Consider the following 56969-nt stretch of genomic DNA (forward strand, 5'->3'; position numbering starts at 1 on the left):
CGACGGCGTCGAGCACGCGGTGCGCGACGGCGGACGGGAGGGACTCGGTCACCCACGTGAGTCTGTCAGATGTACGGACCGGAGCCGGCCTCGGGAGGACCGGGACGGTGCTCTCCCACTGGTGGTGGGTCTTCAGGTATTCCATGACGAACCCCCTCGATCTGGACAGTCCCGGCACCCGCCGCGGGTTCCGACGGGTGTGCCCCCGGCCGGTCGGCGGGTGGCCGACCGGCCGGGGAAAGAGCGACGGCCCTCCGGGAGGTGACCGGGAGGGCCGTCGGGCGGGCCGGGGTCTCGCGTTCCCCGTGATTCCCGCGTCTACCTGGGTGTATCGCCGTGGCGAGCGGATCGCGTCGCCGAACCGGGGATCAGACCAACCAGGAGTTCTTGCGGACGAGCGGCAGGCTCTTCCACTGTCGGCCGAGGCCGAGGGTGTCGCCGGCGCCGATCATGGCCAGCGAGATGATCGCGAGGGCCTCGACGACGTGGCTGTCGATGATGGGGTTGGTGGTAAGGGGCAGCGACGCGAGGTACATGAAGCCGAGGAGGACGGTCCCGGCGATCGCGGCGATCCGCATCCCGATCCCGAGCATCAGGGCGAGCCCGATCCCGAGGAGGCCCGCCATGAAGAGCCAGTCGGCCCAGGCCGCGCCGGACATCCCGTTGAAGAAGCTCGCGAACGGTCCTTCGACGCCTCCGAGGAAGCCGGCCGTGGGGCTGCCGCCGTTGATCCAGGCGCGCTCCGAGGGGGTCGAGAACCCGAGGCCGAAGGTCTTGTCGAGGAAGGCCCACACGAAGTAGAAGCCCATGACGATCCGGAAGATCCCCAGGACGATCTGGGTCGGGAGGGTGCCGCGGACCGCGAGGCTCGCGGTCGTGGTCGCCCCGGTGACCTCGTGAGGGACGGCACGTACTGCTCGGGCCGAGCGGGCCGAGCTGGTCGGGCGTTCGATCGTTGCACTCATGTCGTCTGTCTTCCTCGTCTCCAGGACCGGATCCCCTTCCGGTTCGTTGACTCCATTCCACCGGAGCGCGAGGCGCGTGACCTGGGGCGAAGGTCGAGGATCTCGGGGGACCTAGGTCCCGTCGTGGCGGCCCGTCGGGGAGGACTGCGGCACGGTCAGGCGAACGCGGGATACCCGCCCGACGGCGAGGGGCCCCACTCGCGCTCGGCCCACGCGACGCCGTCGGACAGGAGGGCCGCGATGCCCGGGGTGACGTCCCGCAGGTGCTCGGCGCCCCAGCGCCACCGGGACAGCACGAGCTGGCGGTACGACGGCGAGCGGCCCTCCGGCCCGACGCGCGGCCTGCCCTCGATCGCTCCTTCGAGCAGCCAGCCCGTCATGGCGAGGATCCAGCCTGCGCACGCGACCAGGACGTCACGGTTCCAGGCGGGCTCGACGACCGCGTCGGGCAGGTGCCGTCCGAGCCCCGTGGTGAACGCGGCGAGGAGCTCGTCGGTCAGTCCGGGCGGCGGGTCGAACACGCACCAGCACGTCGAGAACGGCATGAGCGTGTAGGCGGCGTCGAGAGCGGGGTGGTGGGCCGTCGTGTCCTCGAGGTCGAGGAAGACCCAGCCGGCGGGCGTGAGGACGGCGTTGTCGGGGCACGTGTCCCCGGGGGAGACGACGACGGCGCTCCCGGGTGCGCGCAGGCTCGCGAGCGCCTCGAGGTCGTCGTGCAGTAACGCGAGGGTCGCGTCGAGCGGGTCGCGTGCCAGGTCCGTGGGCGTCGGCAGGGCCCCGACGAGCCGGTGCACCCCCGCGCGGGCGTCCGCGTCGAGGTCCCACCCGCGCACGACGCCGCGGGCCGCGAGCTCGGACGAGAACCGCTCGACGTGCTGCCCGGAGGCCCCCGCGAGCTCGCCGAGCGCGGTCGCCCACGAGAGCGCGCCCTGCCAGGCCGCGTCGCGGTCGGTGCCGAGCAGCAGGTCGGCGAGCGTGGGCCCGTCGCCGACGTCGCTCATGACGAGGAGGCGGTGCGCCTCGTCCACGGCCAGGAGCACCGGCGTGCGGTCGAGCGTCAGGAGACCCGCGACCTCGTGCTCGAACGGCAGGCCGTGCGCGCCGGGACCGTCCAGGAAGCGTTTGACCACGACCGTGCTGCCCGGGGCGCGCGCGGCGGCGCGGGTCGTGTCGAGGCGGTCGGTCGTGAGCCCCGCGACGACGCGGGCCCGGACGACGAGGGACCTCGTCGACCCGCCGAGGGTCTCGGGCTCGGCGAGCGCGGCGCCCAGGGCGACGCCGGCGAGCGCGAGGGTCTCGTCGAGATCGGGGACGGGTGTGCGGTCGAGCGCGGGCTCAGGAGCGGCGGACGGCATGCCTCAGTCTGCCCCGACGGCTCCTCGCCCGGGCGGGTGCGACACGGCCGTCAGGACGTGGCGTCCTCGACGTCGGCCGAGAGCTTGTCGACCTCCGTGCGGAGCTCGTCGAGCTTCGAGCTCACGGCCTGGTCGGCGGACTCGACGGCGTCGGACGCGGACTGGAGCCGGGCCGAGGCCTCGTCGAGCCGGGTGCGCGCCTCGGCGACGCGCTGCTCGGCCTGCGCCTTGGCGTCCTCGCTCGCGGTCGCGGCCTCGTCGATCGCTGCCTGGAGGTCCTGCGACGCGGTCTTCGCCGAGGTCACGGCTTCCTCGACCTGCGCGCGCTTGTCCTCGGGGAGCGAGCCGAGCCCGTCGACGAGCGACTGCACGTCGGCCCCGATGGTCTCGGCCTGGGCCTTGGCGTCGTTCAGGAGCTGGTCGAGCTGGTCGCTCGTGATGGTGAACTCGGGGAGGGTGATGCTCCCGTCGTCGCCGCAGGCTCCGAGCACGGACGTGGACAGGACGAGCGCCAGCCCGACGGCGGCACTCCGGCGGGTGCGTCGGGAGCGCTGCGCGGGGGGCGCCTGGAGCGGGGTCGAGGTGTCCATGTGCCCATTGTGCTCGGGCAACCTGAGAAGTCACCCTCAGTGTTCATCCAGGAGGGGTGGCGTACACGCCGTTCGTCGTTCAGGCTTGAGTTTGGCCTTTCTCGCGATAGCCTCGCTACGTCGAAAGACGCAAGACCGGACAATTGGAGTCTCGTGGTGACCTTGCCGACGCACCGTGTGCGTTCACGCCGCCCTGCGGGAGCAGCAGTGAGCCCGCACGACGAGGCAGGCCAGGTCGCCGGCTCGTCCGTCCCCGCCGCGCCTGCGGCGGCCGCCGTCGCGGCTCCTCCACCGTCTGCCCCCACACCCCCGTGCCTCGCCGCGGGCGCTCGCCCGCGCCACCCGTCTCGTGCCGTCCCGTGGATCCTGTCGACCACGCTCGTGCTCGGGTCGGTCATGACCGTCGGGTTCGTGGGGTCGTCGATCACGCACCGAGAGGCCTGGTCGGTCCAGTACGCCGCGCCGGAGGCCCCGGCGGCGGGTGCTGCGTTCGGCGTGCTCCCCGCGGCCTACGAGCCGCCGCGCGAGGACGTCCAGCTCGAACGGGTCGTGGCCGCGGTCGACCGCTCGGACGAGTACATCGCGAACGAGGCGCAGGTCCCGGACGGCGTGCTCCAGGCCCGCTCGGAGCTCGGCATGCTGCTGGCCACCTACCAGGCGCAGCAGGCCGCTGCCGGTGGGGCCGCTCCAGGAACGAGCGGTGGGACCGGGACGAGCGGGGCCGGGAGCTTCTTCCTGGACGGACTGGCCACCCCGCCCGCCCCCGCTCCCTTGTCTCCGCTGGCACCGGTCGCCCCCGTCGGGACTGCGGCTCCCGGGACCTCCGGTGTGATCGAGGGACCCGCCCCCACGGAGGCCCCCTCCGACGTCGTGGACGCTGCCGCGGCGGCGAACACCGTGTCGTCCGGCCTGCCCGCGGGCTACGTGCCGGCCGGTGCGGCGGACGCCCTGGCGACCGACCCGGATCCCGTCTCGCCCGAGCCCACGGCCCCCGTGGGGCCGGACGCCGAGGGCGGGGACGCGCCGTCGGGCGTGGTGGCTCCCGACGGGACCGTGGCTCCCGAGGGCACGGTGGCTCCTGACGGAGTCGTCGCTCCTGACGGGACGGTCGAGGACGGAGCGCCGCTCCCCGGTGACCTGACCGGCGACCCGACCGACGAGGACGCGCCCGACCACGACGACCTGGTCACGCTCGACGACGTCGTCGTCGCCGCGACGCGGCTCGCGGAGCTCATGGGTCCGTCCTACGCGCTGGCGCCCGGTGACGTCCTGCCAGCCGCGGGCATGGCGGTCCCCGCCGGCGGCACGCTCGCCGACCAGCTCGCGGCCGTGGTCGCCAAGTACGCCGACAGCACCGCGCAGTACGGCAACGGACAGCTGCCCGGCTCGGTGCTCTGCGGTCTGGACTTCGCCCCCGGGCACAGCCTGCGCTGCGACGCCGCCGAGCAGCTCAACGCGCTCGCGGTCGAGTACCAGAAGGAGTTCGGCAAGCCGCTCCGCATCACCGACTCGTACCGCAGCTACGACGCGCAGGTCGCGGTCAAGGCGGCCAAGCCGTACCTCGCCGCCGTCCCGGGCACCTCGCAGCACGGTTGGGGTCTCGCGATCGACGTCGGGCAGCCTGTCTCGACGGGCCGCAGCGCGGAGTACCTGTGGATGCGGCTGCACGCACCGGACTACGGGTGGGACAACCCGTCGTGGGCGCGGCTCGACGGCCGTAAGCCCGAGCCCTGGCACTTCGAGTTCTACGCGGCCGGCGCCATGCCGGACCGCTACACCGGGGGTGTCCCCGCGACCCCGTCGGCTCCTCCCGTGACGCCGACGACCCCGCCCACCACTCCTCCCACGACGCCGCCGAGCCCGGCCCCCACGCCGAACCCGACGCCCACGACGCCCGCTCCGACGGACCCGCCGACCCCGACGGACCCGCCGACGACGACCCCTCCGGTCGAGACGCCGGACCCGACGGACCCGCCGACGACCACCCCGCCGACCCCGACGGACCCGCCGACGACGACCCCTCCGGTCGAGACACCGGACTCGACGCCCACCCTGGCGCCGACACCGACCTCGGACCCGACGTCCACGGCCTTCGTGACCCAGGAGCCCTCGGCGACCCCGTGATGCGGTCGCGAGGCGTCGAGGCGGCCGCGTAGGGTGGGGCCCATGTGGATCTGAGCCTGCCCGCGAGACCCCCTTCCTCTCGCGCCCCGACGTCGCCCCGCGACGTGACGACCTCGTCGCGTCCCGGCGCGCTCGACGTCGGCAGGCAGCCTCCTGTGCCGCCGTGGCGCCCTTCCAGTCAGGTGACCCTATGACCCATGCCTCCCCGTCCCTCCTCACCGCGACGGACCTCACCAAGTCCTACGGCGACCGCACGGTCCTGGCGGGGGTGAGCCTCGCCGTCGACCCCGGTCACCGGACCGGTCTGGTCGGCGAGAACGGCGTCGGCAAGTCGACGCTCCTGCGGCTCCTCGCAGGGATCGAGGACCCCGACTCCGGGTCCGTGACGCGCCCGGCAGACCTTGGCTACCTGCACCAGGAGCTTCCCTACGGCCCGACGACGACCGTCGGTCAGGTCGTCGAGGACGCCCTCGCGGGAGTCCGGGAGATCGAGCGCGCGCTCGAGGACGCGGGCGCGGCCCTCGCCTCGTCGTCAGAACCCGGCAGGGGCACGACCCGGCCCGGCCCGGACGAAGGGTCCACCGAGGTCGACACCCTCACCGCGGCCTACGACCTGGCCCTCGCGCGCGCCGAGCAGTCGGACGTGTGGGGGGCCGACGCCCGCGCCTCCCGCGCCCTCGCAGGTCTGGGGCTCGACGTGATCCATCGCGGCCGCCTCGTCGCGCGGCTCTCGGGCGGCCAGCGCACGCGCCTCGGCCTCGCGGCGCTCCTCATCCGCCAGCCCGGCGCGCTCCTGCTCGACGAGCCGACCAACCACCTGGACGACGAGGCCGCCGAGTTCCTCGCGACGGCGCTGCGCGCGCTGCCCGGGGCCGTGCTCCTCGCGAGCCACGACCGGGTGTTCCTCGACGAGGTCTGCACCGAGATCCTCGACCTCGACCCCTCGCAGGAGGCCAGCTCCGCGGGGCGCACGGGCGGCACGCTGTACGCGGGGAGCTATCGCGACTACCTGCGGGCCAAGCGCGTCGAGCGCGCGCGCTGGGAGCAGCAGTTCGCGGCCGAGCAGGACGAGCTCAAGGCGCTGAGGCGGTCGGTCGCGACCACGGCGCGCAACGTCTCGCACGACCGCGAGCGCGGCAACCAGTCCAAGCTGCTCTACGACGCCAAGGGCGAGCGCGTGCAGTCGCAGGTCTCGCGGCGCGTGCGCAACGCCCAGCAGCGTCTCGACACGCTCCAGGCCGAGCAGGTCCACAAGCCCCCGGAGCCGTTGCGGTTCTCCCCGCCGCACCTCGTGCGTGAGCGGGCGACGAGCTCGTCCCCCGGGCGGTCGGGCGGTCGGCGCGGTTCCCAGGGGGCGTCGAACGGCACCGACGGCCTGGCGCTCTGGGCGCGTGACGTCGTCGTGCAGGGCGGGGCGACCGAGCCCGGCGCCGCGACGCCCGGACGCCCTCGGCTCGACCTGCGGGCTGCGGGGGTCCCGTCGATCGACGTCGCGCCCGGCGCCAAGCTCCTCGTGACCGGGGCCAACGGCTCGGGCAAGTCGACGCTGCTCCACGTGCTGGCGGGGGACATCGTGCCGTCGGCCGGCTCCGTGGGGCGCGCGCGAGGCGTCGAGGTCGCCCTGCTGGAGCAGGACGTCCGCCTGCACGACGACGACCGCACCCCGCGCGACCTGCTCGCCCTCATCACGGGGCAGGACCCCGCGGACCGTCCGCTCGTGAACGCGCACGGCCTCGTCGCACCCCGCGACCTGGACCGGCCGCTCGCGGAGCTGAGCGTGGGCCAGCGGCGGCGCGTGGTCCTCGCGATGCTCGTGACCCAGGCTCCCGACGTCCTGCTGCTCGACGAGCCGACCAACCACATCTCGCTCGCGCTCGCCGAGGAGCTCATGGCCGCGGTCGAGACGTGGCCGGGGGCCGTGGTCGTCGCGTCGCACGACCGGTGGCTGCGGCGGACCTGGAAGGGCGACGTCGTGCACCTCGGCTAGACGGGCACGATCAGCTGCGAACGGATCTCGTGGACGACCTGCTTCTGGACCTCGACGGGCGGCGACCCGTCGGGGTAGATGCCCAGCAGGGTCGCGAGCCGGAGCTGGGCCTCCTGCAGGTCGGCCAGGCGGCGGCTCTCGGCCGCGCCGCCCGCGTGCCGCGCCGCCCTGCGCGCCGCCCGCCGGGCGTGGACGGACCGCAGCGCCTCCCTCTCGCCCGGCGTCACGACGTCGTCGGGCTGGTCCGCGAGGACCGCCTCGAACCAGCGGTGGTCGATGCTCCGGGCGTATCGGAAGACGAGGACGAACGCGAGGATCAGGACCACGTACTTGAGGAAGACCGACGCGAAGGCGCCCGCCTCGGACGACGGGAAGAAGATCTCGGGGGCGTTCCACGCGAAGTGCAGGGCCCAGGCGAGCAGGTAGGCCCCGAGAGCCACCGCGACGCGCCGGGCCACGGAGATGCGGAACGCGGTGAGCGCGTAGGCCACGCCGAACCCGGCGATCGCGCTGAACATCACGTGCGCGCCGAACCCGATCAGGACCCTGCTCAGCCCGACCTGGAGAGCCCCCACCGCGTCGGAGCTCGGGTCCGTGATCGCACCCTGCACGATGTAGCTGATGTTCTCGCTGACCTCGAAGCCCAGGCCGACCATCGCGCCGTAGACCAGCCCGTTGAGCGGCCGGGTCACGTGCGCGCGCCCCGCGTAGAGGACCAGGACCACGCCGAGGACCTTGATGAGCTCCTCGTCGGTCGGCCCTGCGAGGGCCGCCGACCAGGAGGCCAGGCCGACGCGCTCGAGCGCCGAGATCAGGTGGTCGTTCGCGACCACGACGATCGTCGGAGCGGCGACGAAGCCCCACGCGTAGGCCGCGAGCAGCAGGGGACCCGGCTCGTCCTCGAACAGGTCGAGCCGCCGGACGATCGCCGTGAGCAGGAGCGTGACGAGCCCGGCGAGCAGCACCCCGATCCCCAGGCCCTCCGGGGTGAGCAGCGCGTCCTGGCGGGCCGCGCGGAGCATCGAGAACCCGGTCACGACCAGGCACACCCAGTAGAGCCAGGTCGCCCACTGGTAGTGGGGGAACAGACCGCGTCGGCGTCGTGCGGGAGCGCCCGTGGGCAGGACCACGGGGACGTTGCGGAGCTGGTCGGTCACGAGATCGTCACCGCCTTCACGAGCGCCGCCACGGCCTCGGCCTGAGCCTGCAGGTCCGACGACGTCCCGTACGCGAGGATCGAGACGCCTCCCTGGGCCTGCTGCCGCGTGACCTTGACCGTGAGCGACGCGGCCGCGGGGCCGTCCGACCGGAGGACGCCCGAGACCTCGGCCGGGTCGCCCTCGGAGACGATCCGCGCGTCGTACAGGCTCGTGCCCGTCGAGAGCTCGGCGAGCCGGGCGCGTCGCGTGAAGAAGACGTTGGCGTTCTCGACGCCCGAGACCACCTCGATCTCGACGCCGACCCCGGCACGGTCGACGGTCAGGCTCGCGCCGTCGAACGTGGACCCGCTCGCGTCGCCCGACGGGCTGATGTCGGCCGTCGTGGACCATCCTGCGGGGAACCGGATCGTCGCGGTCGAGGCGCCGTCGGACACCGTCACGATCCTCCCCGCGGGGATCTCGGTCTCGGTGGCCGGGGTGCCCTCGTCGACCGCGGTGGGGACGAGCCACAGGGCGACCATGGCCAGCAGCACGAGGGTCGTCGCGACCGACCCGACGCGATCCATCCCGAAGCGTCCCCGACGCTCGGGCCGCAGGAGCGGGGGAGGTTCGGGGTGCATCGTGCTCCTCGGGTCGGGCCGGCGGGACGTGCCTCCGATGCAAGCACCGGCCGACCGGGACCGCGACCGCTGGCCGCCGCGGACGACGGGGGGAGGTGGCGTGGACGAACTGTGCGGGCCGCTTCCTCGTGCGGTGGGTGTCGGCGGCGGGGCCTAGGGTCTGGGGAATGAGCGAAGAGCGAGCACGCGCCGCACTCGAGGCGTCCGGGATCGACTTCACCATCACCCGGCACGGCCCGGTGGGCTCTCTCGAGGAGGCTGCTGCGGCACGGGGGATCGACCCGGCGAACATCGTCAAGACGCTCGTGGTCCGTCGTGGTGACGACGACTACCTGTTCGTCCTGGTGCCCGGAGACCGGACCATCTCGTGGCCCAAGCTCAGGGCCCTCCTGGGCGTCTCGCGACTGTCCATGCCGGACAAGGACGTCGCCCGCGAGGTCACCGGGTACGAGCGCGGCACCATCACGCCGTTCGGTTCCACGACCGCGTGGCCGGTCGTCGCGGACACGCGCGTCGTCTTCCGGGAGGCGGGCTCCACCGCGGCGGAGAGCGCCGTCGGGCAGGACGAGACGGTGGCGGACCTCCTCGGCGAACCGGGCGGCGCTGCGCCGCTCGTCTCGATCGGCGGGGGCGCGTTCGGCGTCGCGGCGACCGTCGACGGGGCACGCCTCGCGGCCGTCCTGGGCGCGCAGGTCGCGGACGTGACCGAGCCGGTCTAGCCTCACAGGGTTTGACCATCACGGGCCCCGACCCCGGGAACACCGTTCATTGCCCGATCGTTGACCAGGAGGACGGTCCGCGAGGACCAGCCTCACCGACTGACGGAGCACGAGAAAGCATGACCATCCCCAGCACCTTGGACGCAGGCATCACCTACGAGGCGACCCCGGAGGGCTCCCTCATCACGCTGTGGGGAGAGATCGACGCAGCCCTGCGGGACCGTGCGAGCGACGCGATGGCGCAGGTCATCACGCATCCAGGTCCCGTGACGATCGACGTCGGCCAGGTGACCTTCATCGACTCCTCGGGCATCGCCTTCATCCTGCAGGTCTACATGCTGGGTTCCGAGGACGGACGCCCCGTGGTCCTGCAGGACCCGACGAGCACGCTCGAGGACCTGCTCGAGATGATCGGCATGGCGGGCACCATCCCCATCGTGAGGACGGCCTCCGCAGGGTCCTAGACGTCGTCTCGACGGTCCTCGATCGCAGGCGGGGTGCCCCACGGGGCGGCAGCGTCGGTCGGCCTTTCGGTCTCGATCCTGTGGCGGACCGGCGCCTCGACCTGCTGCGTCCCGTCGGGGGCGGGGAGCTCCTGCGGCAGCTTCTGCCGGAACGCCGAGAAGTACAGCCCCACCAGCACCCCGCCGACCATCATGATCGGGAGCTGGGCGGCGCTGAACCACATGGCCGAGGAGGCCACGAGCAGACCGAACGTGACGGGGACGGCGACGTCCAGGGTCCTGCGGTCCACGAGGGCCTCCGGTGCTGATCGGTGTGAACGAGGAGCGTAGCGCGGTGGGTCGGCCCGCCGGAGGGCGTGTCACGCCTCGGCGCCCGCGGTGCTGTGGGTGGCTCGGGCTACCGTTCGGGTCATGCGCATCCTGCACACCTCGGACTGGCACCTCGGCCGGACGCTCCACGGGGTCGACCTGCTGGGCCACCAGGCGGCGTACCTGGACCACCTGGTCGAGGTGGTGCGTGCGGAGGGCGTGGAGGCGGTCCTCGTCGCGGGGGACGTGTACGACCGGGCGATCCCGCCGGTCGACGCCGTGACCCTTCTGTCGGACACGGTCGCGCGGCTCGCGGAGCACGCGGACGTCGTGCTGACGCCCGGGAACCACGACTCGGCGATCCGGTTGGGTTTCGGGGCGTCGCTCATGCGTCCGGGGGTCCACTTCCGGACCCGTGTGCCCGACGTCGGCGCGCCGGTGATCCTGGACCCCGCCTCGCGCGGTGGTTCGGGTGGGCAGGTCGCGGTCTACGCGGTGCCCTACCTCGACCCTGACGGCGTGCGCTGGGAGCTCGCGGACGGGTGCTGCGAGGACGCGCCCGACGCGAGCGAGGCGCCCGGACCGGCCGCCGAGCGGCGACCGCTGCCACGTTCGCACGAGGCCGTGACCGCCGCGGCCATGCGGCGGATCGGTGCCGATGTGGCGGCCCGCCGTGAGAGTGCCCCCGGCGACCGGTTGCGGAACGTGGTCATGGCGCACGCGTTCGTGGTCGGCGGACAGGCCTCGGAGTCAGAGCGGGACATCCGTGTCGGTGGCGTGGACTCGGTGCCGGCCGGAGTGTTCGGCGGGGTCGGGGTCGACTACGTGGCCCTGGGCCACCTGCACGGCCCCCAGAAGGTCACCGTGCCGACCGATGTTTCACGTGGAACCACAGGCCAGGGCGGTGCGGGCGGGACCGTGGCCCGGTACTCGGGGTCGCCGCTCGCGTACTCGTTCTCGGAGATGCACCAGAAGAAGTCGACGGTCCTGCTGGACCTCGACGCGAGCGGCGAGGCTCGGACGGAGCTTGTCCCCGCCCCGGTGCCGCGACGTCTCGCCGAGGTCAGCGGGACGCTCGACGAGCTGCTCGGGGAGGCCGGTGACGCACACACCGACGACTGGCTGCGGGTGTTCGTGACGGACGACTCTCGGCCCACCGAGATGTACGCGCGCATCCGCACGCGCTTCCCGCACGCGCTCCAGGTCCAGCACCGCCCGGCTCGGGGTACCGAGCGCGAGGTGGTCTCGGTCGTCGGCTCGGGGCGTGACCCGCTCGAGGTGACCCACGAGTTCGTCCAGCACGTCACCGGATCGGGGCCGAGGACGAGCGAGGCAGCAGCGCTGCGCACGGCGCTCGAGCGGGCCCTCGCGAGCGAGCGGAGCGCCTGATGCACCTGCACTCCCTGGCCCTCCAGGCCATCGGCCCCTTCGCGGGACCCCACCGCATCGACTTCGCCGAGCTCGCGACCTCGGGGATCTTTCTGCTCGAGGGACCCACCGGCGCAGGCAAGTCGACCATCATCGACGCCGTGGTCTTCGCGCTCTACGGCAAGGTCGCGTCCGAGGCGGCGAGCGAGGACCGGCTGCGGTCGGCCTATGCGCCGCCCGAGGTCGAGTCGTTCGTCGACCTCGTGTTCGAGACCGGCTCGGGCGTGTACCGCGTGCGGCGCAGCCCCGAGTTCCAGCGCCCCAAGAAGCGCGGCACCGGGACCACGACGCAACAGGCCGGCGTCAGGCTCTGGCGGCTCGCAGGGGCTGACCAGGCCGGGCTCGTGGCGGGTGAGGCACGCGGGCCGGGTGCGCCGTGGGGCGACTCGGACGACGTCCCGGGTGAGCTGCTCTCGACGAGGCTCGACGAGGCCGGGCTCGAGATCCAACGGGCCATCGGTCTCGACCGACGACAGTTCGTCCAGACCATCGTGCTCCCGCAGGGAGAGTTCGCGAACTTCCTCCGGGCCGACCCCGAGCACCGCCGCGACCTGCTCCAGAAGGTCTTCGGCACCGAGATCTACGACAGGGTGCAGAGCGAGCTCGCGGCCCTGAACCGCGAGGCGCAGAGCGCGGTGGCCGCGGCCAGGTCGGTCGCCGCGGGGTCCGTCGAGAGCTTCGTCGGCGCGGCGGGGCTCCCGAGCGAGGACGCTGCGGCGCTGCGCGAGGCCGCGCGAGACGACGCACGGCTCGCGGGCCCTGTCGACGAGACCCCGGTCCCGGACGACGACCTGTTCGCGGTCGCGGACCTCGCCGTCGGGGAGGACACAGGGACGCTCGCACCCGTCGAGCCCGAGGCCTCGGTCCGGACCCTCGTCCACCGGCACGTCGGCGTGCTCGAACGCACCGCAGCAGAGCTCGGCGCGCAGGAGATCACGGCCAACACCGCGCTCGTCGCGGCCCGCGAGGCCTTCGAGGCCGCCCGTACCGTGAGCGCCGCAGCGGTGCGACGCGACGAGCTGCTCGCCGAGCAGGCCGCCCTCCACGCCGCGGCCGACCAGGTCACGCTCGACCGGGAGACCCTCGCGGCCGCGCGTCGTGCCGCCGTGGTGGAACCCGTGCTGGCCGGAGCGCGCCGGGCAGCGGGCGAGGCCACCGCTGCCCAGGAGCGCCTGCTCCTCGCGAGGACCGGCGTGCCCGAGTCGTTGGCGGTGTCCGACGTGTCGGCTCTCGAGGTGCTGCGGTCGAGCCTGTCCGCAGCCGAGGCGCGACTGGTCCGGCTGCTGCCGCTGGGCGAGTCGCTCCCGCGCCGTGAGCGCGAGCTGGTCGACGGTCGCAAGGAGACCGACCGCGAGCGCGAGGAGCGCACGCGGACGCTCGCCGACCTCGAGGCCCGTCCTGCGGCTCGCGCGCTGCTCGAAGCCCGGCGGGACGCCCTCGCCGACGCCGCAGGTCGGCTCGGCGAGCGCCAGGAGAGGGTGCTCGCCGCCGAGTCCGTGCTGCGTGCCGCACGCCAGGCCGTCGCGACGGGCGCTGACCTCGACGCCGCGCGCGAGCGGCAGGACACCGCAGTCGCGGCAGCGCGCACGGCCGCGGGCACCGAGCACGCCCTGCGGACGGCCTGGCTCGGAGGGATCGCCGGAGACCTCGCGGCAGAGCTCGAGCCCGGCTGCCCCTGCCCGGTCTGCGGCGCCGAGGAGCACCCTGCTCCGGCCCGCACCGGCGCCGAGCACGTCGGGCGGGACGCGGTCGAGGCGGCGGAGTCCGCTCGTCGTGGCGCGGAGCAGTCCGTGACCGAGGTCTCGGCCGAGGTGGCCACCCTCGCCGAGCGGCTCGACGGGCTCCTCCGGACGGCAGGCGGAGTGACGCCCGACGACGCCCTCCAGGCGGTCGACGCGGCCAAGGCGCTGGTCGCCGAGTCCTCCGCCGCGGTCGCCGAGCGAGCCGCAGCCGCGACCGCTCTCACGGACTTCGACACCGAGACCACAGCGCTGACCGCCCTGGCTGCGGGGCTCGCCGAGCGGATCGCGGGCGAGACCGCGCGCCTCGACGCGCTCGGGGCGGGGATCGAGCGGGACCGCCAGGAGATCGCCACCGAGCTCGACGCGACCGGGCCGCTCCTCGCGGACGCCGCCCTGCCCGACGCACTGGCCGACGAGGGGTCCCCGGCCAACCCCGTCGCGGTCATCGAGGCGGCCCTCCGGGACCGTGGCCTCGCGGTCACCGCGCTCCTCGATGCCGAGTCCGCCGTGGCACGCACGTCCGACACCGTGGCCGCCCGCGCGGCCGAGGTCGCGACGGTCGTCGCCGAGGCCGGGTTCGACGACGAGCAGCACGCGATCGCCGCGGTCCGTCCGCCCGCGGAGCGGGAGGCCCTCGAACGGCGCCTGCGTGCCGCGGACGCCGACGCCGAGCGCGTCCGCCGAGGGCTCGCCGAGGAGTCCATCGCGACCCTGCCCGCGGACGTGGAGGTCGACCTCGCGGGGGCGCGTGACGTCGTCGGGCAGGCGGAGACCGCCGAACGGCGAGCCGCCCTCCACGCCAACGGTGCTGCTCAGCGCGCACGGCTCGCCGCGCGCGCGGCGAGCGAGATCACCTCGGCCGTGGAGGGGTGGGTCCGCGAACGGGAGGCGGCAGCCCCCGTGGCCCGCATGGCGAGCCTCGCCGCCGGGTCCGGCCCGGACAACGCCAAGGCGCTCTCGCTCGCGACGTACGTGCTGGTCAGGCGCTTCGAGGACGTCGTCGCGGCAGCCAACGAGCGGCTCCGGGAGATGTCCGACGGGCGCTACGAGCTCGAACGCTCCGACGAGAAGGAGGACGTCCGGACGCGCCGGACCGGGCTCGCGATGAAGGTCCTCGACCACCGCACCGAGGCGGCACGCGACCCGCGGACGCTCTCGGGCGGCGAGACGTTCTACGTGTCGCTGTGCCTCGCGCTCGGCATGGCCGACGTCGTGACGGCCGAGGCGGGCGGCGTGGACCTCGGCACCCTGTTCGTCGACGAGGGGTTCGGCACGCTCGACCCCGAGACCCTCGAGGCGGTGCTCGGCGAGCTGGGCAAGCTCCGCGCGGGTGGCCGGGTCGTCGGCGTGGTGTCCCACGTCGACGCGCTCAAGCAGTCGATCGCCGAGCGCATCGAGGTCAGGCGCCTGCCGAACGGCGCCAGCACGCTCGCGGTGCGGGCTTAGCACCCGGGCGGACGGGGCAGCGTTGTCACAACCCCGTCCCCTCAGCGCTCCCTCCTAGGGTCGGCCCCCGCAAGGCGTCGCCGGCAAGGAAGGGGAGGACACCATGGACGACCACCGCCTGGACCGCGAGCTGCGCCGCATGGAGATCATCGCGCGCCTCGAGACGCTGCGGGTCGCGGGCCGCGAACGACCGCAGGGCGCCCAGCGCCGTCTCCTCGCGGTCTCGGTGCGCGCCCAGGAGATGCGCCCGCGCCTGCCGTGACCCGGTGCCCGCCCTGGCTCGTCGGGTGGGTGCTCAACCCGACGACTGCCCGACCGGGACCCGGCCGCCCCACCCGGCCCGGGCTCGCGGGGGATCAGCCGCCGAGCTCCCGCGCCCGCAGCAGCACCTCGTCGAGCATCTCGGGCGTCAGTCGCCCCGTGAAGGTGTTCTGCTGGCTCACGTGGAAGCACCCCAGCAGCGTCAGGTCGCGCCCGTCGGGGTGCGCGAGCCGCACCTCGGCCCCGTGCCCGAACCGCGGGCGAGGTCGCGGCACGTCCCACCCCTGGTCGTCGAGGGTCGCGAGGAGCGCCTGCCACCCGAAAGCGCCCAAGACCACCGCGACCCGCGGCCCGACGAGCTCGAGCTCGCGCCCCAGGTACGGCGCGCACGTGCGACGTTCGAGCGGGGTCGGCTTGTTGGCCGGCGGGGCGCAGTGCACGGGGGCCGTCACGCGGATGCCCGTCAGGGTGAGACCGTCGTCGGCCCGCACGGACGTCGGCTGGTTCGCGAACCCCGTGCGGTGCATCGCCGCGAACAGGAAGTCGCCCGAACGGTCGCCCGTGAACATCCGACCCGTGCGGTTCGCGCCGTGCGCGGCCGGAGCCAGCCCGACGACGAGCACCCTCGCACGGTCGTCGCCGAACCCGGGCACGGGCCGCGCCCAGTAGGTGTCGTCGCGGAACGAGGCCCGCTTCACGGTCGCGACCTGTTCGCGCCACGCGACCAGGCGCGGGCAGGCCCGGCAGCCCACGAGCACCTCGTCGAGTGCCGCGACGCTCCCCGCGGAACGGGCCTGGAGGGGGTACGTGGCGTCGTCGGGCCCGACGGCGCCGCCCGCCTCGCGAGGCGCGGCGCCCCGCGGAGCGCTCACCGGCCGGACCAGGCCGGCGTCATGCCTGGGGTGTGACGAGCTGCTGCAGCGCCCAGGTGTTGCCGTCGGGGTCGGAGAAGTACGTGAAACGGCCCCAGGGCAGGTCCTCGACCGGCGGGGCGTCGATGCCGTGGTCGAGCAGGTGCTGACGCGCCTCGTCGGCGTCGGGCACGACGATCTGCAGGCCGCGCTGCCCGCCCGAGGGCATGTCGGTCATGTTGACGTCGAGCACGATCGAGCACGCCGAGCCCGGCGGGGTCAGCTGGACGAACCGCAGGTCGTCGTTGACGGGGATGTCGTGGTCGGGGTGGAAACCGACCTGGTCGACGTAGAAGGCCTTGGCCCGGTCGATGTCCGACACGGGCACGGGGACGAGCTCGAGCTTCCAGTCCATGGTCGTCGCTCCTGGTGATCTTTGCTGACGGTCGCGGCCCGCGGGACGACGGGCACACCTTCACCGTACGAAGAGAAGCGGTCACCCGCTGGCCGGGACGCCCTTCGGTGCCGACCCTGCGGTGGGCGCCCGGATTCCGAGGAATCCGGACGCCCACCGCACGGTCGTCGAGCACCGGCGCTGGGCTCGACGCGGGGCTCGGCGGCGGGGTCAGGTGCGACGTGTCGCCGGGACCACCGGAGCCTCGGCCGCCGCCTCGGCGGCCTCGACCACCGCCTCGGCGGCCGCGACGACCCCGAGCTCGGAGACGTCGGAGACCACGACCAGCTCGTCGGCCTGCGCGTCCTCGACCGCATCCCCTGTGTCCGAGCCCGCGACGTCGTCGCCCGCGGCCGGTACGGCCCGCAGCGAGCGGCTCAGGCTCAGCAGGAGCAGGCCCGCGACAGAGATGACCCCGAACATGACCGCGGCCATGGTGATGGTGACGTCGCCGCCGATCAGCCCGGTCAGGGGCGCGATGCCCGCGCCGACGCCGAACTGCATGGCGCCCAGCAGGGCCGCCGCGCTGCCCGCGCGGTGGGCGTTGCGCTCGAGCGCGACCGCGGGGACCGACGGCATGACGAACCCGGCCGTGCCCAGCGTCAGGACGATCAGGGCGACCAGGACGGGGAGCCCCGCGCCGCTCAGGGTCGCGGCGAGCAGCCCTGCCGACAGGATCATGCCGACCGGCACGATCACGCGCAGGATCTGCTCGGGCGTCACGCGTCCGACGAGCGCGCCGTTGACCTGGCTGCCGATCGTCACGGACACCGCGCCCGCGCCGAAGATGATCGCGTACTGCTGCGCGCTCAGGCCGAACTGCTCCTGGAACACGAACGTCGACGCCGAGATGTAGGTGAACATCGCGGCCATGTAGAAGCCGCCGAGCAGAGCGAGGCCGAAGAACGACCAGTCGCGCACGAGCGACCCGTAGGAGCGCAGGGCAGCCGACGTGCCACCCGTCCGCCGCAACTCGGGGGGCAGCGACTCCTTGAGCCGCAGGGCCGCGAGGACCAGCAGCAGCACGCCGAACACCGCGAGGGCCACGAACATCAGGCGCCACGAGCCCATGCGCAGGAACTGGGCCCCGATGGTCGGGGCCAGGATCGGCGCTACCCCCACGACGAGCATGAGTCGCGCGATGACCTTGCCGACCTGGAAGCCTTCGAAGTTGTCGCGCACGATCGCCATCGACAGGACCATGCCGGCCGCGGCCGTGAGGCCCTGGACGAACCGGAGCGCGGTGAGCATCTCGACGGACTGGACGAACACGATCCCGGCCGAGGCCAGGACGTAGAGCGAGAGCGCGGTCAGCAGCGGGAGTCGGCGCCCGATCGCGTCGGAGATCGAACCGATGAGGAGCTGACCCAGCGCGAGTCCGGCGAGGGTCGCGGTCAGGGTGAGCTGGATGCGGGACTCGGTCGTGCCGAGCTCCCGGACGATCTGCGGGAAGGCCGAGAGGTACAGGTCGATCGTGAGCGGGCCGATCGCCGTGAGCGCCGAGAGGAGCAGCACGAAGCCGACGGTGATGCGGGTGGCGCGGGTGGGGCGTGAAGCCGGAGGGGCTGACGGTGCCGACGGGTGGGAGACCGCGTCAGGGGTGGACGACGCTGGTGGTGGGGTGGCCATGACTGCGGCAACCCGCGCTGCCGGGTCGTTGTTCCCGGACGGCGTACGGCGTCCGGTGGCTGAGACGGGGCGCTGCCGTCGCGTGCGCGGCGCGCCCCGTCCTGCCGGTGGGGTCAGCCCTCGGCGCGCGCGTCGCGCCAGGCGACCCACTGCTCGACGAGCGAGAGGTCGTAGTCGGGTCCGCTGACCCCGACCGTCAGGAGCGTCGCGCCGAGGCCCACGAGCTCGTCGCCCACCTCGGCGGGCGGGCGGTTCACCGCGACGGACCGCTCGACGAGCGAGGCGGTGTCGCGCCCGACGGCGGCGCCGTGCTCGTCGAGGATCGCGCTCTTGCGGGCGAGCGTCTCGGCGTCGCCGAACGAGTGCCATGCGGTCGCGTGCTCGGCGACGATGCGCAGCGTCTTGCGCTCGCCCCCGCCCCCGACGAGGATCGGGATCTCGCGCGTGGGGGCCGGGTTGGACGCGGCCCAGCGGGCCTTGATGCGGGGGAGCGCGTCGGCGAGGTCCGCGATGCGCGAGCCCGCGGTGCCGAACTCGTAGCCGAACCGGTCGTAGTCCTTCTCGAACCAGCCGGCGCCGATCCCGAGGATCAGGCGGCCGCCCGAGATGTGGTCGACCGTGCGGGCCATGTCCGCGAGGAGGTCGGGGTTCCGGTAGCTGTTGCACGTGACGAGCGCGCCGATCTCGACCTGGCTCGTCTGCTCGGCCCACGCGCCGAGCATGGTCCAGCACTCGAAGTGCTTGCCGTCGGGGTCGCCCGAGAGCGGGAAGAAGTGGTCCCAGTTGAAGATCACGTCGACCCCGGCGTCCTCGGCGCGTGCCACCGCGTCACGGATCTGGGGGTAGTCGGCATGCTGGGGCTGGAGCTGGACGCCGATGCGCACGGGACGAGTCATGTCATTCAGCCTAGGCGGCGTGACACCGGGCATGTCGCCGGGAACACGGCGAACCTGCAGGACTCGGGCGGCGCCGGGTCGCCGTCCGCCGTGAGCGACACCGCAGGTCACGGATCCGCATCGTCCGCGGCATCGTCCGGTCTCGCCACCTACTGTGGGCGGATGAAGCGATGGTGGTGGTTGATCGGCGGGCTCGTCGTCCTGGTGCTCGTTCTCGTCGTGGTCGACCGCGTCGCGGTCCGCGTGACCGAGGGGGCCGCGGTGCGGTCCATGGAGCAGGAGGACGTCGAGCTCACGGACGCGAACCTCGACATCCAGGGCTTCCCGTTCCTGACGCAGGTGGTCGGTGGCGAGCTCGAGCACGTCACGGGCACGGCGGCGACGGCGACTTTCGGCGGGTACACCGTGTCCGACCTGCACATCGACGCCCGCGGTGTCTCGACGAGCGACCCGTACGTCCTGCGGTCGGGCACCGCGACGGGTCTCCTCTCGCCGTCGTCGCTCGACGCGGTCGCGAGCGAGGCGGCCGGGTCCCCGGTCACCTTCACCACGGACGGTGACCTGCTCGTCGCGAGCATGTCGGTCCTGGGCGTGGACCTGTCGGCCAGGCTCACGCCGCGGGTCGACGGCAACACCATCGCGGTCGACGTCGCGTCCCTGACCCTGGGCCCCGCGACGATCACGATCTCCGACCTCCCTCGCCCGATCGCGAACCTGCTGACGAACCTCCAGGTCCCGCTCGACCTCCCGACGGGTGTCACGCTGACCTCGGTCGGGGTCACGGACGGGGCGATCCGGGTCGAGCTGAGCGGGACGGACGTCGCGCTCGCGGACCTCGCGGCGTCGTGAGCCGGGGGCGGTGAGCGGCGTGGTCGGCGACGGGGCAGGGGCGACGACGCCCGACGCCGCCACGGTCGTCGCGACCCGCCTGGGTGCGCACGGCCTCCGGGGAGCCGGCCTCCCGAGCCTGCGTGACGTCGTCGGGCACCTGGGGGCCGTCCAGTCCCAGGAGTTCCACCCGTCCCTGTGGGGGATCGCGCAGCGCACGGCGGGGACGCCGTCCGCGGCGGCCGCGCGCGAGGCGTTCTCCGCGGGAGACCTGGTGCGCACGCACGTCCTGCGCCCCACGTGGCACACCGTCCTGCCCGACGACGTCCGCTGGCTCCTGCAGCTCACCGCACCCCGGGTGCACCGCCTCAACCGTCCGTACTACCCGGACCTGGGCGGACCCGCGCAGGACGCGGCCGCGACCGACCTGCTCGCCGGCGCGGTCGCGGGTGGCCGGCACCGGACCCGGGCCGAGCTCGCGGCGCTGCTCGCCTCGCACGGGCTGCCCTCGTCCGGCATCCCGTTCACGTACATCCTGATGCGGGCCGAGCTCGACCGGGTCGTGATCAGCGGCGCGCTGCGCGGCAAGCAGCAGACGTACGCGGCGTTCGACGAGCGCGTGCCCGCCGGATACGGGCCCCTCGGGTCGACGTTCGACGAGGACGCGGCGCTGGTCGAGCTCCTGCGGCGTTACCTGCGCAGCCGCGGGCTCGCGACCGTCAAGGACTTCGCGGGCTGGTCGGGCCTCACGATGACCCGCACGCGGGAGGGGCTCGCGGCGCTGGGGGCAGAGGTCGAGCAGGTCGTCGGGGTCGGGGGCGCGGCGAGCGGGCTGGTCCTCTGGCGGCTGGTCGACGGGCCGCCCCTGACCGGCACCGCGGGGGATGTACAAGTGGACCTGCTCCAGGGGTACGACGAGTACTTCGTGTCGTACAAGGACAGCCGGGACCTGGCCCGCGACCCGCTCTCGGCAGAGGCGCCTGCCGTCCTTCCGCTCCGGCTGCCCGGCACGGAGGAGTCGCCGTTCCTGCACGTCGTCGCGGTGGACGGTCGGGTCGTCGGGCGATGGCGGCACGTCCTGAGCGCACGGTCGCTGCGGCTCGACACCCAGCTCTTCCGGCCGCTGACCCGGGCCGAGCAGCGCGGGTTCCTGGTCCAGGCGGAGCGCCTCGCGGCGCACTGGGACGTGGAGCTCGAGGAGGCCTGACCGTCCTGACAGCCGCCGTGGCACGCTGGACCCATGACCGCTCTCGCCCCGGGAACGGCGCTGACCATCGCTGAAGCGGCCGCGTCGTCGGGCCTCACCGTCCACACCCTGCGCTACTACGAGCGCGACGGGCTCATGCTCGACGCGGTCGAGCGCGCTCCGTCCGGGCACCGGCGCTACACGGCCCGCGACGTCGACTGGCTCGTGCTCCTCACAAGGCTGCGCGGTACGGGCATGCCGATCCGCGAGGTGCGCGCGTACGCGGACCTGGTCCGCGCGGGCAGGGCAACGAGGTCGAGCGTCTGCGTCTGCTGCACGCGCACCGTGAGCGCGTGCGCGCCGAGCTCGCGGCCGTGCAGGAGCATCTCGAGGCGATCGAGCGCAAGATCGACGTCTACGAAGGGCGGACCGGGGACAGCTGAGGGCGACCGTCCTCTTGACCTCGAGCGCACTCGAAGTCGCAGGCTGGAGTCATGACGGAAACCACCGCGACACGGCACCTCCCCACCCACACCCTCGGCAGCGCCGAGAACGGGACACTGCTCGAGGTCGGGGCCGTGGGCCTCGGCTGCATGGGCATGTCGGCCTTCTACGGCGCCACGAGCGGCGAGGGCTCGCCCACCGACGAGACCTCGATCGCCACGATCCACCGCGCCCTCGACCTGGGCGTGACCCTCCTCGACACGGCCGACATGTACGGCCCGCACACCAACGAGCGCCTCGTCGGCCGCGCGCTCCGCAGCTCCGGGGTGGCCCGGGACGACGTCGTGGTCGCGACCAAGTTCGGGATCGCGCGGGCCGGGGCGAGCGCGAGCGACCGGACGATCGACGGACGACCCGAGTACGTGCGCCAGGCCGTCGACGGCAGCCTGCAGCGGCTCGGCCTCGACCACATCGACCTCTACTACCAGCACCGCGTCGACCCCCAGGTGCCCATCGAGGACACCGTGGGCGGCATGGCAGAGCTCGTCCAGGCGGGCAAGGTCCGCCACCTCGGCCTGTCCGAGGCCGCGCCCGAGACCATCCGGCGCGCGCACGCCGTCCACCCCCTCACGGCTCTCCAGACCGAGTACTCGCTGTGGTCGCGCGACGTCGAGGCACAGATCCTGCCGACGCTGCGCGAGCTGGGGATCGGGCTCGTCCCGTACTCGCCGCTCGGGCGCGGTTTCCTCACGGGCACCATCTCGTCGGTCGACGGGCTCACCGAGAACGACTACCGCCGGACCAACCCGCGCTTCGTGGGCGACGCGCTCGACGCCAACCTCGCCCTCGTCGCGCAGGTCCGTGAGCTCGCGGCGGCGCGAGGCATCACGGCCGGGCAGCTCGCGCTCGCCTGGGTCCTGGCGCAAGGGCACGACGTGGTCCCGATCCCCGGCACCAAGCGCGTGCGGTACCTCGAGGAGAACGTCGCCGCTGCGGCCGTCGAGCTCTCCCCCGAGGACCTCGCGGAGCTCGACGCGGTGCTCCCGGCCGGGGCCGCGGCGGGTGACCGGTACCTGGACATGTCACCGCTGAACGGCTGACGACGGGCTGATCGGGTGCGTGCCGGCCGAGGTGCCGGGCGCACCCGGGGGCGGCGCGCCGTCGGGCGCGACCAGGGCTAGGTGCCGAACCGAAACCCCTCCGTGACGCGAGCGAGACGTATCGCCCCTAGAGTGGCGCGCCACGACGTACCCACCCGATCGGAGCTCTCATGCGCAAGATGCCACTCCTCGTCGCCCTCACGGCCGCGGCTACCCTGGCCCTCACGGCCTGCACGGACGCCTCCCAGCCCGCCGACTCCCCGTCCACCGGGTCCGCGGGCGAGACCTCCACGGAAGCGCCGTTCGACCTCACGTCGATCCAGAAGGACGACGCCGCCGCGGCCCTGCTGCCGGCCGAGATCGCGAGCGCCGGCAAGCTCGTCGTCGCGTCCAACACCGAGTACGCGCCCGCCGAGTTCATCGACGCGGACGGCCGGACGCCGGTCGGCTACGACATCGACATCATCACCGCGGTGGGTGCGGTCCTGGGGCTCGAGGTCGTGATCGAGTCGGCCGACTTCCCGGCGATCATCCCGGCGCTGGGCAGCAAGTACGACGTCGGCATCTCGTCGTTCACCATCACGACCGAGCGCATGGCCGAGGCCAACATGGTCAGCTACTTCAACGCGGGCGAGGCGTTCTCGGTCCAGAAGGGCAACCCCAAGAACGTCGACCCGACGAACATCTGCGGGCTGACGGTCGCCGTGCAGACCGGCACGGTCGAGGACGAGGGCGCCGAGGAGATCAGCTCGACGTGCGTGGAGGACGGCGAGCAGCCGCTCGAGGTCCTGCGCTACGACAACCAGGCCGACGCGACGACCAACCTCGTGGGCGGCAAGGCCGACATCATGTACGCCGACTCGCCCATCGTGTCCTACGCGATCGAGCAGACGAACGGGGAGATCGAGCAGATCGGCGACGTGTTCGACTCGGCACCCCAGGGGATCGTGACCGCGAAGGCCGACACCGAGCTCGCGGCCGCGATCCAGGCCGCGCTCACGGTCCTGATGGAGGACGGCACGTTCACCGACATCCTGGCCTCGTGGGGCAACGACGCGGGCGCGCTCGACGAGTCGGTCGTCAACCCGCCGGCTTCCTGAGCCGAGCGGGGCAGCGGGCCCCGAGGCCGGTCGGGCTGCTCCACGGAGCTGCCCGACCGGCCTCGGTGCCCGGCCTCCACCGGTGCGCGGCGCGCACCCGGCCCCCGGCAGAACGGCGTCGTTTTGCCAGTCGGGGCGCCCGCGCGGGAAACTGGGAGGGCAACGGTGCGGCGCCGCTCCGTGCTGCCCGCGCTGCACGGTGTCACGACCCACCCCCCTGAGGTCGGCGCCGGAGCTCACCACCATGAAACGGGAGACCCCCATGCGCAGGCTGCCTGCTCTCACCGCCCTGACCGCCCTCGTCGCGACCTTCGCGCTCACGGCGTGCACCGACGCGTCCACGGACTCGAGCGCGAGCCCCACCGACGGCGGTTCGTCCGCAGCGTCGTTCGACCCGTCGACCATCGCCAAGGACGAGACGATCGCCGCGATGCTCCCGGCCGACGTCGTCGAGGCCGGCCTCCTGACGGTCGGCACCAACGCCACGTACGCCCCCGCCGAGTTCATCGGTGACGACGGCAAGACGATCGTCGGCTACGACGTCGACCTGGCCAAGGCGGTCGGCGCCGTCCTGGGTCTCGACGTCGAGGTCACCAACGCCGACTTCGCCTCGATCATCCCGGCGATCGGGAGCAAGTACGACATCGGCGTCTCGGGCTTCACGATCACCCCCGAGCGCCTGTCCGAGGTCAACATGGTCAGCTACTTCCGTGCGGGCGAGGCGTTCGCCGTGGCCCAGGGCAACCCCAAGGACGTCGACCCCACCGACGTGTGCGGCCTGAGCATCGCCGTCCAGACGGGCACGGTCGAGGACGAGGCGCTCGACGGCCTCATGGCTGACTGCGAGGCCGCGGGCAAGCCCGACATCACGCCGCTGCGCTACGCGAGCCAGGCCGACGTCACGACCAACCTGGTGGGCGGCAAGGCCGACGTCATGTACGCGGACTCGCAGGTCGTGGCCTACGCCGTGACCCAGACGGGCGGCCAGATCGAGCAGCTCGGCGACATCTTCGCCGACTCGCTGCACGGCATCGCGATCGCCAAGGACGACACCGCGCTCGCGCAGGCCGTCCAGGCCGCGGTCCAGAAGCTCATCGACGACAGCGACTACACCACGATCCTCGACGCCTGGGGCAACGCCTCCGGTGCGGTGACCACGGCCGAGCTCAACCCCGTGGTCTCCTGAGCTGATCCCCTGACAGAACAGAGGTAGCCATGGCCCAGCCGCCCAGCACCCCATCGCCCGACGGACCGCCGAGCGGGGGCTCGTCGAGCCTCGGCACGGCGTCCGCGCCTGCCGACCGGATACCGGAGCGCATCCACGCGGTCCCGGTGCCCCGGCCGGGACGCTGGGCGGCGGCCGTGGTCCTCCTCGTCCTGGCGGCCATGGCCGTCCACGGCCTGGTCACGAACGAGAAGTTCCGGTGGGACGTCGTCTGGCTCTACCTGCGGGACGTGCAGATCATGCGCGGCGTGGGCTGGACCCTGATCCTGACGTTCTCCTCGATGGCCATCGCGGTCGTGCTCGCGGTGATCCTCGCGGTCATGCGTCGCTCGGACAACCCGGTCATGCGGGCGACGAGCTGGTTCTACATCTGGTTCTTCCGCGGTACCCCGATCTACACCCAGCTCGTGTTCTGGGGTCTGATCTCGGTCCTGTACCCCAAGCTGAGCCTGGGCATCCCGTTCGGACCCGAGTGGTTCGTGTTCGACACCGCGGACCTCATCACCGCAGCGCGCGCCGCGATCCTGGGCCTCGCGCTCAACGAGGCCGCGTACCTCGCGGAGATCGTCCGCGCGGGCCTGGGCTCGGTGGACCCGGGTCAGGCCGAGGCCGCGAAGGCCCTCGGCATGAAGGACGGCAAGATCCTGCGGCGCATCATCCTGCCGCAGGCCATGCGCGTGATCGTGCCGCCGACGGGCAACGAGACCATCTCGATGCTCAAGACCACGTCGCTGGTCCTCGCCGTGCCGTTCAGCCTGGACCTGACGTTCGCGTCGAACGCGATCGCGAACCGCATCTTCCTGCCGATCCCGCTGCTCATGGTCGCGGCGATCTGGTACCTGCTGATCACGAGCATCCTCATGGTCGGCCAGCACTACATCGAGCAGTACTACGGGCGCGGGTTCGGCTCGTCGACGGGCACGAGCCGCCGTCGCAAGCCGGGCAAGGGCCCCACGAAGCCGAGCAAGCAGGAGGCGATAGCGGCGTCGGGCACGACCGCGAACGCCGACCCCTTCCTGGAGGTGACCCCGTGACCGCGGACGCTCTCGACCACCCGTCCGGCGCTGCGACCGCGGCGTCAGGCCCGACGGCGGCACGCGCCGACGCGTCCGTCGCACCCATGGTGGAGATCGACGGGGTGCACAAGATGTTCGGCGACGTGCACGTCCTCAAGGGCGTGGACCTCGAGGTCCCCCGGGGCTCGGTGTGCGTCGTGCTCGGGCCCTCGGGCTCAGGCAAGTCGACGCTGCTGCGCTGCATCAACGAGCTCGAGGACCTCACGGCGGGTCGCATCTACGTCGACGGCGACCTGATCGGGTACCGGGAGGTCGAGAAGAACGGCAAGAAGCGGCTGCACCGCCTGCACCCCAAGGTCATCGCGGCCCAGCGCTCGCGCATCGGCATGGTGTTCCAGCGCTTCAACCTGTTCCCGCACATGACGGCCCTCCAGAACGTCATGGAGGCCCCAGTGCAGGTGCGCGGGCTCTCGCGCGCCCAGGCCAGGGCGCGCGCGGAGGAGCTGCTCGCCCGGGTCGGCCTGTCCGACCGCATGGACCACTACCCGTCCCAGCTCTCGGGCGGCCAGCAGCAGCGCGTCGCGATCGCCCGCGCGCTCGCGATGGACCCCGAGCTCATGCTGTTCGACGAGCCGACGTCCGCGCTCGACCCCGAGCTCGTCGGTGAGGTCCTCGCGGTCATGCGCGACCTCGCCGAGAGCGGCATGACGATGATCGTCGTGACGCACGAGATCGGTTTCGCGCGCGAGGTCGGCGACCACGTGGTGTTCATGGACGACGGGGTGATCGTCGAGCAGGGCGACCCCCGCGAGGTGCTCACGAACCCGCGCGAGGAGCGGACCCGGGAGTTCCTGGCGCACGTGCTGTAGCCGTCCGCGTCTGCCGAGAAGCGAGCAGTGGCCCCTGGATCTCTCGATCCAGGGGCCACTGCCTTCGCACGTCCTCCCTCGGCACCTCGGGCCGGCCGACCGCGGCGCCCCACCGGTGAGAACCGGTCAGCGTTCGCAGGCGACGCCGTTGCCGTCCCAGTCGAGCGCCGGGTTGAAGCCGTCGTCGCCCTGCTTGAGCGGGGTCTTGCCCTCGCGCTTGGCGGCCTCGCACGTCAGGTAGATGCCGTTGACCTTGCCCGAGTCCCAGCCACCGTCGTTGCCGTTGTTGTTGTCCTGCACGGCGGCCTCACGCTCCGCGATCGCGACCTCGCGGTCGTCGAGCGCGACGTCGCGCGCGTCGAGCTCGGCCTCCTTGGTGGCCGCGGCGGTCTCACGGGCCGTGACGGCCTCGGTCGAGGCCGCGATCCCGGCGAGCTGGGTCTCGAGGTCGGTCCGCTCGGCGTCGAGCTTCTCGCGCTCGGCGGCCATCTGCTCGGTCGTGAGGGCCGCTGCCGCGGTGGCGTCGCCGGCCTCCGACTGGGCCTTGAGCGTCACGCCGAGGCCGATGAGCAGCCCCACGGCGAGGCAGCCCACGCCGATCCCGAGGGGCAGGAGCCAGCGCATGTAGGTGCGCTCCTCGCGCTCCTCGTCGTCGTCGCTCGAGAAGATCGCGAGCGGACCGCGGTCGGAAGCAGGAGGCTGCCCGGCGGAAACGGCAGGCATCGCGACGGGGACCGCGGGGCCGCCGGCCTGGGCGGTGCTCGTGGCGGCGCCCCCCGGGGCAGCGGCAGCGCCGACGACCGGCAGGATCATGGTCGAGGAGGGGGCCTCCGCGGGCGCGGGTGCGCTCACGTCACGGCGTGACCGCCTCGTCGGCCCGACCGCGGGGGTCCCGCCCCCGGGGGACGTCGCGGGGAGCGTTCCGGGGTGCATGCCGGCGGGGACGGCGTTCGTGGCCCCGGAGACCGCCGACGCTCCGGGGGCGCCCGCGGTCTGGAAGAGCACCGGGATCCCGCCGCCCGGCGTCTCGCGGGACCAGGCCTCGGCCCCCGAGGCGGGCGGGGCAGGGGGCGGAGGCGGCGTGGGCACGGCTGCGGCAGCGCCGGCCTCCACCCAGAAGACCCAGCCCTGGGGCGCGGCCGGCCAGGCCGGGTCGGGGTGCCAGTCGGACGAAGGGGCGAAACCGGGGGGTACCAACCAGCCGGGCGGCGGGTTGAAATGTACGGCCATGGGAGAGCTCCTTCGACAGTTCCAGCGCGCTCACTATGCTGCAGATCGGCCCGTTGACGCCAATTCCGTGCCCTGTCAGCGGCGCCGGGTACAAAGGAACCGGGTCGAGGAGCGTGCGGCGGCCCCCGATCGGCAGCGAGACGGGCGATCGGCAGCGTGCGTGAGCGATCCCGAGGAGTCGTCGTGTTCCTGATGGACCAGCAGGACCCGTCCGCCGAGGAGCTGCTCGTGTTCTCGGCGAGCGACCTCGTCGCGGCGAGCGAGTGCGAGTACCGCCTGCTGCGCACGCTCGACGAGAAGACGGGGCGTGCGGCCCGTGGCGCGGTCGAGGCGGACGACATGCTCGAACGCACCGCGACCCTGGGCGACGTGCACGAGCAGCAGGTCCTCGCCGGGCTCGTGGACCTCGTGGGTGCGGACGCGGTCCGGGAGATCCCCGTGCCGCGCACCATGCGCCGCGAGGACCTCGTGGCCGCGCACGCCGCGACGCTCGCGGCCCTGCGGGACGGGGTCAAGGTCGTCTACCAGGGCTCGTTCTTCGACGGCCGCTTCCACGGCCGCGCGGACTTCCTGATCCGCACGGACAGCCGGGCGGCTCACGTCTCCCTGCTCCCCGCCGGCCCGACGACGTCGGGCACCCTGAGAGGACCCGGCGCCCCGGGCGCGGGCGGCCCCGAGTACGCGGTGTACGACGCGAAGCTCGCGCGGCGCGCCAAGGTCCCCGCGCTGCTCCAGCTCGCGGCCTACGCCGACCAGCTCCTGGCCGCAGGCGTCGAGACGTCGCCCGTGCTGCACCTGATCCTGGGGACGCGAGCCGTGACCGACCACCGGCTCGCGGACGTCCTGCCCGTGTTCCGCGAGCGTCGTGCCGAGCTGCTGCACCTGCTGGACACGCACCGCGCGGCCGGCGAGCCGGTCCGCTGGGACGCCCCCGGGCTGCGGCAGTGCGGCACCTGCGGGTACTGCTCCCAGCAGGTCGAGGAGCACGACGACCTGCTCCGCGTCGCGGGCCTGCGCAGCACCCAGCGCGTGCGGCTCCGAGCGGGCGGCATCACGACCATGACCCAGCTCGCGTCGGCCACGGCCCCGCCCCGCGGCCTCGCTGCACGCACGTTCGAGGCGCTGAGGGTCCAGGCCCGGCTCCAGGCCGGTCTGGTCGACGTGCCGCCCGACGGGGGAGCCGTGCCGGGCCTGGGGCCCGGCCCCAGCGGGTCGGTCACGTGGAGCACGCAGGTGGTGCCGGGGGAGGGGGACCCGGAACCTGCCCGGACGGAGCAGCACACGCTCTCCTACGTGGTCGTCGACCCCGCGCCGCTGCGCGACCTGCCCCCGCCGGACCCGGGCGACGTGTTCTTCGACTTCGAGGGGGACCCGCTGTGGTCCGTCACGGACCCGGCGACCGGCGACGTCACGTGGAACATCGACTACCTGTTCGGGCTCGTCGAGCGACCCGGCACGCCCGGGGAGAAGCCACCCTTCCACGAGTTCTGGGCCCACGACCTGGAACAGGAGAAGCAGGCGCTCGTCGACTTCGTCGACTACCTGGCCAAGCGACGCGCCCAGCACCCCGGGCTGCACGTCTACCACTACGCGTCCTACGAGAAGACCCACCTGCTGTCGATCGCGGCCCGCCACGGCGTCTACGAGCAGGAGGTCGACGACCTCCTGCGCCAGGGCGTGCTCGTCGACCTCTACTCGACCGTGCGCCACTCGCTCAAGGTCTCGGCGCCGTCGTACTCGATCAAGAAGCTCGAACCGCTCTACATGGGCGACCAGCTCCGCGGCGGCGACGTGACCGACGCCGCCGCGTCGGTCGTGGCGTACGCGACCTGGTGCGCCGCGCGCGACGCGGGCGACGAGGACGAGGCCGCCCGGCTGCTGCGCGGCATCGCGGACTACAACGAGTACGACTGCCTCTCGACCCTGCGGCTGCACGAGTTCCTGCTGGGCCTCGCCGGACGCTCGGCCCCCGCGACGAGCGACGTCCGCACGCCGTCCCCGGTCGGCGACGGGTGGGAGGACGACCTGCCGCCCGTCCTCGAGCTCAGCGACGCCGAGGTGGCCCGCCGGGCCAAGCGTGCGGAGGCCGAGCAGGTCGAGCTCGACGTACGGGCGCTCGCGGGCGGCGTGGACGGTCGGTCGGGGGACGGGCGGACCGACGACGAGGAGGCCGTCGCGCTCCTGGGCGCCGGGGTCGGGTACTACTGGCGCGAGGCCAAGCCGTTCTGGCAGGAGTACTTCTCGCGACTCAAGGACCCGGTCGACGAGTGGCAGACCCCCCGGTCGTACTTCCTCGTGGAGCGGGCCGAGGTGATCGAGGACTGGGCCCGGGCGACGCCGCGCAGCAACCCGTCGCGCCGCCTGCGGCTCTACGGTGAGCTGCCCGACGGCACCGAGCTCAAGGCGGGCTACGAGGGCGCGACCGCGCTCTTCGAGGGACCGGCTCCCGACGGGATCGAGCCCGCGCGCGGCGCGGTGCGCTGGTCGACGGGGAGCGTGCGCGTGCACGGCGTCGAGCGCGGGAGGCTCGCGAGCGGCCGGGAGGTCGACGTCCTCGACGTGCGGATGCCCGTCCCCAAGGGAGCCGCCACGCACGACGCGCTGCCCATGGCGCTGACGGTCGGGCAGGTGCTGCCTACGCCGCAGCAGGAAGCCTCGATCCGGGCGCTCGCGACGCTCGTCCAGGCGCAGAACCCCGACGGGCCAAAGGCTCCCCTCGGGCTGCCGGACCACCCCGCGCTCGACCTGTTGCGCCGGCGTCCGCCGCGCACGGTGTCCGGCGGACCGCTGCCCACCCTGGGTGACGGCCCCGAGCGGTACATCGACGCCGTCACGGACGCCGTCCGCGACCTCGACGGGTCCTACCTGGGCGTCCAGGGGCCTCCGGGCACCGGCAAGACGCACCTCGCCTCGAAGGTGATCGGCCGCCTCGTCGCCGAGGGCTGGCGAGTGGGTGTCGTGGCGCAGTCGCACGACGTCGTCGAGAACGTCCTCGCGGGCGTCATCACCAAGGGCGGCGTCGCTGCGGACCGCGTGGGCAAGAAGGCCTCGGGTCCCAAGGGGCGGGACGTGTCGAGGGTCGGGCGCGACGCGGGGTCGGGCCTGCCCGACGACGTCGCGGCCGCCGAGCTCCCCGAGGGCTCGCGGCTGGTCCCCTGGCGGCTCGTGGACTCCGCCCAGACCTCTTCGTTCGTCGGCGAAGGGCCCTGCGTGATCGGCGGGACAGCCTGGGACTTCGCGCACGTCGAGCGTTTCGGTGACGGCGAGCTCGACCTGCTCGTGATCGACGAGGCCGGGCAGTTCTCGCTCGCGAACACCGTCGCGGTCTCGCGGGCCGCGCAGCGGCTCCTGCTCCTGGGAGACCCGCAGCAGCTCCCGCAGGTCTCGCAGGGGCAGCACCCCGAGCCGGTCGACCAGTCGGCCCTCGGCTGGCTGACCCGCGCGGGTGGCGGGCACGACGTGCTGCCCCCGGAGTTCGGCTACTTCCTCGCACGGTCGTGGCGCATGCACCCCGCGCTGTGCGACGCGGTGTCCGAGCTCGCGTACGAGGGCCTGCTGCACGCCGAGGCGGCCGCGGGCGAGCGGCTGCTCGTGGGGGTCGAGCCCGGTGTGCACGTGGTCGAGGTCGAGCACGCAGGGAACGCGGTGTCCTCGGGCGATGAGGCCCAGGAGATCGTGCGGCAGGTCCGGGCGCTGATCGGGACCACGTGGTACCCGGGAGGGCAGGGCGGGGTCGCGCCCGTCGGTGGCGTCGCCGGCGAAGGAGCCTCCGGCGCCGGTGCGGGGTCCTCCGGTGCGGGCCCGGCCGGCTCGCGGCCGCTCGACCAGCACGACTTCGTGGTCGTGGCCCCCTACAACGCGCAGGTCTGGACCGTGCGGCACGCGCTCCAGGCCGCGGGGCTGGGGGACGTGCGTGTGGGGACGGTCGACAAGTTCCAGGGCAAGGAGGCGCCCGTCGCGATCGTCTCGATGACCGCCTCGGCGCGCGAGGACGTGCCGCGCGGCATGGAGTTCCTGCTCTCGCGCAACCGGGTCAACGTCGCGGTCTCGCGGGGCCAGTGGTGCGCCGTCGTGGTCCGCTCGCCCCGGCTCACGGACTACCTGCCGCAGCACCCTGAGGAGCTCGCCGAGCTGGGCGCGTTCATCGGGCTGTGCCGGTCGGGGCGGCCTGCCTGAGCACGGCCCTCTGTCGAGTGCATGATCCGGCAGCGACACGCCGGGCGAGTCGCTGCCGAATCACGCACCCAAGGTCTGGACAGGGCCTCAGAAGTCCCCGAACCCGCCGAAGTCCCCACCACCGAAGTCGCCGAAGCCCCCGAAGTCCCCGCCGGCCTCGGTGAACTCACCGCCCGTGTCACCCGCACCCGGGTCGGCCTCGGTCGCGCCGGGGTCCCCCTCGCCACCCGTCCCGCCGTCGCCCGCGAGGTTCGCGGTCGGGTCGCCGAACATCGGGCCGAACATCATGTTGGCGACCGCGGAGCCGATCACGACGCCCGCGATGGTGCCGAGCATGCTCGAGCCGATCATCGACCCCATGCCCGGCCCGCCCTGCCTGCCTCCGAACGACCGTTCGAGCGTGCCGGGGTTGCGCATCTCGGCGCGGGTCGCCATGCGGGCGAGCGACTGCGGGTCGTCGGAGGTCGCGCGCTCGGCGGGCGGCAGGCTCTCGCCGAGGTCGGTGAGCACGCGGCGTCGCTGCTCGGGCGTGAGCCGCGCGAACGCCTCGGCGTGCGCCTGCTCGACGGCCTCGGGGGGAGCGGTGCGCAGCAGGTAGCGGTAGCGGTCGATCGCGACGTCGTCCTCGCTGCGTCCGGGACCTGTCGGGGCGGGGGGCGGGGTGCCGTACACGGGGGACTCGTGGCCGTCGTAGGTCGCGGTGCGGCGCGGCACCCCGTCGTCCTGCGGGGTGCGGCCGAGGAGGCGGTCGAGGAATCCCATGTGCGTGTCCTTCTGGTCGAACCCGTCGAGGGCGGGTGCCCTCACCGGTTCAACGCGGTACGCCGCGTCGCCGTTCCGTCGAGTGCATGATCCGGCGGCGAAACGCCTGGCGAGTCGCCGCCGAACCAAGCACTCAACGGCGAGCGGGCTCCGGTACGCAGCCCACCCCGCTCAGGAGCCGGACGTTGAGCGCCGCTCCCGAGACCTCGAGCGCGTGGTACTGCTCGTGCACCCGCACGGTCTGGCCGTCGGCCAGGTCGAGCGCGGTGTGGTGCCACGCCCGACAGGCGCCCTCGCCCGTCAGGTACTCGACGACGACCTCGATACCACCGTCGACCGGTCGTACCGCGCGGACCGTGCCCTCGCGCCAGCCCCAGGGCCGGTTGCCGAGCATGCGTGCGTGGACGGGGTGCAGGAGGTGCCCGGTGTCGTACCGGTCGCACACGGTCGGTGCGGGACAGGGGGCGGTCGTCGGCCGGCGTTCCATGACGTGCTGGGCCATGGTGCTCCTTCTCTCCGTGCCCGACGGCGGAGCTCACCCCGCGCGTCGACGCTCACCCGGGCGGGCCCAGGTGAGGGGCACGAGGAGGAGCGCCGTGTCGCTGGGCTTCTCGCTCTTCCCCCACGGTCGTGGGGGCGGGTCTTCCTCCGGGAGCACCGTGCGCGTCGCGCGGTTGCCGGACCAGCACGCCGGAGGGCGGTTCGCTGGTCCTCTGGACCGTTCTCAGTTCTACCACGGCGGCAGAGACCAGGCACGGAGGTGCCTGGTCCTGGACGCACGAGTGCCCCCGACCGGCGAACCGGTCGGGGGCACTCGTTCAATGATCAGCTACGCCCGGAGGCGAGTGAGATCAGAGCGGGCGGATGTTCTCCGCCTGCGGGCCCTTGGGGCCCTGCGTCACGTCGAACTCGACGCGCTGGTTCTCCTCGAGCGAGCGGAAGCCCTGCGTCTGGATGGCGGAGTAGTGCGCGAACACGTCGGCGCTGCCGTCCTCAGGTGCGATGAAGCCGTAGCCCTTCTCGCCGTTGAACCACTTCACGGTTCCCAATGCCATGGGGATCTCCTTCTAGAGTTTCAAACAGCTCCATGATCTGGAGCCGAACATCACGGTGTTCGTCGTCAACTCTTGGGTAACAAGGTTCGCGGTGGCATGGGGCCGTTGCGCAAGGACAAGCGAGGCACTGCAATCTCACCGGTAACGGTACAGGGGTTACCCCGACTGTGCTACCCCTGTTGCTAACGATTGAAGTACTTGTGTCCACCAACCAGGTCAGGACCGAGCAAATCGGGCACGGTCACGAGTGTGTAACCAGCAGCCCGCAGACTGTCCACGATGCCGGGCACGGCCGACACGGTCGAGGCGTGGATGTCGTGCATCAGCAGGATCGCCCCAGGTCGGGCACCTGCGAGAGCCCGCTCGGAGGTCATGGCCGAGTCCTTGTTCTTCCAGTCCTCGGTGTCGACGTCCCACAGGATCGCCGGCTCGTTGCGCTGGGAGAGGACACTCGTCACAGTATCGCTCGTCGCGCCGTAGGGAGGGCGCACGAGGGTCGGTCGGACGCCTGAGGCTGCCTCGACCGCGTCTGCGGTCGACTGCAGCTCCTGCGAGATCTGGTCGGTACCGAGCTTCGACAGGTCGGGGTGCGACCACGTGTGGTTCCCGACGGCGTGGCCCTCGGCGACCTCGCGGCGTACCAGGTCCGGGTTCGCCTGGACCGACCGACCGACGAGGAAGAACGTGGCCCGGACCTGCTTCTCGGCCAGGGTGTCGAGGAGCTGCGACGTGTACTTGCCGGGGCCGTCGTCGAAGGTCAGGGCGATGCACCGCAGCACCGAGCAGTCCGGTGCGTCGGGCGACGCGGGGGGTTGTGCGGGCACGGGCGGCTCCTCGGCAGGGGGTGGGGCGATCCCGATGAAGGGTGCACCGCTCGCCGCGACCTCGGCAAGCTGCTTGCCGACGGCCGACAGGACGCTCCGCGTCGCGTCCGGCTCGAGGCGCACGGCCAGCTCCCCGTCGGCCCGGGCCGAGACCAGGCCGGGCGAGAAGACCAGGGTCGCTGCGCCGTCGGGCCCGAGACGGACGTCCCGGAACGTGTCCTCGGACGACGGCACGGGCTCGCCGAACCCCAGCCCCTCGGCCGCGAGCGCCGCTCCCGCCCACTCCGCGGACTGCTTGCGACCGTCCGCGGTGAGCAGGTCCGACGACCACGTCGTGGTCGCGCGCGGGAGGTCGGTGTAGAAGGTCTGGCTGCCCACCTCCCCGTTCGCCCCGCCCGTGAAGGCGTAGGTCGAGGCGTGCACGCCCAGCACGTCGCCCTGCGCGAGCACCAGGTCCCACCCGACGTTGAGCTCGTTGCCCACCGCGTCGGGGTCGATCGCCGACTCGTAGGCCTGCGTCGTCCCGTCGACGAAGCGGCCGAACGCCCGCGCGAGCGAGTGCTCGCCCGGGATCGCGACGGTCGAGACCGAGCGGGCGTCGCCCGTGTCCGCGGTCGACTCCTGGTGGATCTCGAGGTTCTCGACCGAGGTCGGGTCGAGGACCGCCGGCGGGTCCACGCGCTCGGCGGGGACCGGGGTCGCGGTCGGTGACGGGGTCGGCGAGGGCTGTGCCGACGGCTGTGCGGACGCGCGCGTCAGGTAGAACGTGACGCCCGCGGCGGCGACCAGCAGGGAGACGACGACGGCGACGACCCAGACGGCCCGGCTCCGCGGGTGCGCGGGGGAGGGACCGCCCGACGGCAGGCCGCGGGACGGGGAGGCGTGCGGGGACATCAGGCCACGGTGCCACGCCCGAACGGTGCACGTCGCGCCCGGACGGGCCGATGAGGCGAGCGCCACAGCGTCCGCCTCGACCCCTCGCACGGCCGCCTCAGGTGCTTCACGACCTTCACCCGCCGGGCACCCTGGCCGCGGCGGCCGTCCGTGGTGCGCGGGCGGCCTCGACCGCGGCGCGCGACGGGTGGTGCCCACCGCCGGGCGCGGGGTAGAACTGAGTGATGGTCTCTCCTTCCCAGGTCCCCGGCGTCGTGCTGAACAACGGTGTCACCGTCCCGCAGGTCGGCCTCGGCGTCTTCAAGGTGCCCGACGACGCGACCCAGCAGAACGTCGAGCAGGCGCTCGAGGCGGGCTACCGGCACATCGACACCGCGGCCGGCTACTACAACGAGGCCGGGGTCGGTGCGGCGCTGCGCGCGAGCGGGCTGCACCGCGACGAGATCTTCGTGACGACCAAGCTGCGCAACGGCGACCAGGGGTTCGAGTCGGCCCTCCAGGCGTTCGAGGACTCGCGCGAGGCCCTCGACCTCGAGGTCGTCGACCTGTACCTCATCCACTGGCCCGTGCCCAGCAAGGACCTCTACGTCGAGACCTGGCGGGCGTTCGAGAAGCTCTACGCCGACGGCGCCGCGCGTGCGATCGGCGTGTCCAACTTCCTGCCCGACCACCTCGCGCGGCTGCTTGCCGAGACCGACGTGGTGCCCGCCGTCAACCAGGTCGAGGTCCACCCCACCTACCAGCAGCGGGCCACGCAGGCCGCGACGCTCGCCGCGGGCATCGCGGTCGAGGCGTACTCGCCGCTCGGGCGAGGCGCGGACCTGGACCACCCCGCCGTGGCGGCGGTCGCGGCCGCGCACGGCGTCACTCCTGCGCAGGCGATCCTGCGCTGGCACGTCCAGGGCGGACGGATCGTCATCCCCAAGTCGGTGAACCCCGAGCGCATCGCCGCGAACATCGACGTGTTCGGGTTCGAGCTCTCGGCCGAGGAGGTCTCGGCGATCGACGCGCTCGACTCGGACGCGCGCCTGGGCTCCGACCCCGCGACGGCCGCGTTCTCGCAGTACCCGGCCTGAGCCCGGGTCGCAGACCCCTCACCTGCGCCTCTGCCGAATCGAGACGTCCCCGTGACGGTGCCGTAACGCGGCACGGAGTCTCGCGTAACGGTGTCCGCATACGTTCCATGCACTCAGGTCGTCAGGACCCGAGCCCGGAACCTCGGGCACGTTGTCCGGTTCGCCGTGTGTGACTCTCTGGTTGCAATTGTGCAACTGGGGTTTCGCGCTCGTCCGACCTGTGCCATCGTCAGCACGATATTCAGTGCTGAATATTCAGGTGATCCACCGCGGGTGCGAGGACTCTGAGCACCCGGGTGCGATCTGGCGCACGGAGGTTCGGAATGCAACGCACAGCACGTCGAACGACGGGTGGGCTGGCCCTCGCGCTGGCTGCCACCCTCGCCATCACCGCATGCGGTACTCAGTCTCAGGGGGACAACACAGGATCGACAGAGTCGTCGAGCGAGACCGGCACGGCCGACCTCGCGATCGTGCCATCCGTCCAGATCGACATCGACGGCCAGGAGGTCCCGGTCGAGACCTCGGGCGACCCCGTCGACCCGGCCGGTGACGGGACGGCCGAGTGCGCCGAGGGAACCTCGATCGCCATGGCCGGCGCCCTGACCGGCCCCAACGCCGCGCTCGGGCAGAACATCCTCTACGGCGCCAAGGTCGCCGTCGACGCGTTCAACGCCGCGAACGCGGGCTGCCAGATCACCATCAAGGAGTTCGACACCGAGGGAGACCCGCAGAAGGCCACCCAGGTCGCCCCGCAGATCGTGGGCGACGCGAGCGTCATCGCGCTCCTCGGCCCGGCGTTCTCGGGCGAGACGTCCGCGACCGGCGACGTCTTCAGCCAGGCGGGCCTGCCGTCGCTGTCCGCGTCGGCGACCAACCCCGACATCACCAAGAACGGCTGGAAGACGTTCTTCCGCGGCCTGGCGAACGACGCGGTCCAGGGCCCCGCGGTCGCCAAGTACATGGTGGACACGCTCGGCTACGAGAAGGTCTGCGTGGTCCAGGACAACTCGGACTACGGCGTGGGCCTCGCCAAGGAGATCACCGCGGGACTGGGTGACGCGGCGGACGACTCGTGCTCGGCCGAGGTCAAGGTCGGCGACAAGGACTTCGCCGCGGCGACCCAGCTCATCTCGAGCTCGGACGCCGACGCGGTCTTCTACGCGGGCTACTACGCCGAGGCGGCACCGTTCGCGCAGCAGCTGCGTGACGCGGGCGTCGACATCCCGTTCGTGTCCGCGGACGGCACCAACGACCCGCAGTTCGTGACCCAGGCGGGGGCCGCGTCCAAGGGCGCGATCCTGTCGTGCCCCTGCGGCCCGGCTCCTGACGAGTTCGCCTCGGCCTACGAGGCGCTCAACGGCCAGGCTCCCGGCGTCTACTCGGTCGAGGGCTACGACCTGGCGACGATCATGCTCACCGGGATCGCGTCCGGCGTGACGGACCGTGCCGGGATGCTCGACTTCGTGACGAACTACGACGGTGAGGGCTTGGCCCGCACCTACAAGTGGGACGACACGGGCGAGCTCTCGTCGGCCCTGATCTGGATCTACGAGGTCAAGTAGCCGGTCGGCGCCTGCCGGTCCGGAGCGCCGCCCCCGCCTGGTCGAGCACGACCGGGTCGGGGGCGGTGTGCCCTGACGGCAGCCGCCGAGCGGGCCACGGCGCGCCCGCCCCCTCGCGGGGTGGGCGCACCGCAGTCGGCCGCCCGCCCTCCCCCCGGCTCGCAGGAGCAGCATGTCGATGCTCGTCCACGACGTCCTCGCCGCAGACCCACTCATCGGATTCGACCTCGCGGCCCTGGGCCGCAACTTCTGGGCCCTCACCGTCGACGGCCTGACCTACGGCGCGGTCTACGCGCTCGTCGCGGTGGGCTACACGCTCGTCTACGGCGTGCTGCGCCTCATCAACTTCGCCCACTCCGAGATCTTCATGCTCGGCATGTTCGGGCAGTACGCCACGCTCCTCGCACTGGGGTTCTACCCGAGCGGTGACGCGTTCGACAAGGGCATCCTGCTCACCGTCCTCTACCTGGGGATCGCGATGATCGGCGGCATGGTGGTCGCGGGAGGGGCCGCCGTCGGGCTCGAACGCGTGGCCTACAGACCGCTGCGCAAACGCGGGGCACCGTCGCTGGTGTTCCTCATCACCGCGATCGGCGCCTCGTTCGTGATCCAGGAGTTCGTGCACTTCGTGCTCCCGGCCCTGACGGGTGGCGAGCTGGGCGGCGTGAACGCCGAGCAGCCCATCCGGCTGGTCGAGCCCGAGGTCCAGTTCCAGATCTTCGGTGCGAACGTCACCAACGTCACGCTCATCATCATCTTCTCGGCGCTGATCCTGGCGCTCGCGACCGACATGTTCATCAACCGGACCAAGTTCGGCCGCGGCATCCGCGCGGTCGCGCAGGACCCGGTGACGGCGACGCTCATGGGCGTCTCGCGCGAGCGCATCATCATGCTGACGTTCCTGATCGGCGGCATCCTGGCCGGGGCCGCGGCCCTGCTCTACACGCTGCGCGTCCCCAACGGGATCATCTACTCGGGTGGCTTCATCCTGGGCATCAAGGCGTTCTCCGCGGCGGTCCTCGGCGGGATCGGCAACCTGCGCGGCGCGCTGCTCGGCGGTCTGCTGCTGGGCGTCATGGAGAACTACGGCCAGGTCGTGTTCGGGACCGAGTGGCGTGACGTCGTCGCGTTCGTCCTGCTGATCGTGGTCCTGATGTTCCGTCCGACCGGCATCCTCGGCGAGTCCCTGGGGAGGGCGCGAGCATGAGCACCAGCACTCCTGCAGAGAACGACGGCGCACCGGTCCCCGGACCGGCAGCACCGGCACGACCCCGCCCCGAGCTCCCGCCCGCGGGGCAGACGCCCGTCGGGCAGCGCCCCCACGGAGGAGCGGGCGACCGGCTGCGCCTGTGGTGGGACGCGCTCGCGCGCCCGGCGCAGTGGGCCTTCGGGGCCCCGTTCGTCCTGTTCATCGCGCTCCTGCCGATCCTCAACATCCCGGTCCTGACCACGGTCGGCACCAACTTCGGGGCCGTCATGGCCCAGTTCGGGATGTACGCGCTCATCGCGATCGGCCTCAACGTCGTGGTCGGCCAGGCGGGCCTGCTCGACCTCGGCTACGTCGGCTTCTACGCGATCGGGGCCTACACGCTCGCGATCCTCACGAGCCCCGACAGCCCGTGGAACGTGACCCAGCCCGAGGGCTGGCTGTCCGACGACTGGGCGTGGCTCGCGGTCCTGCCCGTGGCGGTCGCGATCACGGCCATGTCGGGCCTGGTCCTGGGGTCGCCCACGCTGCGCCTGCGCGGCGACTACCTCGCGATCGTGACGCTCGGCTTCGGTGAGATCGTGCGTCTGCTCGCGGACAACCTCGACGAGATCACGGGCGGTGGTCAGGGCCTCAAGTCGGTCGCCTACCCGCGGCTCGGCGTGACCGAGGAGCTGCCCAACGGCGTGTTCTCGGCGGGCAACGTGGGGAGCACGCTCAACTCGGGCGTGTGGTGGTTCTGGCTGTCGCTCGTCTTCATCATCATCTCGCTGCTGCTCGTGGGGAACCTCGAGCGCTCGCGCGTGGGCCGTGCCTGGGTCGCGATCCGCGAGGACGAGGACGCGGCCGAGATCATGGGCGTCCCCACGTTCAAGTTCAAGCTGTGGGCGTTCGTGATCGGGGCGTCGATCGGTGGCGTCTCGGGCGCGATCTACGCGGGGCAGGTCCAGTTCGTCATCCCGACGAACTTCAACATCATCAACTCGGTGCTGTTCCTGTGCGCCGTGGTGCTCGGTGGACAGGGCAACAAGCTGGGTGTGATCCTCGGGGCGTTCATCATCGTGTACCTCCCGAACTTCTTCCTGGGGCGCACGTCGCTGTTCGGGATCCCGATCGACGGCAACGCGATCGCGAACTACAAGTACCTGTTCTTCGGGGTCGCGCTCATGGTGCTCATGATCTTCAGGCCGCAGGGGCTCATACCCGTCCGGCAGAAGCTGCTCACGTACGGGCGAGAGCTGTACGTCGCGGCGCGCCGCACGCTCGCCAAGATGCCCGACGGCGGCCCGCAGGCCGCGTACGCGACGTCCGCTCCGGCGTCGGGCACGGTGGGCACGGTGGGTACGCCCGGCAGCAGCGGGCCCGCCCCCACGGGGCACGGGCCCGACGGGCCCGACGAGAACGGTGCCACCGGGAACGACACGACCGACGGGGGGAACCGATGAGCAACGAACCCGGAGGCATGGGGGCCGGCGGCGACGTCGGCGACGCGCACCTGTCGCTGTCCGCCGACGCGGGCGAGCCCATGGCCGAGAAGTACCTGCCCGGCGCGGGGCTCGACGAGCCCGTGCTGGTCGACGTGACCGAGGTGCGCCCCGAGCTCGCCGACGCCGCGCTGGTCGACGAGATCGTCGCGGCCGACCGCGAGGTCCTGGCCGAGGTGGGCGAGCCGCTGCTCAAGATGGAGGACGTGTCGGTCGTGTTCGGCGGCCTCACGGCCCTGGACAGCGTCACGTTCGACATCCGGCGCGGGGAGATCCTGGGGCTGATCGGGCCCAACGGCGCCGGGAAGACCACGGCGTTCAACGCCATGACGGGCGTCTACCGGCCTACCAGGGGCCAGGTCCGGTTCGACGGGCAGGTCCTGGGCAAGGCCAAGCGCAACCAGATCACGCGCCTGGGCATCGCCCGGACCTTCCAGAACATCCGGCTCTTCAACGAGATGACGGCCCTCGAGAACGTGGTCGTGGGGACCGACGCCCGGCACCGGACCTCGGTGCCGGGGGCGCTGCTGCGCACCCGACGGCACCGGCAGGAGGAGCGCGACGCGATCGACCGGTCGATGGCGATCCTCGAGTTCGTCGGGGTCGGGGCGCGCGCCACGGAGAAGGCGCGCAACCTGTCCTACGGCGAGCAGCGACGCCTGGAGATCGCCCGCGCACTGGCGACCGAACCCAAGCTGCTGTGCCTCGACGAGCCCGCGGCAGGCTTCAACCCGGCGGAGAAGGAGGCCCTCATGGACCTCATCCGTCACATCCGCGACGACGGGTACACGGTCCTGCTCATCGAGCACGACATGCGGCTCGTGCGGGGCGTGACCGACCGGATCGTGGTGCTCGAGTTCGGCAAGGTCATCGCCGACGGTTCGCCCGAGGACGTCACGTCCGACCCCAAGGTCATCGCCGCCTACCTGGGCGTCCCTGACGAGGAGCTGGCTGAGGGAGACGCAGATGCCCCTGCTTGAGATCACGGACATGACGGTCGCCTACGGGCGGATCGAGGCCGTGCGCGGCGTGTCGATCACGGTCGAGGAGGGCGAGCTCGTGACCCTCATCGGTGCCAACGGCGCCGGGAAGACCACGACCATGCGCGCGGTCTCGGGGATCCGGCCGCTGTCGCGCGGGAAGATCGTGTTCGACGGCAAGGACATCACCCGGATGAAGCCCCACCTGCGGGTGCTCGAGGGGATCGTGCAGGCCCCCGAGGGGCGCGGGATCTTCCCCGGCATGACGGTCCTGGAGAACCTCGAGATGGGGGCCTACGGGCGCACGTTCGAGAACAAGGCCGTGCACGACGAGACGCTCGCGCGGGTCTTCGAGCTGTTCCCGCGGCTCGAGGACCGCACGTCGCAGGTCGGCGGGACCATGTCGGGGGGCGAGCAGCAGATGCTCGCGATCGGGCGCGCGCTCATGGCCCGGCCGCGGCTCATGCTGCTCGACGAGCCGTCGATGGGGCTGGCGCCCATGGTCATCCAGCAGATCTTCCGGATCGTCTCGGAGATCAACGCGCAGGGCACCACGGTGCTGCTCGTCGAGCAGAACGCGCGGCAGGCGCTCTCGCGCTCGCACCGGGCGTACGTGCTCGAGACGGGTGAGGTCGTGCGTTCCGGAGGCGGGCGCGAGCTCCTCGCGGACCCGAGCATCAAGGAGGCGTACCTCGGCGTCGCGTGAGCACGGGGCTCGGCCCTGTGCACACTGTCCCCAGGTCTGTGGATAACTTTGTGGACAGCCGTGGGGACAACGTGTGGAACACGCTGTGGACGGCCTGTGGACGACGGGTTTCGGGCGGCGGGCGGCAGACGGCGGGTGGTCGGTGCGGTGAGCGCCGGCCGCCCGCCGGCGGCCGCGGAGGGGGCCGGTCGCGCCTACGCCTACGCCCCGAGCCTCTCCTTGGCGGCGAGGACCCGCAGCACCGCGGCGTCGACCTTGGCGGCGAAGCCCGGGTCGCTCTGCGCGCGCTGGACGAGCGCGGTCGCCATCTCGGGGATCACGCCCGGGTCGGCCGACGCGAGGACCATGTCGCCGCCTGCGGCGACGGTCAGGACGGCCCGGTCGCCCGGCGACCAGGCCTGGACCTGCTCGGCCTTGGACACGTCGTCGGTGATGACGACGCCCTGGAACCCCAGGTCGCCCCGCAGCAGCCCGTCGACGACGACGGGCGAGAACGCTGCGGGCGCGCTCGGGTCGATCTGGTCGTAGATCGCGGTCGACATCATGACGAACGCGGCCCCGGCGTCGATCCCCGACCGGAAGGCCTGGACCGACGGGTCGTCGCGCGTGGTCACCGTGTCGGTCACGCCCGCGTCGTCGTCGGTGTTGCCGGCCACGCGTCCGAGGCCGGGGAAGTGCTTGATCGCGACGTCGACGCCGTTCGCCTCCATGCCCGCGCTGAACGCGTTCGCGTGCGAGGACACGGTGTCCACCCCGAACCCGTAGTTCCTCCCGAAGTACCCGATCGGGGCGTTGGACCGCGCGGTCTCGGGACTCGTGACGACGTCCATGACGGGCGCGAGGTTGAGGTCGACCCCTGCGGCGGCGAGCTCCGCGCCCCACGTGGTCGCCTGTGCCTGCAGGTCGGCGGGCGCGAGCGTGGACTGGTCCATGGCGCTCGGGATGTCGGAGAAGCCCGGGCCGCGCAGGACCTGAACCTTGCCGCCCTCCTGGTCGGTCGAGACGAACAGGGGCGTCCCGTGCGTGGTCTCGTCCGAGACGAGGGCCGTGAACGAGTCGACGAGGTTCTTGACCGGCCCGGCCCCGGCCTGCGTGCGGCCCGCGAGGAACAGGTTGCCCACGTGGTGCGTGCTGATCGCGTCGTAGCTCGCCTGGTCGACCTTCCCGACGTTGACCCCGACCATCAGGAGCTGGCCGACCTTCTGCTCGAGGCTCCACCCGGCGAGCGGGTCGGCGGACGCGTCGGGGGGCTCGGTGGTCTCGCTGGGGGCGGGCGTCGCGGTCGGGGTGGGAGGGGCACCGCTGCCCGACGGCGGAGCGCTCGTCGGGGCGTTCGTCGCGCCGCCGGAGGAACAGGCGGCGAGCAGGAGGGCGGTGACGAGAAGGGCGGCGCTCGTGGCGCCTCGACGGGACGACCTCATGCTTCGACCATAGGCCGGTTCCCGGGGCGCCCCTCGGCGACGGGCGCCGCCGGAGGTGTTCCTCTCGTCACGTCGCGAGGTGCCGGCCCACGGGGTCCGGGGCTGCGATCGGCCGGCCCACGGTCAGGGCGTCGCGCAGGGCGGGGTCGAGGTCCTGGAACACGGCGTCGGCCTGCGTCCCGGTCGAGTCGAGCACCGAGCTGAAGAAGCAGCGTGCCGACGCGGCCAGGATCACGTCGAGGATCTCCCCGTCGTCGAGGCCCAGGTCCCGCAGCTCGGTGAGGTCGGACTCGGTCATGTCGGCGGCGCCTGCCGCGACCTTGTCCGCGAGGTCCATGACCGCGCGGTCGATGGGTGAGAGCTGGACGGTGTCGTGCCCCTCGGCGGCCTCGCGGACCGCCTCGGCGCCGACGTGGTGCTCGGCGAGGATCGATCCGTGGGCGAGCGCGCAGTACGTCGAGCGGAGCCGCAGGGCCGCGGCGAGCGTCGCGAGCTCGTAGCGCCGGGGGGACATGGACGCCTTGATCGCGCCGTTGAGCCCGATCCACGCGTCGAGGACCGCGGGCCGGTTGGCCAGCAGCCTCGTCAGGTTGGCGACGTAGCCGCGCGTCGCCCGGTCCTTCTCGAACGCGGCCGCGACGGCGCCGCCGGGCTCGTCCTCGGCGGCTTCTCGGATCCAGCTCATGGCGGACCTCCCTCCCGGGCGGCCGCGTGCTCACGGTCGGAGCACGGTCCCGGGTCGCCCCTCCAGGCTCGCACGGTGCGGTCGGAGCGGGAAGAGGGGGCCGCGCCCTGGCGGGTCGCGGCCCACCGATCCCGTGGCGAGCGGCGCCCCACCTCGGACGGTCCGGTCAGCCGGTCACGTGCGCCGCGGGCTCGTAGGCCGCGAGGAAGGCCTCGAGCTGCGACGTGATCCCCGTCAGGGAGTAGCCCGTGCGCAGCTCGACCTGCGCGAGCTGACCCGAGGCGACCGCGGGCAGAGCGGTGAAGGTCGGTGTCTCGAGCTGGGGAGCGTCGGCCCACGTCGAGGGCACGAGGATCAGGTCGGCCGGGTAGGTGCCGGGTTCCTCCCAGCTCGCCGAGGCCCAGAACCCGTCCTCGCTGTCGAGCTCGGCGAACGTCACGCCCAGGTCGACGAGCGTGCTGCCGAGCGGCGTCCACGTCGGGACCGCGTAGTCGACGCTCGTCTCGAGCGGGATCGCGTAGGCGACCGCGACGTCGGTCTTGGTGGCCGCGACGGCCTGGACCTTCTCGCTCAGCTCGGCGAGCTCGGCGCTCTCCTTGGCGTAGACGGGGGAGGTCTCGGAGCCGCCGAGGCTGAGGGCGACCTCCTGGAAGTCGGCCAGGGTCGTGGCCGCGCCGTCGGTGATGTTGACCCCGACCATCGGCACGACGCCCTCGACGCGCTCGATGTCGTCGCCCCAGATGCTGCCGAAGTTCCCCCCGTTGTAGGAGCTCCAGATGTCCAGGACCAGGTCGGCGTCGGCCGCGAGGACCTTCTCGAGGCTGATGTCGGTGTCGGTCTCGGAGATGTGCTCGATCCCCTCGAGGTCGAACGCCGCGAGGTCCTCCTCGGACAGGCGGGAGAAGCCGATGATCCCCACCGGACGGATCCCGTACTCGAGGAGCACGGGGGCGGTGTCGGCCGTGGCGATGATGCGGTCGGGGACCTCGTCGAGGCTCACGGTCTTGCCGCGGGCGTCGGTGTACGACCACGCTGCGGTCTCGCCCGCCGCGTCGGCGGTGGGGGAGCTGCTGCCCGCGTCGGATCCCGTCGAGCACGCGGTCAGGAGCAGCGCGGCGCCCACGGCGGCGGCCCAGGTGCCCGTCGTGCGACGGCGCCGCAGAGCGGGTCGGGGGGAGGAGGTCGGGGGAGCTGTGACGGTCACGGGACTTCGCTTTCGGGGGGAGCACGCGGGTTCAGCACGGGGTGACCCACGGGGCGGAACTCCTCGGGGACGGGACGCCCGCTGCGAGGAGGTTTGGTAAGGCTTACCTATGTGTCGTCACTCTAGGTACTGCGATCGCGGCGCACAATCACGCGATCTGGTCGTGCGATGTCGCGATCCGGTCAACTCCCAGGTCAGGCGCTCGCGGCGTCGGCGCGAGCCGGGTCGTGTCACCCATCCTGCCCGGGGACCCGCCGTCGCCGTCCTCCCGCGAGGTGTTGTGCGGCGACCGTGCAGCGTCCCGGAAGGCCCCGGGGGTCAGGCCCGTCTCGCGGCGGAAGACCGCCACGAACGCGCTGGTCGAGGTGTACCCGACGGCGTCGGCCACGTCGCTCACACGGGCTCCCTCGGAGAGCCGGGCCATCGCGACGTTCATGCGCAGGTGCAGCCGCCACCGGCCGAACGGCTGGCCCGAGGCGCTGCGGAAGACCCGGCCCAGCGTGCTGGGGCTCAGCCCCACGTGCCGCGCCCACTGCGCGAGCGTCCGCTCGTCCCCCGGGTCGTCGAGCAGCTCGTGGACGATCCGGGCGACGGGTTCGACGGTCGGGACCGTGATGCGGGTCGACGGCGTCACGGGCTCGAGCAGGTGGATCACGACCTGCTCGGCGTGGTGGCGCGCCTCGTCGGGCATGTCCTGCGAGGTCAGGTACAGCACGAGCTCGGAGAGCAACGGGGTGACCGCGACCGTGACGGGATCAGGGCCCAGGTCGCGCGAGCGGTCGGGGGCGAGGTAGACCGTGAGGAACCGGCTGTCCGACCCGGCGCGGACGGCGTGCGGGAGTCCCGCGGGGATCCACAGGCCGTGCTGCGGCGGCAGCGCCCAGACGTCGTCGCCGGCCCTGACCGTCAGGAGCCCCGACAGCGCGACGAGCACCTCGTGCGTGCGGTGCGCGTGCTCGAGCCACACCACGGGCTGGTGCGTCCGCGACGGCCCCCCGGCCAGGACGAAGTCCAGGTCTCCCGAGGGGTCCTCGGGCAGCACGACGAGCGCCTCCTGCGAGGGGCTGCCCCACGGGAGCCAGTTCTCGACGGGGGCACGGTGCGTGGTCACGGGGCCACCCTACGGAGCCGACGTCGCGGGGAGGGCCGTCGCGGACGACGAGGGCCGGTCGTGACGGACCGGAGCGCCCGCAGACCGCCGGGTCGGGATCAGCCCGTGGGCTCCCCGTCCGGCACCAGGACCCGCACGCCGCGCCGTTCCAGGACCGTGGTCGTCGTCTCGTCGAGCGTCCGCAGGGTCGACTCGTCGAACCCGTTCCCGACCGAGCGCACCATGAGCGTCGCGGACCCCGATGTCAGGTAGCGCAGCGCCTCGCGCTGCCACGCGGCGTTCCGGTCGCGCGGCACGGCCTGCCCTGCGGCGTCGCGCGCCCCGACGTCGTACGCGTACCCCGACAGGTCCACGGGGAGCTCGCACCCGCGGTCCAGGCCGCGGCTCAGCACGTCGGTCAGGGCCAGCAGGGCGGGCGAGTCCGCCTGGACGCAGCCCTCCTCGGGGAGGGCCGCGCGCAGCTCGGCCGCCGGGAACGGGGTGGCACGAGGTGGGGCGGGTGCGGCCGTCGCGAGCCCCAGGCCCAGGCACGCCCCCGCGGCCACGAGACCCCGGCCCCCGGCCGGGACGAGCGAGACCGCGGCGGCCACCACGAGCACCAGGGCGGGGGTCACGAACGCCGCGTACTGCTGGTAGGCCGACGGCGAGGCCAGCAGCACCACGGTCTGGACGACGAGCAGAGCGACCCACAGCCGCCCACGGTGCCCGGCCCAGGCGACGACCGCCGCGACGAGCACCGCGGCCAGGACGGCCCAGACCAGGGCGAGCTGCGCCGTCGGGGTGGTGACCCACGTGGTGCTGCCCGTCCCGGCGATCCAGGCGAGCCGCTGCTCGATGCTCGTGTCGGTCTCGCGCGGCCGTCCGAGCTGGTCCAGGAACACCATGCGGAACATGTCCGAGCCGGCTGCGAGCGCGAACGGCGCCAGCACGACGACGACCGCCCCCAGGGCCCCGGCGCTCGCGCGCAGAGCCGCCCGCCACCCGGCCGTCACGAGCAGCCAGCCGATGACGACGAGCGCGGGCACGACGCCCCAGATCTTGACCGTGGCGCCGAGCCCCAGGACGGCGCCGCCCGCCCAGAGCCAGCCCGGGCGCGCCCCCGCCCCCGCGCCCGGCAGGCCGCGCAGCAGCAGGGTCACCCCGCCGAGCAGGCACAGCGAGCCGAGCGGCTCGAGCAGCGTGATGCGCTCGGCCCACGCCGCGGCGAACGAGACCGCGTACAGGACCCCGCCCACGACCGCCGCGGTGGTCCCCCAGCGCCCGGCGATGCGCGTCACCAGGACGGCGTTCGTCGCCCCGACCACCATGACGCCCACGCGTGCGGCGACCAGGGCGTCGCTGTCGCTCGTCCACGCGGTCAGGGCGGCGAACGGCGTCAGGGCGAGCATCGACCCGGGCGGGTGCAGGAGCGTGAAGTCGCGGTAGGGCACGAGCCCGTGCACCAGGGTGACGGCCGACGAGAAGTACACGCCGTCGTCGTACCCCTGGTAGTCGCGGACGCCGACCGTCCCGCCCACGAGGCTCCACCGCACCGCGAACGCGAGGACGGCGACCCCGGCAGCGACGATCCAGCCCGTCGCGCGGGTGGGGCGTCGGGCGGGGCGGTGGGTGCGGGGCGCCGGGCTCACTCGTTCGAGTCTGCCCGGCTTCCGCGCGGGGCGCCTGAGGGAGGCGGTCGGGTCGTGGTCCGCGTCCGGGGGAGGGTCCGCGTGCCCGACGACGGTGCTCGCCTCGGTATCTCGGGTCCGGCTGGGGAGCCGGTCGGGTTCAGCGCACGGCGACCGCGGGCTCGGCCGGCGAGGGGGCATAGGCAGTCTGCGGAGGACCGGAGAGGCGCGCGCCGCGGCTCGCTCGCAGCGCCCAGAGGATCGCGACGAGGTCGACGCCCTCCTGCATCCAGGCGCCCGCGAGCGCGGGGAGGTACCCGAGTGCCGCGACCAGCATGAGCGCGACGCTGAGCCCGATGCCGACCCAGATGCTCTGCAGCGCGACCCGGAGCGTGTCCTTGCTGACCCGCACGGCTGCTGCGACGGCCGAGACGTCGTCGCGCAGGACGACCGCGTCGGCCGAGTCGCTCGCGGCCGTGGCGCCGCGCGCTCCCATGGCGATCCCGACGTCGGCCGAGGCCAGGACCGGCGCGTCGTTCACACCGTCGCCCACCATGACCACGGGGCGCGCGGGGGCGTCCCGGACCGCCTCGACCTTGTCGAGCGGCAGGCACTCTGCGCGCACGTCGTCGATGCCCAGGGCGGCCGCGACGTGCTCGGCCGTCGTCCGCTGGTCGCCCGTGAGCATCATGACGTGGTCGACGCCCAGGGACCGGAGCGTGCTCACCGTGGTCGCGGCCTCGGCCCGCACCTCGTCGCGCAGGACCAGCGCCCCGACGGGGACCCCGTCGACCGCGACGTGGACCGCGAGCTCGCCGGGCTGGAGCACGGCGGGCTCGACGGCGGTGCGGGTCTCGGCGGCGACGTAGGACCGTTTCCCCACCACGACCTCCCGGCCCGCGACGAGAGCCCGGACACCGTGCGCCGGGACCTCGTGGGCCTCGGTGCCCTCGGCCGGCTGGAGCCGGCGCTGCCGAGCGCCCTCCACGACGGCGTCGGCCAGGACGTGGCTCGAGTACTGCTCGGCCGACGCAGCCAGCCGCAGCACCTCGTCGGCCCCCAGGCTCCCGGTGGTCTCGACGCGCGCGAGCGCGGGACGACCGTGGGTGAGGGTCCCGGTCTTGTCGAAGGCCACGGTGCGGGCGCGGTCGAGCCTCTCCAGGGTCTCGCTCGACTTGACGATCACGCCCTCGCGCGCGGCGCGGCTCATCCCGCCCATGAAGGCGACCGGCGCCGCGATGAGCAACGGGCACGGTGTCGCCACGACGAGTACCTCCGCGAACCGGGTGCCGTCCCCGCTGACCCACCAGGCGAGCCCGGCGATCGCGAGCGCGACGAGGGTGAAGGGGACCGCGAAGCGGTCGGCCAGCCGGACGGTCCGTGACCGGCTCGTGGTCGCCTGCTCGACCAGCGCGACGATCTGCTGGTACTGGCTGTCGCGGGCCGACCTGGTCGCGCGCAGCGTGATGGCCTGCTGCCCGTTGACGCCCCCCGAGGGGACCTCGGCACCCCGCTGACGCTCGACCGGCAGGGGCTCGCCCGTGAGCGACGACTCGTCGAGGTCTGCCCGGTCGCTGACGAGCTCGCCGTCGACCGGGACCACCTCGGCCGGACGGACCACGACCAGGTCGCCGGGGCGCACGTCGTCGACGGGGACGTCGCGCAGCGAGCCGCCGTCGAGCACGTGCGCGGTCGCGGGGGCGCGGGACATGAGCGCCGAGAGGTCGCGGCGGGCCCGGTTCGCTGCGTAGTCCTCGAGCGCCTCGCCTCCCGTCAGCATGAGCACCACGACGAGGGCCGCCCAGTGCTCGCCGACGACCACCGCGGCCGTCACGGCCGTCACCGCGAGGATGTCGATCCCGGCGTGCCCGCGGAGCAGGTCACGGAGCATACCCACGCCCGTCCATCCTGCGACGGCCAGCGCGTAGGCGGACACGAGCCACGGGACGGCCGGGGACCAGGGGGTGAGCGAGAGGACCCCGGCGACGGCCGCGACCAGGACCGTCGCCATCACCAGCGGATACCGCCCGAGGTTCTTCACTGTGGTCATACCACGTTGTCTAGCATTTCGTGCACATTCTTTCCAGCAAGGAAAGGCTCGCCTGGGACTGTGTGAGGAAAGGCATTCCTTCGCTGGAGTCCCCACATTTCTTCGGGGCTTCTCGGGCGGCCCCGGTGTTGCGACATGAGTGCCAGGAGCCGCGAGATGCCGCCGATCTTCGGTGCTTGCGCCAGGGGTGGGTCAGCGACAACGCGGACCTTTTCGGCGAACGTGGCGATCGTGGCGGCGCGTGGCGCAGAAATGTCCCGCCGGTGCGCGAAGAATGTGTTGGTGCGGGGTTCTGCCGTGGGTGGGTGTCAGCCGCGCCGGGGCGACGCAGACGCGAGCGGGCACCCCGCGCACGCTAGGGGGATCCGGCGCCGCGTGCCCGCCGCGGGTGGGGGCGTGCAGCCCCGGCCTCCGGCACCCGTCGCGCAGCCGAGGGCGGGTGCCGCGCCCTGCCGCGTCGGGCGGGGTCCCGCGACCTGCGCGAGCCCCAGGCGGACGAGCTGAGCGACCGCCGCGTCGACGAGCCGCGGGTCGAGGCCCAGGTCGGCCGACAGGGCGCCGACCGCAACCCCGGCGCGGAGCCGTGCCAGCACGGGGCGCAGGAGCTCGCGGGGTGCTGCGCCGTCAGGGAGGCCAAGCACCTCGCTCGGCGCCGTCGGGGCGCTCACCAGACGAGCCGCAGGAGCTGGAAGGTCGCGACCGACAGGACCCACGCGACGCCCAGCTGGACCGCGACGGCCCCCAGGGTCCAGCGCCACCCGAACATCCGCCGCTGCTCGGCGACCGTCGCGAGGCACGGCGTGTAGGCGAGCACGAAGACCATGAAGGCCAGCGCGGCCGCGGGGGCGTGCCCGCCCGACGTCTCGTCGAGCGTGGCCCGGAGCTGTTCGCCGAGCTCGCCCGGTGAGGAGCCCACGGGCTCGTCGACCGCGTACGCCTGCGCGAGCGCGCCCACGGCGACCTCCTTGGCCACGAAGCCCGTGACCAGCGCGCTCGTGGTGCGCCAGTCGCCGTAGCCGGCAGGGGAGAAGACCGGAGCGACCTGGTCGGTCAGGCGCCCGTAGGCCGAGTCGTGCACGGGCACCTCGCCGAACGCGTGCCCGGGCGTCACGGGGACCGCGAGCAGGAGCCAGACGACGACGAGGACGCCCACGATGATCGTGCCCGCACCGCGCAGGAACGCGAGCACGCGACGACCCGTCGTCACGAGCAGCGGGACCGGGCGCGGCACGTGGTAGGCCGGGAGGACGAGCGCGAGCGGCTCGTGTGCCAGGTCGCGGAACAGCGTGCCCCGCAGCGCCAGCGCCCCGACGAGCACCAGCGCGACGCTCAGCACGTACATCGCGAGCACCACGAGCCCGGTGTGCCGCGGGAAGAACGTGCCCGCGAGCAGGACGTACACCGTCAGCCGGGCGGGGCACGAGGTGTACGGGACCAGGAGGCCCGTGAGGAGCCGTTGCCGCGCGTTCGGGAGCGTGCGCGTCGCGGCGAGCGCCGGGAGGTTGCACCCGAAACCCACGATCAGGGGCATGATGACGCGCCCGTCGAGGCCGACCGACCGCATGAGGCGGTCCGCCAGGACCGCGACCCGCGCGACGTAGCCAGAGTCCTCGAGCAGCCCGATCGCCAGGAACATCAGGGCCATGAGCGGCGCGAACGCGACGACGACCCCGACGCCCGCGACCACGCCGTCGACCAGGAGCCCCTCGAGCCAGCCGCCGCCCACGCCCACGCCGTCGAGCACCCAGGTCACGAAGCTCGCGACGGGGCCCGTGACGAGGGCCTCGGTCGCGCCCATGATCGGCGCCGCGACCCAGGTCGCGAGCTGGAACAGCGCCCAGAGCGTCAGGACGAAGACCGGCAGGCCCACCCAGGGGTCGAGCAGGAGCGCGTCGATCCGGTCCGCGCGGCTGCGCGTCGCGGTGCGGTGCGCGTCGACCGACTCGACGACGTCGTCGGCCCACCCGAGCAGCGCGTCGATGCGGTCGAGCTCGTCGTCGGGTGCGGTGCGCGGTGCCGTGGTGCAGACAGGCAGACCCAGGACGGGCCGCGGCTGCTCGGCCACCGCGCGGACGGCTGCGGCCAGTCCGTCCGCACCGCGCCCCGTGCGGGGATCGACCTCGACCACGGGCACGCCCAGCCGGGCGGCGAGCCGCCCGGCGTCGACCGCGAGCCCGTCGACCGTCGCGACGTCCGTCATCGTGAGGGCGACGACGACGCGCTCGGTCCGCGTCCCGACCTGGCCGAGCAGGAACAGCGCGCTGTGCAGCTCGGCCGCGTTGGCGACGAGGAGCGTCACGGTCCCGTGCTCGGCCCCGGCCCGCTCGATCTCGGCGACCGTCACCGCCTCGTCGGGCGAGACCGGGGTGAGCGAGTAGGTGCCGGGGAGGTCGACGAGCGCGAGCGGGGTCGCGGGCACCGGGTCTGTGCCGGTGCGCGGCCGCCAGGTTCCTCGGGCCAGGTCGACCGTGGTCCCCGGGACGTTCCGGGTGGTCTGCCGTGCGCCGGTGAGGTGGTTGAAGAGGGTCGACTTCCCGGCGTTGGGCGTGCCCACGAGCAGGACCCGCAGGTCGGGGGCGAGGTCCGGGGCCGTGGCTGCACCGCGGCCGGGGCCCTGTCGACCGCGGGGGTGGGCGGCGCCGTCGGGCCCGTCGTGAGTGCGCGGCGCGCCCCCCTCGCAGTGCGGACAGCTCACGGGGCGGTCTCGAACCTGCGGACCGTCGCGGCGTCGAGCGCGATCCGGCGGCGGCCCACGAGCACGACGCGGCCGCCGAAGGGGGTCCGGAGCGCGACGGTCACGTCCGCGCCGGGGCGCAGGCCGAGCTCGCGGAGGCGCACGTCGGACGTGGGGGTGAGCCGCGCGCCCGCGCGCGCCGAGGTCAGGACGACGCGGGTGCCCGGGGGGACCTCGGCAAGGTTCATGCTGCCGACGCTAGTGATGAGGTGAGGCTTGCCTCAGATGCCGGAGGTCCTCGCGTCGCAGGCCGTTGGTCCCGTCAGAGGCTGAGCAGCGCGCCCGTCCCGATCCCCGCGAGCGTGCCGATCACGACCGTCACCACGGCGATCGCCACGGGGTGCGCGGGCGTGCCGTGCAGGCGCTGCCAGAGGCTCGGGGCCGCGGGAGCGGTCGCGGCATGGTGGATCTCGCGGCGGGAGAGACCCGCGGTCACGGGGGCGGGCTCGGTGACGTGCTGCGTGCTCATGGTTCTACCTCCGGGAGTTCTGCTTCTGGGAGGAGAGACGCGCTCGTGCGGTCGGCGTGACGCGGAAGTCGTGGTGAGGAGAGTCACGTGGTCCCCGGTGGCGGAGAGGTCGGCGCCGACGTAAGGGTCGACGGCCCGCCGTGCGGGGGCCCCACCCGCACCGGCGGACCCGCCCGCGCTAGGCGCTCGCGGGCGCCCCCGTGCTCCCGCGCACCACGAGGCTCGTCGCGAGGTCCATGCGGGTGTTGGTCACGTCGCCCTCGCGCGCCTTGAGGACGAGCCGCGCAGCCTCCTGGCCCATCTCCTGGAGCGGCTGGTGGATGGTCGTCAGCGCGGGGCTCGACCAGCGAGCCACGGGGACGTCGTCGTAGCCCACGATCGAGAGGTCCTCGGGGACGCGCAGCCCGTGGCGACGCGCGGCCTCGAGGACGCCGAGCGCCTGGAGGTCCGAGCCCGCGAAGATCGCCGTGGGCGGCTCGGGCAGGCTGAGGAGCTCGTCCGCGCGGTCGGTGCCGCCCTGGGGGTGGAAGTCGCCGAACCGGACGAGGTCCGGGTCCGCGGTGAGTCCCGCCGTGCCGAGCGCCGAGCGGTAGCCGTCGAGGCGGGCCAGCGAGCACATCATGTCCTCGGGACCCGTGATGACGCCGATGCGGCGGTGGCCGAGCTCGATCAGGTGGCGGGTAGCCATGAGGCCGCCCTGCCAGTTCGCGGAGCCGACCGAGGGGACGTCGGGCTCGGGGTCGCCCGCGGGGTCGATGACCGCGAACGGGATGGCCCGGGACCGGAGCTGCTCCTTGACCGCCGACGGGAGCGTCGAGAAGACGAGCACGACGCCGAGCGGGCGGCGGGCCAGGACGCCCTCGATCCACTCGGGCCCCGGGGAGTGCCGGGTGCCGGACTCGGTCAGCACGACGCTCGCGCCGTGCTCGCGCGCGACGTCCTCGACGCCGCGGATGAGCTCCATGGCCCAGATGCTCTCGAGCTCGTGGAACACGATCTCGATGAGCGGGGCCGAGGCGGTGGGGCTCTTGCGGCGCCGGTAGCCGTGGCGGACCAGGAGCGCCTCGACACGGTCGCGCGTCCCGGCCGCGACGTCGGTGCGTCCGTTGAGCACCTTGGACACGGTCGAGAGGGACACCTGGGCCTCGGTGGCCACGGCGGCGAGAGTGACCCGCCCCGGAAGAACTTCGTCGGTCATGCCGGCCAGCGTAGCGCCTCGGGAGAAAGTTTCGAAGGGTGTCCTGCTGTGTCTCGGCATCGAGTTCTCAGTGTTCTCGCAGCAGATAACGGTTCGGACTCGTTGTTGACCCCAGCAGGTTCGCGTCTTAGAGTCCAGGGCAACCGAGTACTTTCGGCGCAGGTGCCGAAACTTTCGAAAGGGTTCGATGATGAACACAAGAACGCGGAAGTCGCTCACGGCCGCAGCCGTGGCGTCGGCGCTGGTCCTCCCGCTCGCGGCGTGCGCGAGCGGCGACTCCGGAGGGTCCAGCCGTCCCGAGAACGAGATCCACGTGATGGTCTACGGCGACGCGACCAACAAGGTCGAGCAGCAGATGGTCGACACCTTCAACGCGACCTCCGACGTCAAGGTCGTCCTCGACACCATCCCGGGTGCCGACTACCAGCAGAAGCTCCAGACGATCATCGACACCAACGCGGCGCCGGACGTCTTCTTCAACTGGGGTGGCGGCTCGATCGAGCCCTTCGTCGACGCCGACCTGCTCCTCCCGCTCGACGACTTCATCGCCGAGGACCCTCAGCTCAAGGATGCGTTCCTGCCCGCCGTGTTCAACTCGGCCGTGATCGACGGCAAGTCCTACGGCATCCCCATGCGCGGCACGCAGCCCGTCATGCTGTTCCACAACAAGCAGGTCCTCGCGGACGCCGGCATCGAGGCCCCCCAGACGTGGGACGAGCTCCTCGCCGCGGTCGAGACGCTCAAGGCCCAGGGCGTGACCCCCATCGCGCTCGGCGGCGCCGACCAGTGGCCGACCCTCATGTGGTACCAGTACGCGTTCGACCGCGTCGCGGGCCCCGAGCTCTTCGAGAGCGCCCTCGCGGGCGACACCGACGTGTGGGACTCGGCCGAGAGCCACGAGGCGCTGGACAAACTGTCCGAGCTCATCGACGCCGGCGCGTTCGGCACCAACTTCGACTCGGTCAAGTTCACCGACGGCGGCTCTCCCGCGCTCCTGCGAACGGGCAAGGCGGCGTTCGAGCTCATGGGCTCGTGGAACTACTCGACGCACTACGACGTGGACGCCGCGTGGACCGACGCGAACCTCGGCTACACGGCCTTCCCCGCCATCGAGGGCGGCAAGGGCGACGCGGCCAACATCACGGGCAACACCAACAACTTCTACTCGGTGCTCGCCAAGACCCGCTACCCGGACGCCGTGCGTGACTTCCTCAAGCTCATGTACTCGGACGAGTTCGTCGAGGCGCAGCTCGCGATCGGCAACCTGCCGACCACGACCAACACCGAGCAGTTCCTGGACCAGGCCGCGAGCCCCGAGTACGCCGCCTTCCAGTTCGACCTCGTGAAGAACGCGCCGCACTTCCAGATGTCCTGGGACCAGGCGTACCCCCCGGCTGCCGGCACCCCGCTCAAGATCGCGGTCCAGCAGTTCTTCAGCGGCCAGATCGACGCCGACGGCTTCATCCAGGCGATGAAGTCCCTGCCGGCCTCGCGCTGACCGGGTCCCGGACGGAGATCGTCATGACCACCCGCGCACCCCAGGGGCGCACGCGCCCGGGCGCCGCCGACCTCCAGGTCGGCCGCCCGGGCGTGGTCTGGGCCCTGCCCGCCGCCCTGTTCTTCGGGCTCTTCGCCCTCCTGCCCATGGTCCTCGTGCTCGTGCTGTCGTTCACGCAGTGGAGCGGGCTGGGCAGCCCCGAGTTCGTCGGGACCGAGAACTGGTCCCGCCTCCTCGACGACCCCGTGATGCTCAAGAGCATCGG

50 protein-coding genes, 1 pseudogene and 1 riboswitch (2 of these 52 cut by a window edge) are annotated in these 56969 nt (G+C 73.0%); of the genes and pseudogenes, 24 read left to right on the forward strand and 27 right to left on the reverse strand.

The genetic code is table 11. The annotated features are described in order from the left end of the window. The 4 genes from H9641_RS11170 to H9641_RS11185 form a co-directional block, all read right to left on the reverse strand. Positions 1–52: the 5' end (the start) of a GAF domain-containing sensor histidine kinase gene (locus H9641_RS11170; protein ID WP_318244530.1), read on the reverse strand. It extends 1139 nt beyond the left edge of the window; the window shows 52 of its 1191 coding nt (coding positions 1–52); the start codon lies at positions 50–52; its stop codon lies beyond the left edge, outside the window. Between the two features lie 316 nt (positions 53–368). Beyond that, positions 369–965, reverse strand: coding sequence for a hypothetical protein (locus H9641_RS11175; protein WP_191803733.1), 597 nt, complete (start codon positions 963–965; stop codon positions 369–371). A 155-nt stretch (positions 966–1120) separates the two neighbouring features. Beyond that, positions 1121–2320, reverse strand: a complete 1200-nt coding sequence (locus H9641_RS11180) for an aminoglycoside phosphotransferase family protein (RefSeq protein WP_191803735.1) — start codon at positions 2318–2320, stop codon at positions 1121–1123. A 50-nt stretch (positions 2321–2370) separates the two neighbouring features. Continuing rightward, on the reverse strand, positions 2371–2910 hold the full coding sequence (locus tag H9641_RS11185; protein ID WP_191803737.1) for a hypothetical protein: 540 nt from the start codon (positions 2908–2910) through the stop codon (positions 2371–2373). Between the two features lie 207 nt (positions 2911–3117). On the opposite strand from H9641_RS11185, the gene H9641_RS20715 reads away from it, so the two are divergent. Then, positions 3118–5034, forward strand: coding sequence for a M15 family metallopeptidase (locus H9641_RS20715; RefSeq protein WP_191803739.1), 1917 nt, complete (start codon positions 3118–3120; stop codon positions 5032–5034). Positions 5035–5224: 190 nt separating this feature from the next. Beyond that, a complete protein-coding gene (locus tag H9641_RS11195; RefSeq protein ID WP_191803741.1) occupies positions 5225–7021 on the forward strand; it encodes an ABC-F family ATP-binding cassette domain-containing protein in 1797 nt (598 codons plus the stop codon). Here the strand turns inward: H9641_RS11195 and H9641_RS11200 are convergent. After that, entirely contained in the window at positions 7018–8178 is a 1161-nt protein-coding gene (locus H9641_RS11200) for a PrsW family intramembrane metalloprotease (RefSeq protein WP_191803743.1), read from the reverse strand. The genes H9641_RS11195 and H9641_RS11200 overlap by 4 nt on opposite strands. Then, a complete protein-coding gene (locus H9641_RS11205; protein WP_191803745.1) occupies positions 8175–8801 on the reverse strand; it encodes a hypothetical protein in 627 nt (208 codons plus the stop codon). Before H9641_RS11205 ends, H9641_RS11200 begins: the two co-directional genes overlap by 4 nt. A gap of 167 nt (positions 8802–8968) precedes the next feature. On the opposite strand from H9641_RS11205, the gene H9641_RS11210 reads away from it, so the two are divergent. Beyond that, the gene (locus H9641_RS11210; RefSeq protein WP_191803747.1) at positions 8969–9520 is read left to right on the forward strand and encodes an aminoacyl-tRNA deacylase; all 552 of its coding nucleotides are present in this window, start codon (positions 8969–8971) and stop codon (positions 9518–9520) included. A gap of 119 nt (positions 9521–9639) precedes the next feature. Further along, positions 9640–9984, forward strand: a complete 345-nt coding sequence (locus tag H9641_RS11215; RefSeq protein WP_191803749.1) for an STAS domain-containing protein — start codon at positions 9640–9642, stop codon at positions 9982–9984. Here H9641_RS11215 and H9641_RS11220 read toward each other — a convergent pair. Then, on the reverse strand, positions 9981–10274 hold the full coding sequence (locus H9641_RS11220; protein ID WP_191803752.1) for a hypothetical protein: 294 nt from the start codon (positions 10272–10274) through the stop codon (positions 9981–9983). The genes H9641_RS11215 and H9641_RS11220 overlap by 4 nt on opposite strands. A gap of 121 nt (positions 10275–10395) precedes the next feature. Between H9641_RS11220 and H9641_RS11225 the strand changes: the two genes are divergently transcribed. The 3 genes from H9641_RS11225 to H9641_RS11235 all read left to right on the forward strand — a co-directional run bounded on the left by H9641_RS11225 (position 10396) and on the right by H9641_RS11235 (position 15171). Continuing rightward, entirely contained in the window at positions 10396–11682 is a 1287-nt protein-coding gene (locus tag H9641_RS11225) for an exonuclease SbcCD subunit D (RefSeq protein ID WP_191803754.1), read from the forward strand. Then, the gene (locus H9641_RS11230) at positions 11682–14909 is read left to right on the forward strand and encodes an AAA family ATPase (protein ID WP_191803755.1); all 3228 of its coding nucleotides are present in this window, start codon (positions 11682–11684) and stop codon (positions 14907–14909) included. The genes H9641_RS11225 and H9641_RS11230 overlap by 1 nt, the downstream gene beginning before the upstream one ends. A gap of 103 nt (positions 14910–15012) precedes the next feature. Next, positions 15013–15171, forward strand: a complete 159-nt coding sequence (locus H9641_RS11235; protein ID WP_191803757.1) for a hypothetical protein — start codon at positions 15013–15015, stop codon at positions 15169–15171. A 94-nt stretch (positions 15172–15265) separates the two neighbouring features. Here the strand turns inward: H9641_RS11235 and H9641_RS11240 are convergent, their stop codons facing one another. The 4 genes from H9641_RS11240 to H9641_RS11255 form a co-directional block, all read right to left on the reverse strand. Next, on the reverse strand, positions 15266–16042 hold the full coding sequence (locus H9641_RS11240) for a uracil-DNA glycosylase (RefSeq protein WP_191803759.1): 777 nt from the start codon (positions 16040–16042) through the stop codon (positions 15266–15268). 19 nt (positions 16043–16061) lie between these two features. Further along, complete coding sequence (locus H9641_RS11245; protein ID WP_191803762.1) at positions 16062–16436, reverse strand: VOC family protein; 375 nt, start codon at positions 16434–16436, stop codon at positions 16062–16064. 210 nt (positions 16437–16646) lie between these two features. Further along, positions 16647–17990 carry a multidrug effflux MFS transporter gene (locus H9641_RS11250; RefSeq protein WP_318244531.1) on the reverse strand — a complete coding sequence of 448 codons (1344 nt, stop codon included), beginning with the start codon at positions 17988–17990 and terminating at the stop codon, positions 16647–16649. Between the two features lie 227 nt (positions 17991–18217). Continuing rightward, positions 18218–19000 carry an LLM class F420-dependent oxidoreductase gene (locus H9641_RS11255; RefSeq protein ID WP_191803766.1) on the reverse strand — a complete coding sequence of 261 codons (783 nt, stop codon included), beginning with the start codon at positions 18998–19000 and terminating at the stop codon, positions 18218–18220. A 162-nt stretch (positions 19001–19162) separates the two neighbouring features. Between H9641_RS11255 and H9641_RS11260 the strand changes: the two genes are divergently transcribed. The 8 genes and pseudogenes from H9641_RS11260 (at position 19163) to H9641_RS11295 (ending at position 26768) form a co-directional block, all read left to right on the forward strand. Beyond that, positions 19163–19849 carry an LmeA family phospholipid-binding protein gene (locus H9641_RS11260; protein ID WP_191803768.1) on the forward strand — a complete coding sequence of 229 codons (687 nt, stop codon included), beginning with the start codon at positions 19163–19165 and terminating at the stop codon, positions 19847–19849. A gap of 10 nt (positions 19850–19859) precedes the next feature. Next, entirely contained in the window at positions 19860–21035 is a 1176-nt protein-coding gene (locus tag H9641_RS11265) for a winged helix DNA-binding domain-containing protein (RefSeq protein WP_191803770.1), read from the forward strand. Positions 21036–21068: 33 nt separating this feature from the next. Further along, a pseudogene (locus H9641_RS20720) lies at positions 21069–21239 on the forward strand (MerR family DNA-binding transcriptional regulator); the annotation flags it as partial. A gap of 269 nt (positions 21240–21508) precedes the next feature. Beyond that, the gene (locus tag H9641_RS11275) at positions 21509–22558 is read left to right on the forward strand and encodes an aldo/keto reductase (RefSeq protein ID WP_191803772.1); all 1050 of its coding nucleotides are present in this window, start codon (positions 21509–21511) and stop codon (positions 22556–22558) included. A gap of 170 nt (positions 22559–22728) precedes the next feature. Next, positions 22729–23658 (forward strand): ABC transporter substrate-binding protein, encoded by a 930-nt coding sequence (locus tag H9641_RS11280; RefSeq protein ID WP_191803774.1) that lies wholly within the window; start codon positions 22729–22731, stop codon positions 23656–23658. A 244-nt stretch (positions 23659–23902) separates the two neighbouring features. Further along, entirely contained in the window at positions 23903–24844 is a 942-nt protein-coding gene (locus H9641_RS11285; protein WP_225220317.1) for an ABC transporter substrate-binding protein, read from the forward strand. A 29-nt stretch (positions 24845–24873) separates the two neighbouring features. Next, positions 24874–25917: an amino acid ABC transporter permease gene (locus H9641_RS11290; RefSeq protein ID WP_191803777.1), complete on the forward strand. Its 1044-nt coding sequence runs from the start codon at positions 24874–24876 to the stop codon at positions 25915–25917. A gap of 86 nt (positions 25918–26003) precedes the next feature. Further along, entirely contained in the window at positions 26004–26768 is a 765-nt protein-coding gene (locus tag H9641_RS11295) for an amino acid ABC transporter ATP-binding protein (protein ID WP_191803857.1), read from the forward strand. Between the two features lie 126 nt (positions 26769–26894). On the opposite strand, the gene H9641_RS11300 is transcribed toward H9641_RS11295, so the two are convergent. Beyond that, positions 26895–27998, reverse strand: coding sequence for an excalibur calcium-binding domain-containing protein (locus H9641_RS11300; protein WP_191803779.1), 1104 nt, complete (start codon positions 27996–27998; stop codon positions 26895–26897). Between the two features lie 192 nt (positions 27999–28190). Between H9641_RS11300 and H9641_RS11305 the strand changes: the two genes are divergently transcribed. Beyond that, positions 28191–32174, forward strand: a complete 3984-nt coding sequence (locus H9641_RS11305; RefSeq protein WP_191803859.1) for a TM0106 family RecB-like putative nuclease — start codon at positions 28191–28193, stop codon at positions 32172–32174. An 87-nt stretch (positions 32175–32261) separates the two neighbouring features. On the opposite strand, the gene H9641_RS11310 is transcribed toward H9641_RS11305, so the two are convergent. The 4 genes from H9641_RS11310 to H9641_RS11325 all read right to left on the reverse strand — a co-directional run bounded on the left by H9641_RS11310 (position 32262) and on the right by H9641_RS11325 (position 35709). Next, positions 32262–32981: a hypothetical protein gene (locus H9641_RS11310; RefSeq protein WP_318244532.1), complete on the reverse strand. Its 720-nt coding sequence runs from the start codon at positions 32979–32981 to the stop codon at positions 32262–32264. An 88-nt stretch (positions 32982–33069) separates the two neighbouring features. Next, the gene (locus H9641_RS11315; RefSeq protein ID WP_191803783.1) at positions 33070–33438 is read right to left on the reverse strand and encodes a hypothetical protein; all 369 of its coding nucleotides are present in this window, start codon (positions 33436–33438) and stop codon (positions 33070–33072) included. Positions 33439–33544: 106 nt separating this feature from the next. Further along, positions 33545–33656: riboswitch (SAM riboswitch) on the reverse strand. A 131-nt stretch (positions 33657–33787) separates the two neighbouring features. Continuing rightward, on the reverse strand, positions 33788–33991 hold the full coding sequence (locus H9641_RS11320) for a cold-shock protein (protein ID WP_030152390.1): 204 nt from the start codon (positions 33989–33991) through the stop codon (positions 33788–33790). A 182-nt stretch (positions 33992–34173) separates the two neighbouring features. Then, a complete protein-coding gene (locus H9641_RS11325) occupies positions 34174–35709 on the reverse strand; it encodes a polysaccharide deacetylase family protein (RefSeq protein WP_191803785.1) in 1536 nt (511 codons plus the stop codon). Between the two features lie 224 nt (positions 35710–35933). Between H9641_RS11325 and H9641_RS11330 the strand changes: the two genes are divergently transcribed. From H9641_RS11330 to H9641_RS11355, 6 genes are all read left to right on the forward strand, one after another. Continuing rightward, the gene (locus H9641_RS11330) at positions 35934–36785 is read left to right on the forward strand and encodes an aldo/keto reductase (RefSeq protein WP_191803787.1); all 852 of its coding nucleotides are present in this window, start codon (positions 35934–35936) and stop codon (positions 36783–36785) included. A 473-nt stretch (positions 36786–37258) separates the two neighbouring features. Continuing rightward, positions 37259–38350 carry a branched-chain amino acid ABC transporter substrate-binding protein gene (locus tag H9641_RS11335; protein ID WP_318244533.1) on the forward strand — a complete coding sequence of 364 codons (1092 nt, stop codon included), beginning with the start codon at positions 37259–37261 and terminating at the stop codon, positions 38348–38350. A 172-nt stretch (positions 38351–38522) separates the two neighbouring features. Continuing rightward, positions 38523–39557, forward strand: coding sequence for a branched-chain amino acid ABC transporter permease (locus H9641_RS11340; protein WP_191803791.1), 1035 nt, complete (start codon positions 38523–38525; stop codon positions 39555–39557). Then, positions 39554–41002 (forward strand): branched-chain amino acid ABC transporter permease, encoded by a 1449-nt coding sequence (locus H9641_RS11345; RefSeq protein WP_191803792.1) that lies wholly within the window; start codon positions 39554–39556, stop codon positions 41000–41002. The genes H9641_RS11340 and H9641_RS11345 overlap by 4 nt, the downstream gene beginning before the upstream one ends. Further along, complete coding sequence (locus tag H9641_RS11350; protein ID WP_225220318.1) at positions 40999–42021, forward strand: ABC transporter ATP-binding protein; 1023 nt, start codon at positions 40999–41001, stop codon at positions 42019–42021. The genes H9641_RS11345 and H9641_RS11350 overlap by 4 nt, the downstream gene beginning before the upstream one ends. Continuing rightward, positions 42008–42727 (forward strand): ABC transporter ATP-binding protein, encoded by a 720-nt coding sequence (locus H9641_RS11355; RefSeq protein WP_056653240.1) that lies wholly within the window; start codon positions 42008–42010, stop codon positions 42725–42727. Before H9641_RS11350 ends, H9641_RS11355 begins: the two co-directional genes overlap by 14 nt. A 200-nt stretch (positions 42728–42927) precedes the next feature. Here the strand turns inward: H9641_RS11355 and H9641_RS11360 are convergent, their stop codons facing one another. The 11 genes from H9641_RS11360 to H9641_RS11410 all read right to left on the reverse strand — a co-directional run bounded on the left by H9641_RS11360 (position 42928) and on the right by H9641_RS11410 (position 55206). Further along, the gene (locus H9641_RS11360) at positions 42928–44148 is read right to left on the reverse strand and encodes a glycoside hydrolase family 3 protein (protein ID WP_191803794.1); all 1221 of its coding nucleotides are present in this window, start codon (positions 44146–44148) and stop codon (positions 42928–42930) included. 67 nt (positions 44149–44215) lie between these two features. Beyond that, entirely contained in the window at positions 44216–44833 is a 618-nt protein-coding gene (locus tag H9641_RS11365; RefSeq protein ID WP_191803796.1) for a carboxymuconolactone decarboxylase family protein, read from the reverse strand. Positions 44834–44999: 166 nt separating this feature from the next. After that, entirely contained in the window at positions 45000–46037 is a 1038-nt protein-coding gene (locus H9641_RS11370) for a substrate-binding domain-containing protein (protein WP_225220319.1), read from the reverse strand. A gap of 148 nt (positions 46038–46185) precedes the next feature. Next, complete coding sequence (locus H9641_RS11375; protein ID WP_191803798.1) at positions 46186–47148, reverse strand: helix-turn-helix transcriptional regulator; 963 nt, start codon at positions 47146–47148, stop codon at positions 46186–46188. Positions 47149–47246: 98 nt separating this feature from the next. After that, positions 47247–48776, reverse strand: coding sequence for an ArnT family glycosyltransferase (locus tag H9641_RS11380; RefSeq protein WP_191803800.1), 1530 nt, complete (start codon positions 48774–48776; stop codon positions 47247–47249). A 139-nt stretch (positions 48777–48915) separates the two neighbouring features. Beyond that, positions 48916–50805, reverse strand: coding sequence for a heavy metal translocating P-type ATPase (locus H9641_RS11385; protein WP_191803802.1), 1890 nt, complete (start codon positions 50803–50805; stop codon positions 48916–48918). 308 nt (positions 50806–51113) lie between these two features. Next, positions 51114–51473: a hypothetical protein gene (locus tag H9641_RS11390; RefSeq protein ID WP_191803804.1), complete on the reverse strand. Its 360-nt coding sequence runs from the start codon at positions 51471–51473 to the stop codon at positions 51114–51116. Next, complete coding sequence (gene feoB / locus H9641_RS11395; RefSeq protein ID WP_318244534.1) at positions 51470–53500, reverse strand: ferrous iron transporter B; 2031 nt, start codon at positions 53498–53500, stop codon at positions 51470–51472. Before feoB ends, H9641_RS11390 begins: the two co-directional genes overlap by 4 nt. Next, positions 53497–53727 (reverse strand): FeoA family protein, encoded by a 231-nt coding sequence (locus tag H9641_RS11400; protein ID WP_191803806.1) that lies wholly within the window; start codon positions 53725–53727, stop codon positions 53497–53499. The genes feoB and H9641_RS11400 overlap by 4 nt, the downstream gene beginning before the upstream one ends. Before the next feature lie 74 nt (positions 53728–53801). Further along, entirely contained in the window at positions 53802–54008 is a 207-nt protein-coding gene (locus H9641_RS11405; RefSeq protein ID WP_191803808.1) for a hypothetical protein, read from the reverse strand. Positions 54009–54186: 178 nt separating this feature from the next. Further along, positions 54187–55206, reverse strand: a complete 1020-nt coding sequence (locus tag H9641_RS11410; protein ID WP_191803810.1) for a LacI family DNA-binding transcriptional regulator — start codon at positions 55204–55206, stop codon at positions 54187–54189. A gap of 190 nt (positions 55207–55396) precedes the next feature. On the opposite strand from H9641_RS11410, the gene H9641_RS11415 reads away from it, so the two are divergent. Together H9641_RS11415 and H9641_RS11420 are read left to right on the forward strand one after the other, a co-directional pair. After that, positions 55397–56704 (forward strand): ABC transporter substrate-binding protein, encoded by a 1308-nt coding sequence (locus H9641_RS11415; RefSeq protein ID WP_191803812.1) that lies wholly within the window; start codon positions 55397–55399, stop codon positions 56702–56704. Between the two features lie 23 nt (positions 56705–56727). After that, positions 56728–56969: the 5' end (the start) of a carbohydrate ABC transporter permease gene (locus tag H9641_RS11420; protein ID WP_056764327.1), read on the forward strand. It continues 679 nt past the right edge of the window; the window shows 242 of its 921 coding nt (coding positions 1–242); the start codon lies at positions 56728–56730; its stop codon lies beyond the right edge, outside the window.

The organism is Oerskovia merdavium (assembly GCF_014836755.1).
Classification (GTDB): domain Bacteria; phylum Actinomycetota; class Actinomycetes; order Actinomycetales; family Cellulomonadaceae; genus Oerskovia; species Oerskovia merdavium.

Bases quoted from the DNA above. Each gene is read 5' to 3' on its own strand.
- H9641_RS11175 (WP_191803733.1), bottom strand. From the start codon at position 965: ATGAGTGCAACGATCGAACGCCCGACCAGCTCGGCCCGCTCGGCCCGA.
- H9641_RS11180 (WP_191803735.1), bottom strand. From the start codon at position 2,320: ATGCCGTCCGCCGCTCCTGAGCCCGCGCTCGACCGCACACCCGTCCCC.
- H9641_RS11185 (WP_191803737.1), bottom strand. From the start codon at position 2,910: ATGGACACCTCGACCCCGCTCCAGGCGCCCCCCGCGCAGCGCTCCCGA.
- H9641_RS11195 (WP_191803741.1), top strand. From the start codon at position 5,225: ATGACCCATGCCTCCCCGTCCCTCCTCACCGCGACGGACCTCACCAAG.
- H9641_RS11205 (WP_191803745.1), bottom strand. From the start codon at position 8,801: ATGCACCCCGAACCTCCCCCGCTCCTGCGGCCCGAGCGTCGGGGACGC.
- H9641_RS11210 (WP_191803747.1), top strand. From the start codon at position 8,969: ATGAGCGAAGAGCGAGCACGCGCCGCACTCGAGGCGTCCGGGATCGAC.
- H9641_RS11215 (WP_191803749.1), top strand. From the start codon at position 9,640: ATGACCATCCCCAGCACCTTGGACGCAGGCATCACCTACGAGGCGACC.
- H9641_RS11225 (WP_191803754.1), top strand. From the start codon at position 10,396: ATGCGCATCCTGCACACCTCGGACTGGCACCTCGGCCGGACGCTCCAC.
- H9641_RS11230 (WP_191803755.1), top strand. From the start codon at position 11,682: ATGCACCTGCACTCCCTGGCCCTCCAGGCCATCGGCCCCTTCGCGGGA.
- H9641_RS11235 (WP_191803757.1), top strand. From the start codon at position 15,013: ATGGACGACCACCGCCTGGACCGCGAGCTGCGCCGCATGGAGATCATC.
- H9641_RS11245 (WP_191803762.1), bottom strand. From the start codon at position 16,436: ATGGACTGGAAGCTCGAGCTCGTCCCCGTGCCCGTGTCGGACATCGAC.
- H9641_RS11255 (WP_191803766.1), bottom strand. From the start codon at position 19,000: ATGACTCGTCCCGTGCGCATCGGCGTCCAGCTCCAGCCCCAGCATGCC.
- H9641_RS11260 (WP_191803768.1), top strand. From the start codon at position 19,163: ATGAAGCGATGGTGGTGGTTGATCGGCGGGCTCGTCGTCCTGGTGCTC.
- H9641_RS11275 (WP_191803772.1), top strand. From the start codon at position 21,509: ATGACGGAAACCACCGCGACACGGCACCTCCCCACCCACACCCTCGGC.
- H9641_RS11280 (WP_191803774.1), top strand. From the start codon at position 22,729: ATGCGCAAGATGCCACTCCTCGTCGCCCTCACGGCCGCGGCTACCCTG.
- H9641_RS11285 (WP_225220317.1), top strand. From the start codon at position 23,903: ATGAAACGGGAGACCCCCATGCGCAGGCTGCCTGCTCTCACCGCCCTG.
- H9641_RS11290 (WP_191803777.1), top strand. From the start codon at position 24,874: ATGGCCCAGCCGCCCAGCACCCCATCGCCCGACGGACCGCCGAGCGGG.
- H9641_RS11295 (WP_191803857.1), top strand. From the start codon at position 26,004: ATGGTGGAGATCGACGGGGTGCACAAGATGTTCGGCGACGTGCACGTC.
- H9641_RS11300 (WP_191803779.1), bottom strand. From the start codon at position 27,998: ATGGCCGTACATTTCAACCCGCCGCCCGGCTGGTTGGTACCCCCCGGT.
- H9641_RS11305 (WP_191803859.1), top strand. From the start codon at position 28,191: ATGGACCAGCAGGACCCGTCCGCCGAGGAGCTGCTCGTGTTCTCGGCG.
- H9641_RS11315 (WP_191803783.1), bottom strand. From the start codon at position 33,438: ATGGCCCAGCACGTCATGGAACGCCGGCCGACGACCGCCCCCTGTCCC.
- H9641_RS11320 (WP_030152390.1), bottom strand. From the start codon at position 33,991: ATGGCATTGGGAACCGTGAAGTGGTTCAACGGCGAGAAGGGCTACGGC.
- H9641_RS11325 (WP_191803785.1), bottom strand. From the start codon at position 35,709: ATGTCCCCGCACGCCTCCCCGTCCCGCGGCCTGCCGTCGGGCGGTCCC.
- H9641_RS11330 (WP_191803787.1), top strand. From the start codon at position 35,934: ATGGTCTCTCCTTCCCAGGTCCCCGGCGTCGTGCTGAACAACGGTGTC.
- H9641_RS11340 (WP_191803791.1), top strand. From the start codon at position 38,523: ATGTCGATGCTCGTCCACGACGTCCTCGCCGCAGACCCACTCATCGGA.
- H9641_RS11345 (WP_191803792.1), top strand. From the start codon at position 39,554: ATGAGCACCAGCACTCCTGCAGAGAACGACGGCGCACCGGTCCCCGGA.
- H9641_RS11350 (WP_225220318.1), top strand. From the start codon at position 40,999: ATGAGCAACGAACCCGGAGGCATGGGGGCCGGCGGCGACGTCGGCGAC.
- H9641_RS11355 (WP_056653240.1), top strand. From the start codon at position 42,008: ATGCCCCTGCTTGAGATCACGGACATGACGGTCGCCTACGGGCGGATC.
- H9641_RS11360 (WP_191803794.1), bottom strand. From the start codon at position 44,148: ATGAGGTCGTCCCGTCGAGGCGCCACGAGCGCCGCCCTTCTCGTCACC.
- H9641_RS11365 (WP_191803796.1), bottom strand. From the start codon at position 44,833: ATGAGCTGGATCCGAGAAGCCGCCGAGGACGAGCCCGGCGGCGCCGTC.
- H9641_RS11385 (WP_191803802.1), bottom strand. From the start codon at position 50,805: ATGACCACAGTGAAGAACCTCGGGCGGTATCCGCTGGTGATGGCGACG.
- H9641_RS11400 (WP_191803806.1), bottom strand. From the start codon at position 53,727: ATGAACCTTGCCGAGGTCCCCCCGGGCACCCGCGTCGTCCTGACCTCG.
- H9641_RS11405 (WP_191803808.1), bottom strand. From the start codon at position 54,008: ATGAGCACGCAGCACGTCACCGAGCCCGCCCCCGTGACCGCGGGTCTC.
- H9641_RS11410 (WP_191803810.1), bottom strand. From the start codon at position 55,206: ATGACCGACGAAGTTCTTCCGGGGCGGGTCACTCTCGCCGCCGTGGCC.
- H9641_RS11415 (WP_191803812.1), top strand. From the start codon at position 55,397: ATGAACACAAGAACGCGGAAGTCGCTCACGGCCGCAGCCGTGGCGTCG.